51 protein-coding genes (2 of these 51 running past the window's edge) are annotated in these 57,671 nt (G+C 28.5%); 16 read left to right on the forward strand and 35 right to left on the reverse strand.

The features are described 5' to 3' along the window. Positions 1-1,222, reverse strand: the 5' portion of a protein-coding gene (locus SALLE_RS05195) for a hypothetical protein (protein WP_115558564.1). The gene continues 662 nt to the left of window position 1, outside the view; 1,222 of the gene's 1,884 nt are visible here — the first part of the coding sequence; it begins with the start codon at positions 1,220-1,222; the stop codon falls past the left edge of the window. A 59-nt stretch (positions 1,223-1,281) separates the two neighbouring features. Here SALLE_RS05195 and SALLE_RS05200 point away from each other — a divergent pair, with 59 nt between their 5' ends. Then, a complete protein-coding gene (locus SALLE_RS05200) occupies positions 1,282-1,497 on the forward strand; it encodes a hypothetical protein (RefSeq protein WP_115558565.1) in 216 nt (71 codons plus the stop codon). Here the strand turns inward: SALLE_RS05200 and SALLE_RS05205 are convergent, their stop codons facing one another. After that, positions 1,498-2,793: a transposase gene (locus tag SALLE_RS05205; protein ID WP_115558566.1), complete on the reverse strand. Its 1,296-nt coding sequence runs from the start codon at positions 2,791-2,793 to the stop codon at positions 1,498-1,500. A gap of 380 nt (positions 2,794-3,173) precedes the next feature. Here SALLE_RS05205 and SALLE_RS05210 point away from each other — a divergent pair, with 380 nt between their 5' ends. After that, entirely contained in the window at positions 3,174-3,563 is a 390-nt protein-coding gene (locus SALLE_RS05210; protein WP_115558567.1) for a hypothetical protein, read from the forward strand. A 172-nt stretch (positions 3,564-3,735) separates the two neighbouring features. Here the strand turns inward: SALLE_RS05210 and SALLE_RS05215 are convergent, their stop codons facing one another. The 4 genes from SALLE_RS05215 to SALLE_RS05230 form a co-directional block, all read right to left on the reverse strand. Next, positions 3,736-4,038 carry a SemiSWEET family sugar transporter gene (locus tag SALLE_RS05215; protein WP_115558568.1) on the reverse strand — a complete coding sequence of 101 codons (303 nt, stop codon included), beginning with the start codon at positions 4,036-4,038 and terminating at the stop codon, positions 3,736-3,738. 3 nt (positions 4,039-4,041) lie between these two features. Further along, complete coding sequence (locus tag SALLE_RS05220) at positions 4,042-5,517, reverse strand: glycoside hydrolase family 1 protein (RefSeq protein WP_115558569.1); 1,476 nt, start codon at positions 5,515-5,517, stop codon at positions 4,042-4,044. After that, positions 5,495-8,041: a PTS sugar transporter subunit IIABC gene (locus tag SALLE_RS05225; protein WP_162807966.1), complete on the reverse strand. Its 2,547-nt coding sequence runs from the start codon at positions 8,039-8,041 to the stop codon at positions 5,495-5,497. The genes SALLE_RS05220 and SALLE_RS05225 overlap by 23 nt, the downstream gene beginning before the upstream one ends. Positions 8,042-8,108: 67 nt before the next feature. Next, positions 8,109-8,834, reverse strand: a complete 726-nt coding sequence (locus tag SALLE_RS05230) for a MerR family transcriptional regulator (protein ID WP_115558571.1) — start codon at positions 8,832-8,834, stop codon at positions 8,109-8,111. Positions 8,835-8,989: 155 nt separating this feature from the next. On the opposite strand from SALLE_RS05230, the gene SALLE_RS05235 reads away from it, so the two are divergent. After that, complete coding sequence (locus tag SALLE_RS05235; protein WP_115558572.1) at positions 8,990-10,402, forward strand: glycoside hydrolase family 1 protein; 1,413 nt, start codon at positions 8,990-8,992, stop codon at positions 10,400-10,402. Between the two features lie 31 nt (positions 10,403-10,433). Here the strand turns inward: SALLE_RS05235 and SALLE_RS05240 are convergent, their stop codons facing one another. The 6 genes from SALLE_RS05240 to SALLE_RS05265 all read right to left on the reverse strand — a co-directional run bounded on the left by SALLE_RS05240 (position 10,434) and on the right by SALLE_RS05265 (position 18,358). Beyond that, complete coding sequence (locus SALLE_RS05240) at positions 10,434-11,195, reverse strand: MurR/RpiR family transcriptional regulator (RefSeq protein ID WP_115558573.1); 762 nt, start codon at positions 11,193-11,195, stop codon at positions 10,434-10,436. Between the two features lie 103 nt (positions 11,196-11,298). Then, positions 11,299-11,490 carry a hypothetical protein gene (locus SALLE_RS05245; protein WP_115558574.1) on the reverse strand — a complete coding sequence of 64 codons (192 nt, stop codon included), beginning with the start codon at positions 11,488-11,490 and terminating at the stop codon, positions 11,299-11,301. 39 nt (positions 11,491-11,529) lie between these two features. Beyond that, a complete protein-coding gene (locus tag SALLE_RS05250) occupies positions 11,530-11,877 on the reverse strand; it encodes a hypothetical protein (protein ID WP_115558575.1) in 348 nt (115 codons plus the stop codon). Positions 11,878-12,155: 278 nt separating this feature from the next. Beyond that, a complete protein-coding gene (locus tag SALLE_RS05255) occupies positions 12,156-13,532 on the reverse strand; it encodes a hypothetical protein (protein ID WP_115558576.1) in 1,377 nt (458 codons plus the stop codon). Then, the gene (locus SALLE_RS05260) at positions 13,522-15,609 is read right to left on the reverse strand and encodes a hypothetical protein (protein ID WP_115558577.1); all 2,088 of its coding nucleotides are present in this window, start codon (positions 15,607-15,609) and stop codon (positions 13,522-13,524) included. The genes SALLE_RS05255 and SALLE_RS05260 overlap by 11 nt, the downstream gene beginning before the upstream one ends. Further along, positions 15,599-18,358: a hypothetical protein gene (locus SALLE_RS05265; protein WP_115558578.1), complete on the reverse strand. Its 2,760-nt coding sequence runs from the start codon at positions 18,356-18,358 to the stop codon at positions 15,599-15,601. Before SALLE_RS05265 ends, SALLE_RS05260 begins: the two co-directional genes overlap by 11 nt. A gap of 176 nt (positions 18,359-18,534) precedes the next feature. On the opposite strand from SALLE_RS05265, the gene SALLE_RS05270 reads away from it, so the two are divergent. Then, positions 18,535-19,368, forward strand: a complete 834-nt coding sequence (locus SALLE_RS05270) for a lipoprotein (RefSeq protein ID WP_115558579.1) — start codon at positions 18,535-18,537, stop codon at positions 19,366-19,368. Between the two features lie 166 nt (positions 19,369-19,534). After that, the gene (locus SALLE_RS05275) at positions 19,535-20,335 is read left to right on the forward strand and encodes a hypothetical protein (protein WP_115558580.1); all 801 of its coding nucleotides are present in this window, start codon (positions 19,535-19,537) and stop codon (positions 20,333-20,335) included. A gap of 832 nt (positions 20,336-21,167) precedes the next feature. Here SALLE_RS05275 and SALLE_RS05280 read toward each other — a convergent pair. The 6 genes from SALLE_RS05280 to SALLE_RS05305 all read right to left on the reverse strand — a co-directional run bounded on the left by SALLE_RS05280 (position 21,168) and on the right by SALLE_RS05305 (position 26,557). After that, positions 21,168-21,710: a lipoprotein gene (locus tag SALLE_RS05280; protein ID WP_115558581.1), complete on the reverse strand. Its 543-nt coding sequence runs from the start codon at positions 21,708-21,710 to the stop codon at positions 21,168-21,170. 145 nt (positions 21,711-21,855) lie between these two features. Beyond that, positions 21,856-22,317, reverse strand: coding sequence for a hypothetical protein (locus tag SALLE_RS05285; RefSeq protein WP_115558582.1), 462 nt, complete (start codon positions 22,315-22,317; stop codon positions 21,856-21,858). 3 nt (positions 22,318-22,320) lie between these two features. Further along, a complete protein-coding gene (locus SALLE_RS05970) occupies positions 22,321-22,431 on the reverse strand; it encodes a lipoprotein (RefSeq protein ID WP_162807967.1) in 111 nt (36 codons plus the stop codon). Positions 22,432-22,840: 409 nt separating this feature from the next. Continuing rightward, positions 22,841-24,472, reverse strand: a complete 1,632-nt coding sequence (locus tag SALLE_RS05295; RefSeq protein ID WP_115558584.1) for an alpha,alpha-phosphotrehalase — start codon at positions 24,470-24,472, stop codon at positions 22,841-22,843. After that, positions 24,465-26,141, reverse strand: a complete 1,677-nt coding sequence (locus SALLE_RS05300; protein ID WP_115558585.1) for a PTS transporter subunit EIIC — start codon at positions 26,139-26,141, stop codon at positions 24,465-24,467. Before SALLE_RS05300 ends, SALLE_RS05295 begins: the two co-directional genes overlap by 8 nt. Positions 26,142-26,158: 17 nt before the next feature. Continuing rightward, positions 26,159-26,557, reverse strand: coding sequence for a hypothetical protein (locus SALLE_RS05305; RefSeq protein WP_115558586.1), 399 nt, complete (start codon positions 26,555-26,557; stop codon positions 26,159-26,161). Positions 26,558-26,720: 163 nt separating this feature from the next. Between SALLE_RS05305 and SALLE_RS05310 the strand changes: the two genes are divergently transcribed. Next, positions 26,721-27,713, forward strand: a complete 993-nt coding sequence (locus SALLE_RS05310; protein ID WP_162807968.1) for a LacI family DNA-binding transcriptional regulator — start codon at positions 26,721-26,723, stop codon at positions 27,711-27,713. Between the two features lie 20 nt (positions 27,714-27,733). On the opposite strand, the gene SALLE_RS05975 is transcribed toward SALLE_RS05310, so the two are convergent. Next, a complete protein-coding gene (locus SALLE_RS05975; protein WP_162807969.1) occupies positions 27,734-27,901 on the reverse strand; it encodes a hypothetical protein in 168 nt (55 codons plus the stop codon). A gap of 159 nt (positions 27,902-28,060) precedes the next feature. Between SALLE_RS05975 and SALLE_RS05315 the strand changes: the two genes are divergently transcribed. Continuing rightward, on the forward strand, positions 28,061-28,957 hold the full coding sequence (locus tag SALLE_RS05315; RefSeq protein ID WP_115558588.1) for a hypothetical protein: 897 nt from the start codon (positions 28,061-28,063) through the stop codon (positions 28,955-28,957). A gap of 174 nt (positions 28,958-29,131) precedes the next feature. Continuing rightward, on the forward strand, positions 29,132-30,085 hold the full coding sequence (locus SALLE_RS05320) for an LD-carboxypeptidase (protein ID WP_115558589.1): 954 nt from the start codon (positions 29,132-29,134) through the stop codon (positions 30,083-30,085). Between the two features lie 91 nt (positions 30,086-30,176). On the opposite strand, the gene SALLE_RS05325 is transcribed toward SALLE_RS05320, so the two are convergent. Next, positions 30,177-30,770 carry a lipoprotein gene (locus SALLE_RS05325; RefSeq protein WP_115558590.1) on the reverse strand — a complete coding sequence of 198 codons (594 nt, stop codon included), beginning with the start codon at positions 30,768-30,770 and terminating at the stop codon, positions 30,177-30,179. Between the two features lie 75 nt (positions 30,771-30,845). Here SALLE_RS05325 and SALLE_RS05330 point away from each other — a divergent pair, with 75 nt between their 5' ends. Both SALLE_RS05330 and SALLE_RS06070 read left to right on the forward strand, forming a co-directional pair. Further along, positions 30,846-31,211: a helix-turn-helix domain-containing protein gene (locus SALLE_RS05330; protein ID WP_115557889.1), complete on the forward strand. Its 366-nt coding sequence runs from the start codon at positions 30,846-30,848 to the stop codon at positions 31,209-31,211. 29 nt (positions 31,212-31,240) lie between these two features. Further along, on the forward strand, positions 31,241-32,068 hold the full coding sequence (locus tag SALLE_RS06070; protein ID WP_245886026.1) for an IS3 family transposase: 828 nt from the start codon (positions 31,241-31,243) through the stop codon (positions 32,066-32,068). 741 nt (positions 32,069-32,809) lie between these two features. Here the strand turns inward: SALLE_RS06070 and SALLE_RS05340 are convergent. Both SALLE_RS05340 and SALLE_RS05345 read right to left on the reverse strand, forming a co-directional pair. Then, complete coding sequence (locus SALLE_RS05340) at positions 32,810-33,373, reverse strand: hypothetical protein (RefSeq protein WP_115558591.1); 564 nt, start codon at positions 33,371-33,373, stop codon at positions 32,810-32,812. A gap of 366 nt (positions 33,374-33,739) precedes the next feature. Beyond that, on the reverse strand, positions 33,740-35,539 hold the full coding sequence (locus tag SALLE_RS05345) for a hypothetical protein (protein WP_115558592.1): 1,800 nt from the start codon (positions 35,537-35,539) through the stop codon (positions 33,740-33,742). 175 nt (positions 35,540-35,714) lie between these two features. Here SALLE_RS05345 and SALLE_RS05350 point away from each other — a divergent pair, with 175 nt between their 5' ends. Next, positions 35,715-36,524 (forward strand): MurR/RpiR family transcriptional regulator, encoded by an 810-nt coding sequence (locus tag SALLE_RS05350; protein WP_115558593.1) that lies wholly within the window; start codon positions 35,715-35,717, stop codon positions 36,522-36,524. 89 nt (positions 36,525-36,613) lie between these two features. On the opposite strand, the gene SALLE_RS05355 is transcribed toward SALLE_RS05350, so the two are convergent. The 4 genes from SALLE_RS05355 to SALLE_RS05370 form a co-directional block, all read right to left on the reverse strand. Next, the gene (locus SALLE_RS05355; RefSeq protein ID WP_115558594.1) at positions 36,614-37,909 is read right to left on the reverse strand and encodes a transposase; all 1,296 of its coding nucleotides are present in this window, start codon (positions 37,907-37,909) and stop codon (positions 36,614-36,616) included. Between the two features lie 81 nt (positions 37,910-37,990). Then, complete coding sequence (locus SALLE_RS05360) at positions 37,991-39,568, reverse strand: hypothetical protein (protein ID WP_115558595.1); 1,578 nt, start codon at positions 39,566-39,568, stop codon at positions 37,991-37,993. Further along, positions 39,558-40,295, reverse strand: coding sequence for an ABC transporter ATP-binding protein (locus tag SALLE_RS05365; RefSeq protein WP_115558596.1), 738 nt, complete (start codon positions 40,293-40,295; stop codon positions 39,558-39,560). The genes SALLE_RS05360 and SALLE_RS05365 overlap by 11 nt, the downstream gene beginning before the upstream one ends. 8 nt (positions 40,296-40,303) lie before the next feature. Next, positions 40,304-41,212 (reverse strand): hypothetical protein, encoded by a 909-nt coding sequence (locus SALLE_RS05370; RefSeq protein ID WP_115558597.1) that lies wholly within the window; start codon positions 41,210-41,212, stop codon positions 40,304-40,306. A gap of 215 nt (positions 41,213-41,427) precedes the next feature. Between SALLE_RS05370 and SALLE_RS05375 the strand changes: the two genes are divergently transcribed. From SALLE_RS05375 to SALLE_RS05390, 4 genes are read left to right on the forward strand one after another with little or no spacing between them, the layout of a single operon-like run. Next, entirely contained in the window at positions 41,428-42,597 is a 1,170-nt protein-coding gene (locus SALLE_RS05375; RefSeq protein WP_162807970.1) for an SIS domain-containing protein, read from the forward strand. 3 nt (positions 42,598-42,600) lie between these two features. Further along, on the forward strand, positions 42,601-42,831 hold the full coding sequence (locus SALLE_RS05380; RefSeq protein ID WP_115558599.1) for a hypothetical protein: 231 nt from the start codon (positions 42,601-42,603) through the stop codon (positions 42,829-42,831). Between the two features lie 14 nt (positions 42,832-42,845). Then, positions 42,846-44,903 carry a PTS transporter subunit EIIC gene (locus SALLE_RS05385; RefSeq protein WP_115558600.1) on the forward strand — a complete coding sequence of 686 codons (2,058 nt, stop codon included), beginning with the start codon at positions 42,846-42,848 and terminating at the stop codon, positions 44,901-44,903. Between the two features lie 4 nt (positions 44,904-44,907). Beyond that, positions 44,908-45,480 carry a lipoprotein gene (locus SALLE_RS05390; protein ID WP_115558601.1) on the forward strand — a complete coding sequence of 191 codons (573 nt, stop codon included), beginning with the start codon at positions 44,908-44,910 and terminating at the stop codon, positions 45,478-45,480. A 60-nt stretch (positions 45,481-45,540) separates the two neighbouring features. Here the strand turns inward: SALLE_RS05390 and SALLE_RS05395 are convergent, their stop codons facing one another. The 3 genes from SALLE_RS05395 to SALLE_RS05405 form a co-directional block, all read right to left on the reverse strand. Then, complete coding sequence (locus tag SALLE_RS05395; RefSeq protein WP_115558602.1) at positions 45,541-46,479, reverse strand: 1-phosphofructokinase family hexose kinase; 939 nt, start codon at positions 46,477-46,479, stop codon at positions 45,541-45,543. 54 nt (positions 46,480-46,533) lie between these two features. Next, positions 46,534-48,726 carry a PTS transporter subunit EIIC gene (locus tag SALLE_RS05400; RefSeq protein ID WP_115558603.1) on the reverse strand — a complete coding sequence of 731 codons (2,193 nt, stop codon included), beginning with the start codon at positions 48,724-48,726 and terminating at the stop codon, positions 46,534-46,536. Positions 48,727-48,798: 72 nt separating this feature from the next. Continuing rightward, positions 48,799-49,500, reverse strand: a complete 702-nt coding sequence (locus SALLE_RS05405) for a DeoR/GlpR family DNA-binding transcription regulator (protein WP_342768171.1) — start codon at positions 49,498-49,500, stop codon at positions 48,799-48,801. 197 nt (positions 49,501-49,697) lie between these two features. Here SALLE_RS05405 and SALLE_RS05410 point away from each other — a divergent pair, with 197 nt between their 5' ends. After that, a complete protein-coding gene (locus SALLE_RS05410) occupies positions 49,698-50,543 on the forward strand; it encodes a class II fructose-bisphosphate aldolase (RefSeq protein ID WP_115558604.1) in 846 nt (281 codons plus the stop codon). Positions 50,544-50,756: 213 nt separating this feature from the next. On the opposite strand, the gene SALLE_RS05415 is transcribed toward SALLE_RS05410, so the two are convergent. From SALLE_RS05415 to SALLE_RS05440, 6 genes are all read right to left on the reverse strand, one after another. Next, positions 50,757-52,541: a lipoprotein gene (locus SALLE_RS05415; RefSeq protein WP_115558605.1), complete on the reverse strand. Its 1,785-nt coding sequence runs from the start codon at positions 52,539-52,541 to the stop codon at positions 50,757-50,759. 193 nt (positions 52,542-52,734) lie between these two features. Then, on the reverse strand, positions 52,735-53,493 hold the full coding sequence (locus tag SALLE_RS05420; protein WP_115558606.1) for an ABC transporter ATP-binding protein: 759 nt from the start codon (positions 53,491-53,493) through the stop codon (positions 52,735-52,737). A gap of 1 nt (position 53,494) precedes the next feature. Beyond that, positions 53,495-55,186 carry an ABC transporter permease gene (locus SALLE_RS05425; protein ID WP_115558607.1) on the reverse strand — a complete coding sequence of 564 codons (1,692 nt, stop codon included), beginning with the start codon at positions 55,184-55,186 and terminating at the stop codon, positions 53,495-53,497. A gap of 289 nt (positions 55,187-55,475) precedes the next feature. Further along, positions 55,476-55,847, reverse strand: coding sequence for a hypothetical protein (locus SALLE_RS05430; RefSeq protein WP_115558608.1), 372 nt, complete (start codon positions 55,845-55,847; stop codon positions 55,476-55,478). 26 nt (positions 55,848-55,873) lie between these two features. Next, entirely contained in the window at positions 55,874-56,608 is a 735-nt protein-coding gene (locus SALLE_RS05435) for an ABC transporter ATP-binding protein (RefSeq protein ID WP_115558609.1), read from the reverse strand. Between the two features lies 1 nt (position 56,609). Beyond that, positions 56,610-57,671: the 3' portion of an ABC transporter permease gene (locus tag SALLE_RS05440; protein WP_115558610.1), read on the reverse strand. It continues 606 nt past the right edge of the window; the window shows 1,062 of its 1,668 coding nt (coding positions 607-1,668); its start codon lies off the right edge, out of view — the gene reads right to left on this strand; it ends in the stop codon at positions 56,610-56,612.

Below are 57,671 nucleotides of genomic sequence, written 5' to 3' on the forward strand. Positions count from 1 at the left end.
AGGGCGAGAATGAATTTAAAACAAAATCAACTTCACTTTTAAATTCGTCATATTTAGTAAGTCCTGGTATAATTTCAATTTCTCTAAGCGAATCTTCTAAAATACTTAAGTCTATCTGGGGTATTTGAAATCTTAGTGGTTCTCCTACTAGATAGTGACTATTTTCGAAAATAGATATTTCAATTTCATCTCCAGGTATAAAGAATTCGTATTGGTTATTGCATTCAATTTTATAATCAATACCTCTTCTGGCTTTTGGCACTTTGGTTAAAATTTCCAAATCTACTGATTGCAAGAATAAATCAATATTAGTTTTAAACGAAAAATCGATTTTGCCTATTTCGGATTTTAAATCAATCAAATTGAATGTTTCAATTTTAAATTTAATTGGTACTCCGATTAGCAATCTAGAACTTGGCAATACTTTTATTTCTATCACATCTCCATCACGAATTTTTTTATTTTCTGAAAAATGACTTATTTTAAAATCAACTCCTATCTCTGATTCAAAGACATAATCGCTAATTTTTTGCTCTATCCTGATTATGACATCATCTATTTCTTCATTTATTAAAGGTTTAACATTATCATAGTCTATATCGTTAATATCAAAGATATTTATTTTAAGTAATGCAGATCCTGTTAAAAAATCCGAACTAGGTATAGACAAAATTGTAATTACATCACCTTTTGAAAAAATTAATTCTTTTTGCATCTTAAATTCAAAATAAAAATCCTTGCAGAATTTAGAACCCAAAATTCAGTCTTCAACTCTGTCAATTAAAATTTTTTCAAATTTTGATTTTTCTTCTCCGGGTACTGGTATCACTGATTCTAAATCAAGTTGAAATTGAGCGATACTCAAAAAATTTACACTCTTATTTATTATTTTGCCGAAAATTTCCCCATTCTCCTCAACGGGCTTAATATAAACTTGATCTCCTACACGGAAATCATCAAAATCTCCAGTTACTATAATTTTATAATTTTTTTCTATCTCAAGTTTTGAGTTAAAGTTAGAAAATATTTTTTTTACTTCATTTATATAGACCAATTTCAATTCATTGGGAACTGGATCTTTGATTTTATTTTCAATATCTGCCATATTTAACATGTCTGTTTCTTCTTCAAAAATTATTTTATTTTCAGAACAAGAAACTACATTTAAAACTGATATTTCCATTATAGAGGCTAAACATAAAAGTTTACAAAATTTCTTCATTTCATTAATTTCCTCTATAATTATAATTATAAACTATTTAAAATTGAAAAGGAAAATATATGAAATTAGAAAAGAAAAATATTTTTACTTTATTAGAAATTACTAACTTTATTTTAGTTTTAGTACTTTTAATATTTTATTTATTTTTAGGCTTGAGGGGTTTTGAGTATTATTCTGCTAAAATGGAAACAATAAATAAAAACAACTACCGAAAATTAATAAGAAACATCAACCTTAAGGAGACATCATCAAAAACGATGAATCTCCTTTTTTAATTAATACCTTAAATTTTGTAGATTATTTTTGGCAAAAACAAATTTACTAAATTCATTTTCAAAATTTTCTATGCTATCAAATTCTATTCCACAAGTTTTAAAAAAAATTGTCTTTATTCAACCATTCATAGATTCTGTTGGTGCGTTATGTTTAAAACCCGCTTTAGACATCGACATGATAAAGTTATTTTGTTTTTCTTCGAAATTTTTAACTATAATTGAGGCATTTGCTCTGCCGCGATCAGATTGAATAATTGCATCATTGAAACTATTTTTCAAACAATATTTGTGTACTTGTTTTATAACATCCAAAACAATTTGTGCATTTTCGCTGGTACCAAATTTTCATCCAATTACTTTGCGACTGTAGAAATCATAGGCAATTTCACAAAGTAATTCAACTTTCTTACCATCAATTAATAGCTTAAATATGGTTCCATCAATTCCGATTTTTTCGCCGCAATTGTTAGCACTAAAATTGTTTTCGATCAAATCAGCTCTAATGGTTTTTTCCATTAAATCGCGACCTAGAATTTTGCTTCGCTTGAATCGGTAAGGGCTTTGAAATTTAAATTCGTTATCTTTCATTATTTTTAGAATTGTTTTAACACTAACTTTAATGTTAAAAACAGATTTAATTCATAATTTAATGTTTTTAGCACCCGATGATATCTTGTTTTCTTCGAAAAAATCATTTATCAATTGAATAACATCGTGCTTAATTTTACTTTGAAAAATCGGTAAAGTGCTTGAATTAAATTTATAATCATTTTTAGAAATATTGTTTAATAATAAATTATCTTTTTTAAACTTTTGATATTTGCCTCGAGAAACCTTGGCAATTTTGCACATTTTGGCAATTGATAAAACTTTGCGAAATTCAATTTCATAAATTAAACAAAAAGCTTTGTACTTATACTCCCTCGTTGCTTGAATCATCATCACTTGTTGGCGGCTGTAATTCATGCAAGAGGGCATGCACTTTTCCATGAACTCTTTTTCAATCTGTAGTTTTAAAAATTCCTCATCTTTCTTTTTTAGTTGTTTTTGTAGCTCTTCTATTTTGTCTATTAATACTTTATTACTAACATCTTTTTTCAAAATATAATCCCCTTTGCAAGATAATTTATTTCCTGCATTCTTTATGGATTGATTATACATTGAAACTCATAATTTTATAAGTTGTGGACCAGATTTTATATCATAATCTTTTGCAAGTTCACTAGCACTAAATCCTTTATTATAAAGTTCAATAATTAATAATTTTAATTCCTGAGAATATGGTTTTTGGGGCAAAAAAATCAACCTTTCTTTAGGAAACCATTTTAGGTCTCCTTAAGGTTGATGTTTCTATAGAAGAGGAAGAGTATTTTATTTTTGAAAATCCAAAAAATAAGGATAGAATTTATTCAATACTTAATGGAATTTATGAAGACGCTTTTAATTATATTTCAGAGGGTTTAGATATAAAAGAAAAAGATGATTTTTTAAACAGTTTCACTGATTATGATAATTATTTTTCTGAGATTAATTACTTCGATTTTTCGCTAAAAATAATTAATTTACCGATTACTTTTTTAAAATTTCAATCCAAAAATTTTCAAACAAATGGATTAAAGTCAGTTTTTTTAAATAACGCCGTTAAAGAATTTAAGTACCAGAAAAAACATAATTGTGTGATTAGCAGCAGTTTTTGAACATACACGAATTCAAATATTAATTTAAGTTATTTTAATTATCAAAAATATTTTATTGATCAATTAGTTAAAAACCTAATCGGTTTGATCAATCACGATTTAGAAAACCCGGGAGATAGAATTCTTTCAAAATATTATAATCAATCAAAAAATTACTATTTAGAAAAGCGTTTGACCAATTTTGAGATTATTTTAAAAAATTTAGATTTATCCAAACACATTAATAATTCCTTAATATCGTGTTACTTTGCATACTCTCTAATTCTATTTCTATTTTTTTCAATTACGTTTGAAATTATTAGAATAGTTTATTATAGATTTTCAGAAAACTACAAATTTCATAAATATATTGATGTGATTGAGAGATAATTTTTTATAGACGAAATTATTTTTTATATAAAAAATAATACAGAAGTTCGAAAGTTTATTGATTTTTCATTCAAAAAATCTTGATTAATTTTATAAATCACCCAATTAACATAAAAAAGAATGTCTCTTAATTAGTAGAATCAAAGTTCTGACTAAATATAGATATCCATTTTTAAATATTGTTGTTAATTTCATTGTTTTTTGCTTTTTTGGCCTTATAATGGTTTTTAATGATATAACCTAGAATGATAATGTTGCAAGTCACCGCAATAATATTTGCAATATAAATTTGAGGTGACGCTATTAAGAAACCATATATAGTTCAGGTTGTAAAGTTGATTAGTCCGACAATAAACATTGAAGTTGAAATTGTTGAAGTATCATTGGTTTTAATTGTTTTGATAACTTGAGGAATTAACAATAATGAAGCAGTTGTAAAGCCAATTCATCCAATTACTTCAATTGCTATATTCATATTTTATTCCAACTTTCAAAGCAAACTACCATTTGATTCGCTCACTTCTTTAAATCATTTTCCAGATTTTTTTATAAATCTTTTATTAGAACCACTTCCATCATCATTTCGATCAACATAAATAAGGCCATAACGTTTTGACATTTCTCTAGTGGAAGCTGATACTAAATCAATTGCAGTTCACATTGTGTAACCGATACATTCAACCCCATCCTCGATTGCTAATAATAAGTTTTTTAAATGTTCTTTTAAATAGTCAATGCGATAATTATCATTAACTGTTAAAGTTTTTGGATCTAATTTTTCATCTACTCCAATTCCATTTTCACTAATAAATAAAGGCAATCTATAACGATCATATAAATCATTCATTAGTATTCTTAAACCCTGTGGATCTATTTGTCATCCCCATTCAGTTGCAGATAGGTAAGGATTTTTTTCACCAATAATAATGTTTCCTGATTGATTATTTTCAGGATTGGCTGAAGTAACCGAGCTCATGTAATAACTAAATGATAGAAAATCCATTGTATATTTTTTGAGATAATCAGATTCTTGAGAAGTTATTTCTAAATTAATATTCTCGTCCTTAAAGTACTTTAGAATAAATGGAGAATAAATTCCTTTAGCAGCCATATCAAAGTACATGTACATTTGCAGTTGAGATTTTAATTGGTTCGCACGAACATCCTCGGGTTTACAAGTTGCAGGATATGAACTGAAAGCGGCTATCATACATCCAACTTGCGCAGATGGGTCGATTTCTTTGATAATTTTTTTAGCCATTGCTTGAGCCACAAATTGATTATGTAAGGCTTGGTATTTTTTTTCTTCAGCTTTTAAGTCATTTTTTTCAAGCAAGAATCCCCCACCTGTGAAAGCCGACAGAACTGTACAATTGATTTCGTTAAATGGCATTCAGTATTTTACTAAATCTTTATATTCTTTTGCCAATATTTCAACAAATCTTAAATAATCGTGTATAGTTTGTTTTGACAGTCAAGTATTTTGTTTTTCCAATAATCCTATCGGAGATTCATAATGCGAAATTGTGACAACTACTTCGATATTCAATTTTTTGGCTTCTGTTAGTAAATTCTTATAATGTTTTATTGCTAACTGATTAGGATTTTTTTCATCTCCGTTAGGAAAAAATCTAGTTCATGCAAAACTTGTACGAAAACAATTTAAGCCAACTTCTTTGAATAAAATTAAGTCATCTTTATATTTATTGTAGAAATCTATTCCAAAACGGTTAGGATAAATATTTTTGGGATTTCCATTTTTTGATTCTTCATATTTTTCTCTATCCAAATCCAAACTAGAAGAATCTAATTTTTTACGATCTAATTTTTCATCCCAGGTTTTCAAATCAGCAATCGATAAACCTTTTTTGTCTTGATCAAATGCACCTTCAAATTGGTTAGCAGCGCCAGCTCCTCCCAAAAGAAAGCCTTTAGGAAATTTTAAGTTTTTCATTTTTAAGTTTTTCTCCTTGCAATTTTTTAATCATTTTTATATTGAACTCATCATCTTTTTTATCACTTACTTGATATGCAATATCCAAAGAGTGAATTGTATTGTAATAATTGTTTTGTAGTAATAATATTTTGTCTTTAAATTCATGTTCACTAAAACTATTTAGTAAATTATCAACTATCAAAAGATATTCATTTTGAAATTTATTTAAGTTGCTTATAATATCATTTACTTCAACTTGTTTTTGGAAATAAATTTTATCTAACTCAAAAGCTTTTGAATTTTTATCAACCTCATTAAATAGTTCATTATATTTTCTGACCATTTCATAATTTTTTTTGCTATAAGCATGGTTTGCTTTTTTAGATAATTTATCTTTTTGTTTTTCATCTTTTGCATTAGCTTTTTGAGCAACAACCGAAGCTTTAACCAAATCTTTCATAATTTTTTCTCACTCACTGATTGATTTAAATTTATCTTTATCCAGGTATGAAACTAATTTATCAAACTCGTCTTTAAATTGACTGTCAACTTCACTTAAAGGTTTGTTATAAGCGATTGCATAAGTTTTAGCAAACAGCTTATTCATTTTTTTGGTATTTTTTAATTCATTGGGGCGATCATTGTATATCATTATTGTAAATAAACAACCCACCCCAATACTTGTTAATATCGCTAATGTTCATCCAATATATTGTAATGCTCCTCCTTGAACTGATAGGAAAGAGAATATTCCCTGGGCATTTGGTAAAAACCAATTTCCTTGAAAGACTCCAGTATAAATAATTCCTCCAAAAAATGCTCCAACACATCCAGCAAAGAAAGGTTTTACTTTTGGTAAATTAACCGCGTAAATAATTGGTTCAGTAATTCCAAATATTGCTCCCGGAATTGCACCAATGGCTACAGAACGTAGGTTGGCATTATTAGTACGAGACGCAACTCCAATAGTTGCTCCCATTTGACCAAAGACACCAAATACTGTTCCAAATAATACCGGAATTCCTACGGCACTATTATTAAGCGCTGGTAGTGCAACAGCAGTTCATACAGCTGAGTGAGCTCCGGTTAATACTAATGGTTGTCAAATAAATGCAAACATTGCAGTTCCCAATCCAAATGGAATATAGGCAAATAAACTTATTAAGTATCCAATTGTTAATTCAATAACGCTTAATGCATTTCCTAATACCATAAAAGTCATTGAACAAGTAAACAATACTGCTAATGAGTGTCTAAAAATAATATCAACACTTGTTGGCATTCAAGTTTTTATAAATTTATCAGTATAGTAATACAAGAATCCCGCAGCCACTAAAGGTATTACAGAAGTTGGATATCCTTTAATTCCAAAATTAGCTTGGATTTGACCCACCTTCAATGTGAATCAAACAATTTCAATGCCTGAAAATAAGTAAGGACTTATTAGGGTTACCCCGATTAAAACCGCAACTACCGTATTGCCTCCTAAATATTTAATAGTATTGTATAAAAAGAATATTCCCACAAATGCGGTACCCGGATAGGCAATTATGTAGAACATTACATTCGCCCAATGATAATCTAGCAATGCAGTTCCAAATGTTCCACCAGGAATAGCTTGGTAAAGTCCGATTAATTGATCTCCAAAAATTGTATAGAATGCTTGGAGCATACTTCCCCCAATCAAGGCGGGAATCATCGGTATAACAACCGCTTGAATAAAAGACATTAATTTAGTTTTAAATGTGACAGGAATTACTTCAGTCGAAGAAGTCTTGTCTTTATTTAGAAGGTATTGTCCAAAAGCATCTTTAACTTTATAAACTTCTCCACCAACAATAATTTGTAATTCATTACCTGCTCAGTTAACTCCCTTAACGATTGGAATTTTTTTGATAACATCTTCGTTAACTTGTGATTTATCAATTACATCCAATCGCAAACGAGTCATACAATTCGAAAAGTCTTTGAAGTTTTTCTCTCCACCAACATTATCGTAAACAGTTTTTGCAATGACATCATATTTACCAGCAAAAGAAACCGGTGAAACAGGATTATTATCTTTTTGCTTTTTAACTTCTAGTTGATTAACCTCCATGATCAAATCACCTTGTTTTACTTTTCCAGTTTTGATAATTTTCAAATCGAATTCTTGGTTAGTTTCTAAAACTATTGCGGTCTCTATTTTACATTTATTTTTTAAAATGTACTTTAAATCAGCTTTAACTATTTTACTTTTCAAATCAACTTTAGTATCATTTTCAATAAAAGTATTAAACGGAACACCATTTAAAGTAACTGTTTCCAAACCAATATGCATTAAAATTGGAGGAAAATTTTTTTCAACTTCAAAAAAATAAGCATGTTTAGTATCAAATACTTGCAGCATTTTACCTTCGTCAATAATTGAGCTGAATACTTCGCTACTTGGTTTAATATAAATTCCATCACCAAGCATTTTATTTGAAAAAACACCATCATTTAGTTTTGAAATTTCAAATACTTCCCCATCACAGGGAGCATATATTTTTTTAACATTCATTTTATCTTTTTCCTTTCACATTAAAATTTTATTATGGGATATCAAATAAAAAAGTACTAACCTAAGGTTAGTACTTTTTGCAAAATCATTTTATAGTTGCATTAGTTATTTCATTTGAATAGTTATATTTACAAATTCTTTTCATTTCTTTAATGTATCTGGGTTCACAAGTCAATCAATTTATGAAAGAAAAAAAATATATTTTTGAATTAAAATTTGAATTTTCGCTGAAAAAATTATCTAAGCTGTCGAGTTTTTCAAAAATTACTTTATCCTTTTCTATTTCTAAATTACTTTCATAGTTAAGAAATAAACTATAAAAAGTTTTTCGTCATTTGCGTAGAAAATTTTTTTTCTCATCATCTTCGAACCATTTTTTCTTAATTTCAAAAACATCAATCGCAATGTAAGGAGCTATAATGATTTTATTGCTGAAATAAAACGCTTCCTTTTTGGCTAGATTTTCATTGTCTTGTTCAATTTCATTCAAAGTTAACACCAGTTTATCCAAACCCTTCTTTTCAGATTCTAAGAAATCATGAAATATTAAGAATAAATTTCTTTCGCTGGTAAGGTTGTCAAGAAAAACTTTGATGTTGTCTAATGAGAACCCAATCTTTTGAAGCATTTTGATTTTAAATAAATTATTTAACTCTTCTAAGTTTAGTTCTATTTTATTTTCTTCTTTAATAATCGTTTTGGGTAACAATCCCTTACCAACATACAAGGTGATTTGCTTATGACTGGTTGCAGCATTTCTGCGGATAAATTTTGAATCGAAAATATTAATCACTCCTTTATATACATTTCTATTTTATATTATATAGGTGAGATAAATTTATAAAGTACTTGAAATATTTAAAAGCACTTTCTAATATTCGGTTTTTAATTGTTTTTAATTTTCGCATTTATATAATTAAGTTATCTAGATAAAAGGAGTTTAAAAAGATGAAAAAAGATAACAACAAAAAATTATTTCCCAAAGATTTTCTTTGAAGCGCTTCAACAAGCGCTTACCAATTTGAGGGAGCTTGAAATGTTGATGGCAAAGGTCCTAGCGTTCAAGATATTAATGAAAATATCCCTGAGGGTACCACTGATTTTAAAGTTACCTCAGATCACTATAACCATTTAGAAGAAGATGTTAAATTATTAGCCGAATTAGGTTTAAAAGCTTACCGCTTTTCAATCGCCTGAACAAGAATTATTCCTGATGGAGATGGAGAAATCAATCAAAAAGGAATTGATTTCTATAACCGTTTGATAAATTTATTAATTAAGCATAAAATTGAACCAATTGTTACTATGTATCACTTTGATATCCCTGCCAAATTAGAGGATAAGGATGGTTGAAGCAACCCTAAAACTATTGATGCTTTTGTTAGATTTGCTAAAATACTATTTGAAAATTATGGGGATCGAGTTAAATACTGATTAACTATTAACGAGCAAAACATGATTATTTTAGTAGGACAAATCATTGGAATGAAAATGCCAAAAAGTGATAACTATTTAAAATCACTTTACCAAATGAATCACTACATGATGTTAGCCCAATCTAAAACTATGAAGCTTTGCCATGATTTGCTTCCTAATGCAAAAATAGGACCAGCACCAAATATTTCAGCCATCTATCCAGCGTCAAGTAAACCTGAAGATCAAATTGCTGCTATGAATATGAGTTGCTTAAGAAATTGATTATATTTAGACGCAGCAGTTCGAGGAATTTACAACCCAACCGTAATTGCTTGATTGAAAAAAAATAATGCAATGTTTGATATTAAACCTGGTGATATGGATATTTTAAAATCAGGTAAACCAGACTTTATTGCCTTTAATTACTACAATACCTCAACTGCAAAAATGCCAGAATCTGGAATCATCAAAGATCAACTAACTAGTCAACAGAAATTAAAAATTGAACCAGACTTTTACGAACAAGTTGATAATCCAAATCTAGGAAAAACTCAATTTGGTTGAGAAATTGATCCAACTGGATTTAGAACAACATTTAGAGAAACCTACGATCGCTATGGATTGCCATTACTAGTAACGGAAAACGGACTTGGTGCTTATGATGAAATAACCAAAGACTTTAAAATTCATGATGACTATCGTATTGAATATTACACAAAACATATTCAAGCTATGAAAGATGCCATTGATGAAGGAGTTGAAGTAATAGGTTACAGTCCTTGAAGTGCTATTGATTTAGTTTCAACTCACGAAGGAATTAAAAAACGTTACGGGTTTGTTTATGTAAATCGTGATGAATTTGATTTAAAAGATTTAAAACGCTACAAAAAAGACAGTTTCTTTTGATATCAAAACTTGATTAGAACTAATGGAGAGTCTCTATAAATTAAAACCACCAAAAAATCATTGGTGGTTTTTAAATGTTTAAAATAATTTTTGAGAAAATATATTCAATTGCGATGTTGCGAATGTTTGACATAACATATTCTTGACCACGAGTTCCCAACTCTATGAGAGCTAAAGGCTTTATCAGTTTAGCTGCTTGAGAAGTTGAAGCTACTACTAAGGTTCTAACTCCTTGTGCCAATAAGTTGTGATAAATTTGAATTATAGTTTCATTATCAATACCACTGATAATAAAGATTACTAAATCTGGTTTATTTATTGATTGTAAAACTTTGGAATGATTATGGCGGATTTGTTCTAAACTGACATGGTTACAAACTCGCTTTAAGTTGTCACAAATGTTTTGTGCGTTTATCACTTGTTCATAGCTGGAAAATAAATGAATGCTCTGACTGTTTTTGATCTCTTTGATAAATATTTTTAAATCTTCATTTTGATTATCTATAAAATCAAAAATCTGATTCATTTCATTTCTGATGCTTTTTAAATTACCCTGAAATGATTGAGAATTTTTTTCATCATTTTTGATATTATAGTATTCACTTTCAATTTTTAAGCGCAAGTATAATTCACGATAACCATCATAGCCTAAACTTTTAGAGAATAATGTTACAGTAGATTCTGAAACAAAACAGCTGTCTGCCAATTCCTTTTGCTTTAAAAATATATTTTGATCAAAATTTTGTAGTATTTTAATCGCTATTTGTTTATGAACTTCTTGATTCTTTGAATTCTCTACTTGTTTTAAAACTTCTCTAACTGACTTAAACATAATACCTCTTAAATATATAAATATAATATCATAGTGATACTATGAATAATAAGTCTATAAAGAAAATCTTAGCAAAAAATAGAACCTGGGGTTCTATTTTTTGCTATATCTCATCGATGTCAGAGATTAAATTGTTTTTGATAAATATTTGTATGATTTTATCTAACTGAAATCGAAGTAATATTATTTCTTTTTCATTTTTTTCATCCATTTCCGCTTGATGTCTAAGTTTTTCTTCTCAGATTTTATTGCTTTTCAATAATTCTTGTCTAATTTCAAGTGAACATTTTGACACTTTGATTTTGCCTCCTTTTAAATTCCTTATAAATTTTTATTATATTTCACTAATATCAGAGATTAAATTGTTTTTAATAAGTATCTTGGTCATTTTATCAATTAGCAATTGGTAGTCTTTGGACAATTGTTTAAGTTTTTCTTCTCAGATTTTATTTGATTTCAGTAATTCTTGTTCGATTTCTTGTGAACATTTTGACATTTTGATTTCATACTCCTTTAAACTTTTTCTAAAATTTTTATTAAAACATTTTTTATCAAATATAGAAATATTCATGTCATCGATGAATTCTTTTATTTCAGCAGGTCAATCGCTGCTAGGATCGATGACTACAATGGGTTTGTTGTTCTCTTTTTGAATTAGAACAATTATTTTTTTATTATTCAATGGATTTCCCCTCCTATATAGAAATCGTGTTTTTTTAGTTAATTAACGCATTAAATTTTAATATTCTTCAAAATCTAATTGTCTAATGCCTATTAATTATAAGTTGATATCTGAAATTTAACAGCATTATTTGAAAGTTTTAAAACAATCACTCTATTTTTTCCAAAAACAATCAAGTCTTAATTTAATAATTAAATTAACGATAAATCCAAAATAATTTTTAAGATTGCATCTAAGTTAATTGATTTAATTGCGATATAAAATTATTTATCTTTAAATTAGACTACCTCAATCTTAGCCTTTTTACTATACTTAGGTAATTTAGAATTTCAAAACAAGAAGTCTGCTTTCTTTCCGATAATTATTAGTAATATTAAAATTATAGAATACAAATGTACCAGTCAGTTAAATTTAAGAAGGTTCATAATCTCTATTATAGGGTTAGAGTCATTTAACTTGGATATCAAAGCTGTAATAGATAAGTTAAAAAAACTAAATGGATTATTTGTCAGTAACAAAGGTTGGGTAAAATTCAATAACATTTCACTTCTCATAATTTTAGGATCTTCATCTTTAATTGGAACGTCTTTTAAACTATTACCCATTAAAGATAAATTGTTAACCACATGACAAATTGTTGCATTGATAAATCGTTTTTCATTTAAATAGCTGATATTTTTTGTGAATGAATTTTTGTCTGAAAAGAAACTAAAAATCTCACTGATAAAATTAAGTAGACCAAAAAATAATAAGGCAAATATAAAGTCTATTAATATTTTCAGTAAATTAGTTAATCAAATTTCAGCTCCAATATTTTCGATAAAATTGCTATTAAATAAAATAAAGTCTATTTCGGTATGCTTATTTCCTTGAATATTGAAACCCAAAACAAAGAACAATATCATTTGAATAACGAAGAAACCTATTATCAATCATTTGAAATCAATACTAAATAGCAAACATGTCAAAAACAATATTATCGGAATCATATTTAGCATTAAATTTAAATTACTAATCCCTAAGGGATTTTGAACTATTGAGTCTGTAGCGAAAGGGAAAAATAAAAATAATATAATCGTTACAGCTAAGGACAATAGTAATATCCGACTTGTATAATTTGAAATAGCTTGACTTTCAAAGGCTGATTCTTTTGTATAGTAAACCAATCAAAATGTTCCAACAAAACCGCTCAATAACTGAGGGGAATTTATTTGGGTATTTAAAATAACAGGTTGAATTACTACAAAGACAATTAGAAAGCAAATAATTTTACGTTCAATTAGTAGCCCTGATATTAATGTCAATAAAATAACTATTATTGGTATGTGTTTTGTAGAAACCAGATTATTGATTAAAGTTCAAAATGAGTAGACCACATAGGTATTTACCAATAATACAATTATCATAACTGTTGCAACTATTTCAATTAATTTAATGTAAAATTTATTTAAGAGTCCCTCTTCTTTAATTTCAAAATCAGATTTTCTTTTTACTAAAAAATTAAGATATCATAGCGCTAGAATAAAGGTTAAAGTAAAAGTAATTGTGAAAAAAATAGTTGGACTATCAATTAAAACTAAAGTAACTATTGATAAAGAATATGAGAAAATCAATAAAAACGAAAATAGTATTTTCGTTTTTTTATTAATGAGCATATCCTAGAACCTTCAATGCTATTTGTTCTAATTCTTGTGGAGTTGAATATGTATGTTCAATATATTCTCCATCTTTATTTTGAATATATAAGTAAACATTAGATACTTCGCTAGTTACAACACTACCTCCATATGAACCAGATACTAAAGCATCGTAGGCATCCATTTGGTTAATAAAATACATCGGTTTATCATTAATCATTACTTTATAGGTTGTGTAAATCCCATCGGTTATAATGTTGTCAAAGCTGACAGTTTTATTTTTTCAACTTTTAATTTCATCATTGTGAACGTATTTTGAACTTAAGTCTATCTTAGTTTGTAATTTTCTAACAGCATCTTCTTTATCATTTCCTGAAACTTCATAGTTCCCGTAAACATCAAAGGCAAAGTATTTTTTAGCTAAAACATTACTTTCAATTTGGAATAGTTTTTCTTGAGCTTCTGCTGAGGTTGGTGATAATAGTAGACCGTCCAGAGAGGATTGATGTTTTTCTCCAGTAAATGTATACAAGGTACGAACATCCATTTCCCCCATCAAATAAAGGTAGTTATCTAAGTCAGCTTTTGTTACTGATAATTGTGAGTTTACTTTATATAGTTGGTTTCCCTCTTGGTCAAACCCATCATAGCGAGTCATAATTTCTGGTTTTAAAACATTGTCATAGTATTCTTGACTATCTGAAACTGAAAGTTCTTCTCCTTTAACTCCGTTTGGACCATATAAGTAATCTCTTTTAACCCCATACTTATTGTATTTTTCGCGAGGAAGACCATAAGTATTTAGAATTTCATTTTTCACAAATACTGGTAATCAGTAATCAAATAACTCTAAAACTATTTCAGTTGGAATGTCTTTAGTACTTGCAATTTCATATCCTAAATTACTTTTAGTACGAATTAAATAAGCATCTTTTTCAGAGTCTTTCATCTCATCAATTTTTTTACCATAAAGTTTAATTGCAGAATTATGGGTAAGATCAATTATTAGTTTACTTAAATCTACATCGGTTGGATTTTTACCTCATGATCCGTCTTTGGTAGTATTAAAAGTAATTTCTTCTTTTTGACCATCACTATTTATAAATCCGTATTTGTATAATCATTTTTTTCCATTTCAAGATCCATGTGTAAGACCTCTGTCGTAGTTATTTTTATTCCTAAAAAAATCTGTTCCACCATCTAAACGATCTTTCGGTTTTATGGTCACTTGTCCGTTATGTTTTTGCTCTCTTCCTTCAATGTAGTGATGCATTTCAATTTTTTCAGATTTATAAAATTTAAAGGTTTGTTGAGTGCTGGTTTCAACAAAGTCAACGTAATTTAAATCATCGCAAATATCTTCGGTTTTGGTAACTCTGGTTGGTGACCCCCATTTGCTAGCAAAATTATTTTTTATTGTTTTTTCAATATTATCGGCATTTCCGATTGCTCTTTTGGTTCCTACAAAATTACTTGGTTTCAAGTAGTATCCATCAACAAAACCATTAAGCATTTTCTCTTGGTCGTCTTTATTAAAAGCGTTGTAAAAGCGACCGTTTACTTGATAATAATTAGATTTTTCTAAACCTTGTTTAAATACAAAATTATCTTTGGCTTCGGTTGGTGAATCATATCAACCAATGTGATCATAACTATAACGTTGTTGAACTAAACCTAGGTTTGTATATGAATCCAAGGCTTTCTGTCTTTGGGTTTGAGCATTACCAAAGGCATCACGATAAACCATTGAAAAATTATCAAGGTTTGTATCATATAATTTTGTTTCATCTAAAATTCCATTTTGATGATCTTTTATAATTTCATTTAAATTGGATGAAGTTTGATAACTTTGAATTAAGCTTTCACTATAAATAAAATTATCTAATTCTTGCTTGCTATTAAAAGTTTCTCCATTAAAATTATAAATTTCTTTAGTTCCAATTACTTTTGATTTTGAGGCAATTAATTGCGTCATTTCTGAAACTTGACTGTTAAGACTTGATCTATTGAATTCATTTACAGCAACTCCGGTTGTGGCAACTCCAGATAAAAGCATTTGCGAACTTAATAATATTTTAAATAAACTAATTCCCATAAACTAATTCCCTTCCTTTCGAGTCAACCATTGTTGTGCTTTCTCTTACATAATTCATGAAGTCCTCTTCTGATTTAAAGGTTCTTCCACTAAATGTGACATAGTAATCTTTTACTATTTCTTCTTGTAAATAGTAGCCACTATTTGCTACCAAGAATATATCAACAGCTTCTTGTGATTTAAAGTACATGATTTTACCATTGAAATAAACTTCGTAGTACTCATACATTTTTCCTGATTGGGATTCAATCTCTTCAAAATCTATTGTTTTAATCAAGTCTGAGGAAATTACTGTTTTTGATTTTACATAAGTTTGTTCTATATAGGTATCTTGTTCCTCTATCATTTTGTCAAAATTTTCATAATTTCTTTTGATACCAGCTCTATCGCTTCATTGATATTTTTCTTTAAAATTAGCTTTTGTTATATTTTCTCTCAAACTTCTGGTTGCATCAATTTGATTTACAAAAGTATTTCCAAATCCATCAGTAAAGTATGGTTCCATATAAACTTCAAAATATTGTTTGAAGATTGAATCAGTAAACTCTTCCATTTGCTCGGCTGTAGTTTTTTCTGAATTTGGGTCAATTGGTTGATAAGCTTCTTTATCCATTACATTGATTCCAAATTGTTGTAAGTCTGAAAATTTTTCTGGCATTCTAATCATTTGCTCTTTTAAGTAATCGATTGCAGTGTCCTCTTTTTCAAAAAAGCTACCACTAACCCTGTACCCTGATTGGGCTCTGTCATCACTTGCAGAATACAAATTAAAAGGTGTAATGTATTTATTTGGTTTTTCTCTTGCTACTTCAAATCCAAATGCCTCAATAGCTAAATAAGTAAATATTAATTCTTGACCATTTCCAAAATCTAGCGTCTTGGTTTTATATTTAAAAGGTGAAAATTTATTTCCTAATTCTCAAACCTGTTGTACTGTGTTCATTTTACTTGACACCATACTTAAAGCACTAGTTTTTGATCTTGTAATATTTTCTGGTAATTCTAGTTTTCTATCAGGGGTTATTGTTAATTCATATTTTTGATTTTGTAGTTCTTCTTTTAAATCATCAGGTGTTTGAGGATTTCCATAGCCCAAGTCAATAACAACATCATCTCTAAAGTTATTATCAATTAACCCTTCATAACTTAATAGAATTTGTTCGCGATCTGATTCAGATAAATTAGCTCCCGTTTCATTTCCTTCTTCATCGTATAATTTTTTAACAATTCCATCTAATGATTTAATTGGATCCATTAGTGCATTTCCAAAATCATTTGCAGATTGAATAAATTTTTGAAACTTTATTCTGTTTGCGTCAGCATTATATTGAAATGAACTGGGATTTAAGAATACTGAAACAATGTCATTTATGGAAATGGCTTTATTAGAAGTGTCAAACAAAACTTCCATGACTTCTGTCATGTTTCCAGCCTTATTAACAACATTAAACATAATTTCTTTACATTTAGTTTCCCATTCTTCCATTTGTTTTTCTTTTCCTAAATGATTGGTTACTAATGCTTTATTAGCAATATTTTGGAAAAATACCAAACTTTTTGATTGACTATCAATTGATGCCCCGCTAAGATTACGCTCTATTTGGGAAATGGTAACATCTCCTTTTTTTGCTAATAAATCAATTTCTGCATTTTCGTTAGTCATTTTTATAAATTCATCCATCTCTTCTTTATCGTTATTGAAAATATCTGTCTCCACAGATCATTTATAGTTCTTTTTGTTAAATTCCCTTAACATTGATGTTTGCATATTGTACATTTCAGAAACCATCATGAATGGAGACAAAAACAAGTTTACTGTTGCAGATGAACTTTCTTTTCAATCGTCTTGAATTTTTGAGCTGAATGCTCCTGCTTCTAAATCAGTTTCAATTAACTGAGAACCCGAGAAGGCACCCCTTCCAGTATTGTTAATATTTAATCAGTAAGAATTTTTAGGTTGTTCATATTTAAAAATATTGTCTTTATAGATTTGGTCATCTTGTGTAATTAAAATCTTATCTTTTTCAGCTGGTCTAAAGCTACTTCACTCGTAATTTTTGTATCTATACTTGTACTCAGAGTTACTTCTAATTCAAGTCTTGATCATTGATTCATCTTGACAAGCACCAGCAATAATATAACAATTTGTTTTTACTCCATTTTCCAAGGACTCTCTCTTGTTATTTTCTAAGTATTGAATTAGTTCACTTTTATTGTAAAATTCAACTGGTGCAGTGCTATTGGGGTTTATATTTTCTGTCTCAAAGACTTTTAAATATTCTTCATAAGTTTTTATAGCACTTTGTTTGTTAGTATAGGAATTTCCATCACGACCATTATAAACCTGAATTAACTTATCACTTGGAGACAACGCGACATTAGCTGATAGCTCACCCGAATTAGAGACAATATAGTCATTTGGGTTTCGATAGGTCTCTTTCCTAATTGATTTATTTTTGCCCTTTATTTCTGACATCATGGCGTCTTTTTCATCAAGTGAATAAGTTTTGTTATCATAAACATAATATAAATGATTGTTTTCTGACTCTAAGTAAGTAGAAGAACTTCTCGCATAATCATAAACCTGGTTTTGATTTTCAAATAATTTTCCATCAAATTGCAACATCACAGATTGCGATGAGTTTAAACTAGATGCCAACAAAATTGAAGATGATGCAAGCAAAGAAGCTAACACAACTGCTTTTATATTTATTTTTTTCTTATTAGTATTTTTTTCTCTATTTTTCATATAATATTTTTTATTCCTTTCAAAAAAATTATATATTTAATATGTAAAATAGGTGTTTATTTTTATATAACGGAATATTATTCTAAATTAAATTAGAAAAAAATAAACCTTGTTTTAAGTGTTGTAAATAAGGACTTTATAATATAGAATCAAGGTGTTATCAAAGGAGAAAGTATATGAAAAAGATATTAAGTATTTTGGCAGCAATTTCGTTGTCAGCAACCCCAACATTAAGTGTTGTTGCTTGTGGAAACGGAGATAATGGATATTCAAAATTAAGAGATTTAACAGATGAGAATATTGTATTGTTTTTTGACGAGGTAGGAAAAGACTTTAGTTATGAAGGTGATTTTGTTTTCTTAAAAGACGCCGAGAAAATTGGAACGGCTAATTCATATAATTTAATTAGTAATTTATTTATAAAAAAAATTAATGAACTAATGAGCAAAAAATTTAAGACTAAAGAAAAAAATTATATGGGAGGAGTTTTCTTTGATGAAAAAATAGAAGACCTAAAACCGCTTGAAGAATATCATTTCACTGGTTACGCAAAATTTGTAAATTTAGAGACTAGAAAAGTAATAACTATTAAAGGATTAAATTTTACTTTTAAGCAAACTAATGATATTTCAGTAAAAGATATTAATGAGAAAATATTAAAGGACTATTTGGGTTATTCAAATAACTACACAAGCAATAACGACGAATCTTTAACTTGATCACTTCTTGATGAGTTTCGATTGGAAGAACCAATTAAAAACGGAGAAAAAGATAAAGTGAGAGATGAATTAGATATTGCTTTAAATGATGATTATTATAAAACAAATATTTATAAAGAATACGAATATAAAGTTGTTGTTAGTGATGTAGAAAGATACGAAACAGGACTTAAATATGAAAATCAAAAATTTGCCAGAGTAAATGCTTCGTTTACATTTTCAAATTTGAGGGAAGCCAAAACAATTGAAACTTCATTTGTAATGAGCACGAGAATGGTATATAGTAACTAGAACAAAAAACATTTCAGTAATTTTACTGAAATGTTTTTTGTTATTTTTTATAAAAAATAAACCTTGTTTTAAGTGTTGTAAATAGCGACTTTATAATATAGAATGAAGGTGTTATTAAAGGAAAAAATATATGAAAAAAATATTAAGTATTTTAGCAGCAATTTAGTTGTCAGCAACCCCAACATTAAGTGTTGTTGCTTGTGGAAATGGAGATGATGGATATTCAAAATTAAGAGATTTAACAGATGAGAATATTGTATTATTTTTTGACGAGGTAGGAAAAGACTTTAGTTATAAAGGTGATTTCATCTTTTTAAATGATGGAAATATTATTAATGACAATAATTATGATTTTGGTCAGCCATTATCAAATCTTTTTCTTGAAATAATAAATGAGAAAATGAGCCAAAAGTTTAAAATGAAAGAGAAGAACTACATTGCAAGAGTTTTTTTAAAAGAGAAGATAAGGGTTACACCTCAAGAAGAAATTAAATACACCGGTTCAATTAGTTTTTTAAATCTAAAAACTGGGAAAAAAACCGATGTTGAAGGTTTGAATTGTACTTTTGAACAAACCAATAATATTGGAAAAAAAGATATAAACGAAAAAGTCTTGAGCGACTATTTAAATTATAATTATAATTATGCAAGCGACAACGAAGAATCATTAACTTGGGCTCGTTTTGACAAAAATCATATCAAACCTTCTATTATTAAAGAAGGAACACGAGAAGAAAAAATAGCTCAAGTTCAAAAGGAGATTGGAGAAAATCTTTATTATAATCCAATTTACTCTGAATATGAATTTGATGTAAAAGTAGATGATGTGCAAAGATATGAGACTAGATTTAATAGCGAAGAATATGAATTTGCTAAGGTAAAGGCTTCTTTTGATTTTAAATCATCCGGAGTATCAAAAAATATTGATTCGTCGTTCGTACTTGCAACCGCAGAACTGTATTTATAAAAAAATCTTAAATAAATTTAAAAATCTATAAAAAATTGCCTTGGGCAATTTTTTAATTTGTAACCATTTTTACAATCCATTTAACTATTAAATTTAAGCATCGATCAAAACATACAAACACAAGCAGGTAAATCTAGGAAAATATTGGGTATAAGTATTGAAATATTTTTTAGCATTTATTTGCGTGTTGAGAATATTATATTCACGAACACCTCGTGGTGCATAATTAATATTTAAAATCCAAAAATACGGCATACCCTCCATAATATTCCTCTTCTGTGTCAAAGAAATAAAATTGTCACATATTTACTTCGCTTATAGTCATATGTAAAAAGCCAGACCACAGATAAACATATAAAATACACCAATTTCTAGACAAACTTCTTCAAAAACATCTTTTGTCTCAAAATAAGCATAACCCGATTCGTGTTTTAGTAAATTAGCAACAATGTCTACCGGATTTATATTTTCATTAGTACATTGATTTAAATTTTATTGTTTTTTGCGATTTAATAGTATTTATTTTATAATTTTCATTGCAGATATAGCTATTATTCTCAGACTTTTACGTTGAAATATTTAACTTGATTAATTCTGATTGAATTTTTAATTTTCGAGTTAAAGTAAATTGTTTTTTCATTTAAAAATGTAACCCTTATACAAATTTTTTAATAGATTAATTAAAAAATATATAAAATGCTTTAGTTCGGCGCGAAACCTTGGACTAGCGAAATCTTTATGATGCATTTATTTATAAATATGTATATTCGGAGATTAAGATATAAAAAATTGCCCTTTTATAGATAAATCTATTTCAGGCAATTTTTTATATTTAAGAGGTTTTGATTTTTTCTATCTCACTTTTCAATTCTTTCCAATATTTGACTACTTGTTCTCTATTTTGTTTAATAATTTTATAAGAAACTTCTAAAGTATCTCCTCCAGTACTAATGATATAGCTATAGACATCCACGTCTCATAGAATTAATTCATCAGCAATATCTTGAGCAGTTTCTTTATCTTCTTCCAAAATAAAATATTTCACTATAGAATAATTGGCAGCCAATTGATTTGCAAAACATATCTGAAAATCTGGGGTGTTCATAACTTGTTGTACCTGTTCAGCACTCATTTCCTCGGCCTCTTCTACTTCAAATCCTAAATTTTTTCCAAGCTCTAAAGCTTTTGCAAAAAACGAATCTTGAAATTTATTGGCCAATTCTTGTCAACCTTCTTTGGTTTCGGGGTTTTTAAAATTATAAATTTCCTTAATAGATTTTGATATTTCCGAGTTATCATTGCTACATGCAATTACTGCGCTTGAAGTAGATACTGTAAGTCCTACTGCTGCTAATATAGATAATATCTTTTTCATATTTAATCTCCTTGGTGTAATAACCACTATTAATTATATACCACTTAGAAATAAAATTGTAAATTTTAAAATATTTTGGAAATTATTTTTAATGTTTAAAAATAATAAAAATAAAAAGTTGTCTTTTAAACAACTTTTTATTTTTTTAATCTGTTATTAACGATAATTCTTTTGTTAATACTTCATGGTACTCCGCAGCTTTTACTCTGTTTTTTTCGATAACTTTAAAAGTAACTCATTCTTCTTTATCGTCATCTTCACTATAATCTTCTTTGTAAGTCTCGCTTTTAAAGTCATTCAACATGTCAACTGCTATTTCTAATTGTTCATCGTCATTCTCAAATTCCTTAGTCTTTGTCATTCCAAATGCATATGATTCAACAATATAATATGCAAGGCTAATTTGATATTCTGGCTGATCTACAATTTTTTGCATTTCAACCGCATTGGGTTCGTAATCCTCATCAGTTGTATCGAAGCCTAGCTCTTTGGCAATTTTAACCTCGTTGTCAAATCCTTTTGAAATATTTTCGCTACCTAAATCCATTCACCCTTCTCTAGTTTCGGGTTTTTTGAAATTATAAATTTCGTCAATAGTTTTTAACATTTCCTAAGTCATTTCTTTGTCTACACCTTTTGGATCAGTACCACAAGCAACAACAGCACTTGAAGTAGAAACTGTTAATCCAACAGCAGCTAATATTGATAATAGTTTTTTCATTTTGTTTCTCCTTTGATTTATAAAATCTAAATTAATTATATATACTTATATAATTAATATCAAGATTTAAACAAATTCCCTTTTACCAATTTGTTTATAATAATAGGTTGAAATTCAACCATATATTCATAAAACTGGATTGATGGCTAAAAAACTTATTCAAGTAATAATTTTAATTTGCCTTGTTAAATTAGTATCAATCTTGCCGCTAACATTAATTTTCAAAGTAACCATTATAAATCAAATTATCAAAGCTAGGTGCATTACTAATCCAACGATTAATAATCACCACAAATTAAAGCGTTGGTTGGTGGCGACTAATACAACCCCAAGCAAACAAGCAATTCAAAAAACAACACTTACTACAATGCTAGATTTTCGAAAATACTCAATTGTATATCTTGAAGAATTAATAAGACTCCTTAAACACAACGACTTGGTATGGTTTTAACTTCTGATTAAAGTCAGTGTAATTATTTAAAATGATTTTTTCTGATTTAAGGTCAGTTTTGAAATTAACCTCTTTGACAGAGATGTTGGCAACAACTGTTATTTTTGAAGATTCTAAAATCCTTTCATATGCAATTATTTCATCACTGGTTTGTAAAAATCTAATTACTCCATCAATAATTTCTAAATTATTTTTACGTAGTTTAATCAAATCTTGATAAAACTTTAAGATAGAATCTGAATCATTTTTTTGACTAACCACATTGATTGTTTTATAGTTAGGATTTAATAAAATCTTATCAAGTTTTTGTCCTTGGTTAAATCCCGCATTAGTTTTACCACTTCATTGCATTGCTGTTCGAGAATGGTCGCGAGATTTTTGCTTCATAATTTTTAAAGTTAAATCTTCACTATTGCCAGCTTTTATTAAAGCCTTAATTTGACCAACTGACTCAGAGTCAATAAAATCATCTAAACTTTCAAATGGATAATTTGTCATCCCTATTTCTTCACCTTGATAAATGAAAACAGTACCCTTCATTAATTGAACCAGGGCTGCTAGCATTTTAGCAGATTCTTTTCAATATTTATTATCATTACCAAATCGAGAAATTGCTCGAGGTTGATCATGATTGTTTAAAAATAAGGTGTGACCACTTTTACGTTCTTGAAAATAAAGTTGTCATTCAATTAATAAGTCCTTAAACTTTTTAAAATCAACATCACAAAGATTTCACTTTTGATTATTTTTAAAGTCAACTTTTAAATGATGAAAATTAAAAATCATTGAAAGTTGTGAATAATCTTCTTGAGCATAATTGGCGGCTTTTTCTTTACTAGTTGAAGATAATTCCCCGACAGTCAATAGTGGTTCGCTAGCTTTTTTTAATGCCAGCTTATTTATGATTTCAAAGTATTTTTCATTAATCTCTGAGTCAGTATAAAACTCACGACCATCACTATTAATAGAATCTTCAAATACTTCTGGTTTTCCATAAAGATTGCAAACATCAAAACGAAATCCCCCAGCTCCCTTGGCGATTCAATAATTTAAAACTTTTAAAATTTCTTTTTGTACTTCAGGATTCGCTCAGTTTAAATCAGCTTGTTCTTTAGAAAAGACATGCAAATAATACATATCCAATTTTTCAACATATTCTCAAGCACTACCCCCAAACTTACTTAATCAGTTTGTTGGTGGTTGATTATTTACCGGTTTTTTAAAGAAGTAAAAATCTTGATAATACTTATCCCCTTTTAAAGCCGCTTGAAATCAAGCACTTTTAGTACTAGTATGATTTAAAACCATATCCATAATAATTTTCATACCTTTATTATCGGCTTCTTTAATTAAATTAGCTAGTTCTTTTTCATCTCCCATACTTGGATCGATTTGATAGTAATCAATTACATCATAACCTCCATCAACAAAATCAGATTTAAAAAATGGCGAGATTCAAATGTAGTCAATTCCTAGTTCTTTTAAATAATCAAGCTTAGCAGTAACTCCCGCTAATTGTCCTGCCCCAGTATTTTTAGCGTCATAAAAGGTTTTAGGAAAAACCTGATAGACTATTTTATCATTAAACATTTTTTAACTCCTGTGATTTTACATTTTCTATATTTTTATTATCTTTTTTCTTTGTTTTAGTACTAGTTTCAATTAAAGCATCTGCTGCTGCAAATTCTAAATCAAACTTTTGGAAGTACTTAATTTTACTAAAGGCAATTGTTAACACAATTGTTAATGCCGTATTTGTTAATCCAGCAATCATGAATCAAGTAAACGCAGTTCCTGGTCAAGTGGTTACTCCATTAATTCCTGACTGAATTTGCACACTCAAGATTCCCAATCAAGCCCCATTACCAATACTGTTAGCACTTACCCCAGCGACAACACAAATTTCTAAACCAACAGCTGCACCAATTGAGGCCGCTACAAAAGGATACATATATTTTAAGTTAACCGCATACATTGCCGGTTCAGTAACAGCAAGCCAAGCACTTGTTAATGCTGAAGCCCCAACCTCTTTAACGTTTTCATTTTTCTTTCAATTAACAATCATTCAACCCAGAACCGCGGCTCCTTGGGCGATACTTTGAGAAACAATACTTAAGAAAATAAAGTCTCCTCCAGAACTTGCTACATTTTGAATCATAACCGCATTTAATAAGTGGTGCACTCCGGTTAATACCAAAGTGGCATGCATACCCCCAATTATGATAGCGAAGAAATATTTAGCAATTCCGTCAGTTAGTGCTCATTGAAATCCAGCCCCAATTAAACTACCAACAATATAACCTGCAGGTCCAATGATAAACATTGCAATTGTGAAACTTGCTAAAATTGTTACTAACGGAACTACAATTTGTTTTACAGCTCCTGGTGTTACTTTTTTCATATATAAATTGATATAAGCTCCCAATACCCCAATAGCAATTGCCGGAATCACTTGAGCGGTATAAGCTATTTTTCAAGGATATTGCATGAACCCGAAATTAAAAGTAACGTCTTGACCGTTCTCTTTTAAGGTTGCAACAATATCTCAGATTCAAATAGAATCAAAACCTTGTGAGAATACTTCATAAACATTTAATAATGGTGGTACTAATAATGTTAGTCCGATTACAATTCCTAAAATTTCATCAGCTTTCATTTTTTTGAAAATCGATCAACAAACGTGAACCGGAATTCATCAAAAACAAACTTGCGCCGGAATTCATAAGAAGGCATTTAATCCATTAATGAATTGACTTACATTAACCATACTTCATCCTAAAATAGGATTTCCTAAAGCGTCATATTGACCACCAAAATAATTAGGGTCAAAAACAGCTTCGAAAATATTTCTTATCCCCAATATTAATCCCCCAGCTACTAAAACCGGAATGATTGGAATAAAGATTTCTGACATATGATTTAAAGCTTTTTGAAATCAACTAGCCTTGTTAACTACTGCATCTTTAATTTCTTCTTTGCTCATTTCTTTTAAGCCAGTATATTTAATAAAGGCTTTGTAAACTCGCTCAACTTCGGTACCAAAAACAATTTGGAACTGACCGTTCGCATTAAAAACCCCTTTTACCCCAGAGAGTTTTTCAATCTCTTTGATGTCAGCTTTTTTAGGATTTGCTAAAACTAAGCGCAAACGAGATAAACAATGAGTTGCTGAAACAATATTTTCTTTGCCACCAATCAACTCTAAGAGTTTAGCAAAAAATTCATCGCTTAGGTCAAGATTTGGTATTTTCTTCGACATTTAATTTTTCTCCAATTCTATTCTTTATTAACAATACTAAATGAGGCAACCTCATTAACTTTGTCGTTTTCTACTGTTTCTAATAAATTGTATGTTACTATGACAAATCGATGTTTACCGATATCATCAAAATTTTGAGCCTCAACAACTTTGTTTTGATTATTTAAGACTTTTATCTCATAACCCTCTTTACCATTTTCTGGTTTAGGCGCTAAAGAATTATTATCTAATTGTTCGATTAAAGCTTTAATTAATAAACTAGTGGTTTTATATTCACTTGGTTCAATATTTTCAAAGGCTTTAGTTAAATTATCCCCAGTTATTTTCTTGGAATAATCAACAGTATTACAAGCAACAACTAAACTAGTAGTTGACATAATTGCCAAGGACCCTAATAGTGCTAAGATTTTCTTCATTTATCCTCCTATGCAATCGTTTGCATAAATATCTATAAAAATACGGCTATCACTAACCAAAACTATTATAACAAATTTTTCTTATTTTAACTTGAAATTAGCAAAAAAATGGAAATTATCAGTTTATTAAAAATGGAGTATAATAATTTCAAGAGGTATGGGTATGAAAAAACTAACAATTGTTGATATTGCTAAAATGGCTGGTGTTAATCCTTCAACGGTTTCGCGAGTTTTAAATAATGATGATAGAATTTCACAAGAAACTAAATTTAAAGTAAATCAAATCATTGAACAAACCGGATTTGAGAAAAATAAAATTGCTTCAGCACTAAGATCCAGTAACTCAAAAAATATTGGTATTATCATTCCAAACCTAAAGAACCCCTTTTATAATCAACTTTTGTCTTCAATGCATCAAACCGTAGCGAAACTAGGCTATCAAGATTTAATTTTAGATTTTATGCACGATAAAAATTATTTGACCAATATGGTCAGTTGATTAAAAAATAATAAAATTGATGGGTTAGTTTTTACTTCAGAACAAATTAATAGCGAACTTGAAGCAATGCTTGTAAAACTAAATATCCCGATTATGCTAGTGGCCACATCCCATAATCAAATATTTAGTCACGCCATAATTGATAACTTTAGTGCCATGAAAGAAATTACCCAAGCAATGCTTGATTCTGGTAAGAATAATTTAGCAATGGTAAGTTTTAAAAGAACCGACATAATCGCAGGACTAAATCGCCAAGATGGATACATCAAAGCTAATGAGAACAATAATTTTACTGATAACATCAAAAGAATTGTTGAGATTAGTCATAGTAGTTTTGACAACGGTTATCAAGCTGCAAAACAAATTATAGAAAGCGATAAAAATATAAATGGGATAGTTTGTGGTTCAGACTTATTAGCAGTTGGGGTTATTAATTATATCTTGGACCAAAATCTAAGAATTCCTGAAGATATTGCTGTTAGTGGTTTTGATAACTTAGATTTTAGTCGTTACTGTCGTCCAAAAATCTCCACAATTGATCAAAACCTGGAATATCTTGGCAGAATTGCCATTCAAAACTTAATTAATGAAATAAAAACTGGCGAAAAAACCTTCACCAGTGTTGAATATAAATTAATATCAAGGGAGTCTATTTAAATATTAAATAGACTCTTTTATTATTTTTTAGTAACTACTTTTTCTTCGATAGTATTTTCTATTTTGTCTAAATTTTTTTGTATTTCATCTAGGTGCTTTTTACGTTCTAAATCAAATTGTTTGAATTTCTCTTCTCAAATTTTATTAAGTTTTGCCATTTCTATTTTTAACTCTTCTGAACATTTCATTGCCAATCACCTCCGTTTATTAAAAATGGTACTTTTATTTTAAAGCATTATTAATCTTTTAAATAACTTAAATCCAAATTAGCACTTTATAAAAAGATTTGTTATAAAAAACTATATTTTTTCAAAATACTATATAATATAAATAAAAGAGGTATCAAAATGGAAAAACATACAACTATTTCAAGGGCTGTATTTCGGGGAGTAACACATAACTCTTGAAAGTTATTTATTATCATAAATTTTTTCATTTTTTTTATGTTGTTTACTCCTAGTTTAGACTTGAATGGGACTTATAAAGAGGCTTTAAAAATAGGAATTACTCTAATTTCGGTTTACGCTTTTTTTGAAATAATATCTTTATTAATTATTATTGTTATTTCAGTTTATGTTAAGTGATGAATTTGAGAAGAACGTTATTTAGAAATTCAAAGACCGTTGGAAAAAGTTTTTGGTTCATGGTTAATTGCCGCTGGGTGAATTAGTATTTCGATCATGAACAAAAGTAACTTAATTCAGCTTGGTAAGTTAATTAAAAAAACATATGATGAAGAAGAAACATCAGAATCTCGTGAAGAATTAATTGAAAAAGGTTACTTAAATGCCATTGTTGATAAAGAAAGAATCTGAAGAGTAAAAAAAGCATCTATTAGAATGGCTTTTGCCTCAATTTTAAGCACATTTATTTATATCTCATACGCTTTTACAGTAATTATGCTATATATATACGCGAAAGAATTTAGCTGAGTCTTATTTGGATTGCTAATGTCTACAATGCTATTGATGGTGCCATTTGGAGTTGCTATAACTTCTAATGGTATATTTCTAGAATCAGCTAGATATTTATGTTTCTTAAATGAATTTGAAGCAGCCCCACAAGGTGAGAGAACATTTAAATTTTATCATAATGTAGCAATGCGATATGGGATTGTTGCTAAAGTATTTGGAGTTTTATTCTTTTTTACTATTTGAGGAGTCTTTGCTTTTCAATTTGGATCAACAATTAGACCTTTAGAAAAAGAACGTTTAGAAGAAGTTTTTGAAAATACTCGTTATTAATCAATACTCAAAAACTGCCCCAATTATTGGGGCAGTTTTTTTAATGAAAATTAAAAGATTTTTTAGCAAATATAATTATTTTAAATTGTTATTGATATCTTCATTAATTTATTGTTTGAAGTTTTCTTTACTTAGTTGTTGTGATAGATATAATATTAAAAAGGAGTTGATAGTATGGTTTTTGGGATTTTTAGTTGTAGCTCATTTTCTTGTCAACAATGCCCAAATCGCTGCAAAAAATCAATTGCTTTTTTGCAAAGCAAAGGTCATAAAGTAATATTGGGTAGCTTATTTAATAATGTAAACGATAAATATAGATCAGGTTCAATCATCCAAAGGGCTCAAGAATTTAATGAGTTGCTTGAAATGAAATGTGATATTTATTTGTCAGCAATTGGAGGATTTTGTGCTAATTCAATCACCCCTTTAATTAACTACGATTTAATTACAAAGGACATGATTTTTGTGGGTTGTTCGGATGCAACCACAGTTTTAGTTAATATAGTTGAAAAAACCAAGGCCAAAGTAATTTATGGTCCCGCATTAATTACTCATTTCGGGGAATGAGAGGAATATTATGCACAACAAAGTTATGATGCTTTAATTAAAGCTATCCAAAATCCAGTTAATGAAGTGAAAGAGTTTGAGTACTGAACTCAGGACTATAAAAACTGAGACACATTCACTTCAGAAAAGCAAAAGCATAAAAATTCAATTATCTTTCAAGGAGAAAAAACTATTTCAGGTAATTTGTATCCTATTAATTTAAGTTCTTTTTCAACAGCTTTTAATAAGTCAATTAAGAAGATAAGAAAAAATAATACAATTCTTTTTATAGAGGATAGCAACAAAGATATCGAAATGGTGGAAAAATTATTTAGCTTTTTGGTTTCAAACAAGCTTCTAAAAAACGTATCTGGTGTAATTTTTGGTAAGTACGAAAATTTTGATGATAAAGGTTCAAAAAAACTGCCCCACCAAGTATTTATTGAAATTACTGAAGCAAATAAAATTAATATAAAAAATCTGGTTTACTACATTGATTGTGGCCACACCCATCCAACTAATGCTTTAATTTTTAATAAAAAAATATTTATTGATTTTGAAAATAAAAAGATTTGACAGTAGATCAAGGCTTAAAACAGAAAAAGCACCTGATGGTGCTTTTTAATATTGTTATGAATTTAATTACCAATGATTTGGAAAATTTAAATTAATACTATTCTTCTGGTTGATCTGGTTGTTCAGGTGTTGTAGGTTCTTCTGGTGTAACTACTTCATCTGTCATTGCGTCAATATCTTTTTGAGCATCTTTTATAAGTCTTTCAGTATTGCTTTTATTTGCTGCTGAAGGTGTAACTTTAATTTGGTCTTTTTCATCATCTTCATCGTTAGCGATAAATTCTTTAGATAAATTTTCAACATAAACTAAGTATTCTTGAGCAGTTTCTTTATTGTCATCGAATACTTCGCTAATTACATCTAAGTAATTTTCTAAAACTATGTAAGCCAAATATGATTGAGCTTTCTCGTGATTTATCATTTCTTTTTTTTGTTCAGTGGTTGCTTCAATTTCTTCGTAATCGCTACCTAAAACATCTTTTTTTATTTCATCTTCAAGAGCTTCTTGTTCGTCGTAAATTTTATCCAAAGTGTCTTCTAATTCTTTTTTATTAGTTGGTTTTACGAAATTAGCATAAACTTGTTTTACTAGTTTTTCTGATTCTGAATCCTTGTCCCCACAAGCAACAACCGAAGTTGATGCTGAAGCAGTTAGCCCAAAAGCAGCTAAAATTGTTAATAATTTTTTCATGAATATAATCTCTTATGTATAGAGGTAGAATAAAAAAATTATTCTAGTAAACTCTTTGCATAGGAGGTTTTTTTAATGGCCAATTTAAAAGGAAATAAAAGTCACATGACTTCTTTTGATAAAAAGTTAGAAATCGCGCAGGATTGATTGCAAAATCAACAAAGTTGAAAAAAATTAGCAGCTAAATACAATGTCTCATACTCGGCAGCTCGAAAATGAGCTTTAGGATACGAGCAGTTTGGGGAAGAGTATTTAAAGAGAATATCATCTAGAAAAGGACAAACTGCAGGTATTAGTAGAATTGGAGCGCCGTCTAAACGAGATAAATTAAGTTATGAATTGCATCGTTTGAAAAAGAAAAATAAGGAACTTGAAATGGAAAACGAATTTCTAAAGAAGTTCAATCAATACCTGGAGGATTTAGAAAAAAACAACAAATAAAATATCAGTCAATTGACACTCAAAGAAAATTATGACCGGTATCTTTTATCTGCAAAATTTTAAAAACAACTCAATCAAGCTATTATCGCTGAGTTAAAAATAATCGACCAAACTTTAATTACAAAATTGATCAAGAACTTTTAGATTTAATAGAAAGTATTTTTCAACAATACAAGGAAATTTATGGATATCCAAGGATTAGAATTGTTTTAAAAAACCAATATAATATTTATGTTTCAGGAAAAAAAGTATATCGCTATATGCAAGAATTAGGTATAAAATCCAAGACAAGAATCAAAAAGAAACACAAACCAAAAGAAATAAAAATTTTAAAAAACAGAAAACACGAAAATATTGTAAATCGAAAATGAAATAAATATAGTAAGGGCGAACTTTTTGTAACAGATGTTTCGTTCTTGCCATTTTCAAATAATAGATTTGCCTATCTTAGTATTTTGAAAGACGTTAGTACTGGGTTTATTGTTGGATATGATGTTTCTTTAAGGAATGACAACAAAATCTATCTAAAAACATTGAAAATGGCTGAGAGTTATTTTGATTTTGATAAAAATATAATAATCCATTCTGATAACGGATTTCAATATACCAGTGATGCAGTTGAAATATACTGTAGTAAAAACAATATAAAAATTTCGCTAAGCAGGCCTGGAAACTCCGTTGATAATGCTGTTGCTGAATCCTTTTTTGCTTGCTATAAAACAGAGTGGTTTAAGAAAACTTTTAAAACCTACTCAGAGGTGTATAATAATTTTATAGACTACATTAATTTTTATAACTTTAATAGAGTCATGATTAAGCACGAAAAAACTCCATGACAAGCATGGAGCACCTTATAGAATAAAAAAACTTATTCTATACTTGACAGAATAAGTTCATAATAATTTTTTCATATTTTTTTGTTTCTCCTCTTATTATTACTTTGTAAGTATATAACTTATTTCTAATTTTTTCAATATAATTTATATCTTTTTACTAAAATACATATTTATTTATTAGAAATATATATTAAATATGCTAAAATCAAGTAAAAGATAGGAAGTATTATGAATCAAATAATCTTTAAAAGAAGTCTGAGTTTAAAATCAGAACTTTTAAAAAACCGTTTTATTACAATCCTCTAAATTGACAAAATTTTTTATATTTTTAAGAGAAAACACAAGACTATTCTTCTATAAATATTGATAGATTAGCCAAAAAATTTCCTACTCCATTTGGTTGCATTTTATTTAAGGATGCAAAGACAGCTTGTCACATTCCACCGCCTCCAGTAATTGCTAATAAAAATTTATCACCCTCCTCGGTTGGAATGAAGGTAATTATCGATTTTTGGTAATCCCATGGTGTAAAGAATATTTCAATTGGGTCTCAACCATCTGTCCATTCATCATTTTGAAATCGATCAATTGGGGGAGCAAATTTTCAACTAATTACTTTTATTTGCTCTCTTTGAATCTTGTTAACTCTAACATAATTATGAATTTCATTAATATAGTCTACAAATCCAGCAAATTCTTTATCTTGCCCATTTTGAATAACTTGTCCTTTTTGGAAGTTAAAATATTTACCCTGAGGTTGAACTATTTCAACTTGAAAGAAGTTTTTAAATCCCCCAGATAATTGGTAAGCATTGAATTCTTGCTTTTTGAATAGCCGTTTAAATCAATAAGGGTCAAATCTCCATCAATCACAACGTTAGCAAAAAAATCAAAAAAGTTTGAATTGTCATCTTTTTTAGTTACAATTGCTTTTGCATTAATTATTTTATAATCTTCAGATTTCAGCAATAATTCCAGAGTTGATAAATCCCTTATTTGTTCTTCAAAATCAAAATCGTAAAATTTACTACTTCCACTTCTTATTTTGAAATCCTTTGGGTTTTGTTGGTTAATTTTATTTCTAGAATCATTAATAAAATTTTCAAAGTTTTGAGTTTCATCATAAATTCCAGGAATCGCTTGATCGCGTTTTTCATTCGCAAAATGACTGGTATTAAAACTTTGGGTTAAATCCAAATACTGAACAGATCTTGAATCATATTCAAAACTCATTGCAGTAACAGGAACAACAGCTGCACTAAAAATGGTTGATGCCCCGATTAAACTTAGTAATTTTTTAATAGTTTCTCCTTTATGCCCACCCATCCCAATCCTTTAATGTGATATTTTTTCAACTTAATTGGCTCATATTTAGAACTAAGTTATACTTCGGATCAAATATTATTGTTTCCCAAATGAAATGATTCTTTTGTTCACTACTTGAACCTGATAATTTTATTTCTTCTATAATCTTAAAATTTGACATGATCAACTACTTTTTTATTATTCTATAACTATATTATTAAATTTCAAAATATTTTTTAAAACGAATATAATTATAAATAAAAAAATCGACTCAAAAGTCGATTTTTAAAACACAATAAAAATTTAAAATAATTTTTTGATTATAATTAATTAAAAAAATGGGCGAACATTAAATATCATTTCAAAAATAATGGCGATATTTTCCATTTAATCGTTAAATTTTAATTTAAAAATAGATGTCCTATTTTCAAATTCTTTCTCCGGATTAGCATTATTGGGTATTCAGTCACTGTTAGATTTATTATATACATTAAAATTTAAGAAAGGTTGGTTTTTGGGATTTTTAGCTTCAGGAAATAAACTTAAATTTAGCACCATTTTATTTATATTGCGAGTTTCTTTTTTAGAGACATTAAAATAATAATCAAACAATTCTAAATTACTACTTATGTAAATATTAGATTGATATTCGAAAGGGGCCGCAAGTGATCCAATTACATATAGATTTGGTGTGAAATTAAATACTTTGTTATGGGAATTGGCTTTCTCATTTGCTTGAGCTAATTCTTCTCAGAAAAAATTGTCTTTTGTAAACGTTTTTTTTGCAAAATCTTCTTTTTTTCAATTTTTGGGAGACTGAATGGTAAAAATATTTTTTCCTTCTTCATTTTGACTTAAAGTGAAAAATTCCTTATGAAAATTTCAGGCCTCTAAAAGAAAATCATTATAATATTCTAGGGTATTATCATAACTCTCGGTGATATTCTGTTTAATAAAGATATTTTTATTCGCAAAACTATATTCATCGTCAAAGTCAAAAATAGAAAATTTCAAGTTACTTAATTCAGCTGAAAATGTCGCAATGATTTTAGCATCATTTTTATCATCAATTTTAAAAGCGGATTTAGATTTTGAAACTAAGTTTTTAAAAATAGTTTCAGTTTTGGTTTTTTCTGACAAAGCGTATTGATTTAATCCTCTAGCAATTTTTTCACCAGAATTAATTGCCTCATCAATTTTAGCGTTAGCTCCCGTGCTAAATGTTTCGACGGCCAGTCATTGAGCATCATTTCCTGTTATATTTTCTAACAAAATTTTTTCAGATTCCAAATCTCCGCTAAGAGCTTTTATAAAGGTTTGATACGGGGTTTGATCTCTTTCAAATTCGTCAACAAAAAACATCCCATATCCTGCGTGCAGACTTGCTCCATCAATCGCTTTAATTTCTAAATTATTGGGATTTATTTTGACATTTTCAATCTTCAATGAAATTACTTTTTCTTTTAAATAATCTTTAATTTCATTATTTTGAGAAATTTCCACAGCCGTTTGATTTATATTTCCTGAGTCAGAATGAAATATAATATTATTGGCAATTTGGTTTTCAATCAAATCCGAAAATTGCGCATCTGCTTCCTTAAATTTATTTAAATATTGTTCTTCACTAAAAATATTAATACTAATAAAAGTATTAATTGGTTGGATAATTTTTTCATCATTTGTTGATTTGAAATAAATATTTGATGTAATTTTTGCTGTTAAGGTTGAAGAAGCTTTTTGGATTTTTAAATCAATTTCTTCAACCTCAAAACCATCTTTTAAAGGGGTGTTTTTATCCAATAAAATAGGATTATAGTTGACATTTGTTAATACATCGTTTTTTATTGCATTATTTATTTCGTTTGATGGAATCAAATCCTCAATTCAAGATTTTGTCTCATTATAAAATTCACCATGATTTTTGTCAAATTCATCTTTGTGATTATTCACATTTTCTAGACTTCAGTTATTTGGTAATTCCTTCTCCTCAATTGCGCGATATTCATCAAATTTATTTGCTATTTCAATTTTAAAAATTGTTGTTATCTCGTCAATAAATTCCTTGGTCAATCGGTCATAATCAAATTCATCACCAACGTTGGTCTTTTTTTTATTACAAGCAACCACACTTAATGGGGCTGATATTACCATGGTACTTGCTGCTAAAATATTAAGTAATTTTTTCATTTTTATTCTCCTTGCAATTTGGCATATATACCTAGTATATATATATATATATATAAAGTCAATTAGGGATGTTTTGTTATAATTAATTCTATTTATTGATAAAACAAGTTCCTTGAATATAAATTTTGAAAGCGCTTATTTCATTTGTGGTAATATAAAATCAAAGAGGTTTTATATGAAAAACGAGAATTTTTTACTAAAAATGAAGGAAATTTCAAATAACAACTTTAAGACAATCGACTATGTTATATATAAATTTATTTTAGATTATCCTGATAAAGTTAGTAATTTTACTTTAAACGAATTTTCTGCAGCTTGCTTTGTTTCTAAACCCACTGTTTTAAAGTTTTGTCAAAAAATTGGATTAACAGGATTTTCAGAACTAAAATTTCATATAAAAAACAATTTAAATTTGAAAGATGATTTAAGTTCAGAATTAACTGTGGCTAAAGAATTTCGTAATACAAATAAGTTTAAGGAAAAATACCTAAATTTAAGTAATGCATATGCACAAAATATTATTAATAATTTTGATGTTCTAGATGAGCAAATTTTGCAATTACTAAATCACATAAATCATAGTAATATTATTTATATTTTCTGCGCCAATTTAGCATATTATGCTTCAAAAAATTTTGTACAAAGGGTGAGATTTTTAAATAAAAATATTATTTTAGAAAGTGATATTAATCTCATTGAGAGCTATATTTCATCAATGCCAAAAGAAGCAATGGTAATCATTATCTCCTTGTCAGGTTTGAATCCTCATATTTTACAAATGGTGAATTGAATTGAAGCAAAAAACTACACCTTTGCTTTAACTGGTGTTGAAGGACAAATTTCTAGCAAATCTGATAATTTCTTTTTGATTCCCCAAGATGAAAATGATCTTTGAGATAATTATTCTCTTCGATCACAATTTGTTGTCGGTTTCTTTGATTTACTTTATATCGAATTATTTAACTCAAGCAATGAATATGAATAAATAAAATTTTAAAACCAACTTCAAAAAACTTTACGAGAAACATCAACCTTAAGGAGACATCATCAAAAACGATGAATCTCCTTTTTTAATTAATACCTTAAATTTTGTAGATTATTTTTGGCAAAAACAAATTTACTAAATTCATTTTCAAAATTTTCTATGCTATCAAATTCTATTCCACAAGTTTTAAAAAAAATTGTCTTTATTCAACCATTCATAGATTCTGTTGGTGCGTTATGTTTAAAACCCGCTTTAGACATCGACATGATAAAGTTATTTTGTTTTTCTTCGAAATTTTTAACTATAATTGAGGCATTTGCTCTGCCGCGATCAGATTGAATAATTGCATCATTGAAACTATTTTTCAAACAATATTTATGTACTTGTTTTATAACATCCAAAACAATTTGTGCATTTTCGCTGGTACCAAATTTTCATCCAATTACTTTGCGACTGTAGAAATCATAGGCAATTTCACAAAGTAATTCAACTTTCTTACCATCAATTAATAGCTTAAATACGGTTCCATCAATTCCAATTTTTTCCCCGCAATTGTTAGCACTAAAATTGTTTTCGATCAAATCAGCTCTAATGGTTTTTTCCATTAAATCGCGACCTAAAATTTTGCTTCGCTTGAATCGGTAAGGGCTTTGAAATTTAAATTCGTTATCTTTCATTATTTTTAGAATTGTTTTAACACTAACTTTAATGTCAAAAACAGATTTAATTAATAATTTAATGTTTTTAGCACCCGATGATATCTTGTTTTCTTCAAAAAACTCAGTTATCAATTGAATAACATCGTGCTTAATTTTACTTTGAAAAATCGGTAAAGTGCTTGAATTAAATTTATAATCATTTTTAGAAATATTGTTTAATAATAAATTATCTTTTTTAAACTTTTGATATTTGCCTCGAGAAACCTTGGCAATTTTGCACATTTTGGCAATTGATAAAACTTTGCGAAATTCAATTTCATAAATTAAACAAAAAGCTTTGTACTTATACTCCCTCGTTGCTTGAATCATCATCACTTGTTGGCGGCTGTAATTCATGCAAGAGGGCATGCACTTTTCCATGAACTCTTTTTCAATCTGTAGTTTTAAAAATTCCTCATCTTTCTTTTTTAGTTGTTTTTGTAGCTCTTCTATTTTGTCTGTTAATACTTTATTACTAACATCTTTTTTCAAAATATAATCTCCTTTGCAAGATAATTTATTTCCTGCATTCTTTATGGATTGATTATACATTGAAACTCATAATTTTATAAGTTGTGGACCAGATTTTATATCATAATCTTTTGCAAGTTCACTAGCACTAAATCCTTTATTATAAAGTTCAATAATTAATAATTTTAATTCCTGAGAATATGGTTTTTGGGGCAAAAAAATCAACCTTTCTTTAGGAAACCATTTTAGGTCTCCTTAAGGTTGATGTTTTTACGTTTTTTGAAGTTGGTTTTTGAATTATAAATCGCGTTTTTTATAATAAAAAATCATATATCCAAATGAAGTTAAACTTATTGGTAATAGCATTCAAATAAAATAGGCTAATTCATATTCTGGATTATTGTAGAATCCTTCAATTTGAATTACTTCTTCGTACTGATTCTGACTTGCTTTAATAGGCAAATGTTCATTTGAATTTCTTATTTTGTCAAAAGTGTTTATATCAATTATTTTTCACTTATATCAAGCAAAATTTGATGGCATCGGGTTTGTAACTATTCAATTTGAAAATTGACTATATTGTGGGTTATTATAATCCTTTCCTTCAAGTAGTCATGAAAGATGATTCAATGGTTGAGCATATTTATTTTTATATGACATATTAACAATTTTAGAATATTCTTCAGAACTCATTAAATTCATAGGACTTAATTGCATACTATTTTTTAATAAATTTGAGGTTAATATCACGGTTTTTTGTAATCCATAAATATCTCCACCATCTCATCTAAAATCGTTTAAGATTCCAGAATCTGTATATTGACCAACTCAGTCAACCATATAGGCTTTTCTACCAATAACTTTAATAAATTTGATAAATTCTTTTAAATCTTTGTTTGATTCTGATTGAATTAAAAAATCACAAATGTCCTCAAAAAGTATTTTATCAGAATTCCTAGATGATAAATTATGGGCTCATTCTTTCCCAATCTCATATGACTTTGTTTTTGAATATTCATCTTCTTTAACTCAACTAAAATCTCCTCTTTGAAAAAGACTAGGATAATTTTCAATAGAGATAGTTGCTAGATCATTTCTTAAGTAATTTATATCGGGGTGTTTTTTAAAAAAATCATTTACTTTCTGGTTCAAATAAATTTGAAATGTAAATCGTTGAGCGATTTCTGGTTCTTCATTTTCCCCGTCTTGAAATTTAGTGGATTCGTAAACCATTTCAATAAAAGGGGCCATTCCAAAAATTAGTGAAGTAATTATTAGTATTGTCATATTTGTAATTGGTCCAGCGATATTTTGTAAAAATAAACCAATTGCCAATAAAATTAATGCTGTTAAAACAAAATAACCGTAGTTTTGTATCATTATTGTTAAATATCAATTTGCATTCAAGTCATTAAATGGTGCCGCAACACAAAGTTCCAAAATAAAAAGAAGCAAAATGTTTGTAAGCAAGATAAGAACAGCGACTAAAACTCTACTGAAATATGAGCTTGATAATTTTACACCAGCTCTTTTTTCAAGATCAAAGATTTGAAATCTTGACTGTTTATAAAACAATTCAAATATTATTGTTGCGACCAATGTTGCAATAAAAATCAGCATGATCCCTATTCTTAAGTAAGCGATAAACATAGTTGCACTGAAAAGAGAAGCACCAAAGAAATCATCTCCGTATCCTGGCATTTGTATTAATGCAGATATTACAATTCTATTAATTGAAATTAATAAAATGAAAATTAAACTAAAAACTCAAATAGAAGGTTTTTTAAATAGGCGAATTAAGTTAAATCAAAAAACCGGGAAGAATTTACTCATAAAAGAAATTTTTTCTTCTCTTAAAATTTTTTTATTTTTCATAATTTCTTAATTCCTCCAATCTATTTTTTGTAGACTTGGTTTTATGCTTTTCATAAATATCAGCAATTTTTTCTTTTGAGTTATCAAAACTACTGGAATATTTAATTTCTCCATTATCAATAAAAACTAAATAGTCAATAATAGTCTGTAATTCTTCAACAATATGGCTTGTAATAATAATTGTTTTGCCTTTTTCTTTCAAAAATCTCAAAATTTCAATAAATTCTTTTCTGCTTTCAACATCCAAATTTGCCGTTGGTTCATCTAAAATAACTACTTCAGGGTCTATAATCATAATAGTAACCAACATTGCTCGTTTTAACATTCCTGCCGATAGAGCAGAGAGTGATTTTTTTTCATAACCTTCCAAGCTAAAAATTTCATTTAATTCTTTCAATTTCTTTAGTGCTGTTTTTTTCGGAACTCGGTATAAAAGTGCTAAGAACTTTACATAATCCTCATATTTATATTCAATTGGAATTGCTCCTGAATCAGGAAAAAGACCAAATTTTAATAAAGTATCGCGGTTTTTAAGACTTTCACCTTTATATGTTATCAAACCATCAGAAGTTAAATATTGCTGAAAGATAGATTTTATTGTTGTTGTTTTACCCATTCCGTTATCACCCAGAAATCCACAAACAGAATTTTGAGGAACTTCAAAGGAAACATCTTTTATCCCCTTGCCATTTTTAAAAATTTTTGTAACATTTTCTAATTTTAACATTACTTCTCCTATACCAACTTTACATAATTTGTGTAAATGGCTACATCTATTCTTTTCTTTGGAGCTCCAAAACCGATTACATATCCTCCAGCCCTATTTCAAACTGCGATACTATTATTTTCAATTTCGGCTTTTATTTCCATATGGATTTCGTAACTATTGCTACCTTTCGTTTTTTTGTTCGCAATTTCAAAATATTTTTTCCCTCTATTTGGATTTTTTAAATCATTGAATGAATAAACCCTTTTAGTTTCGTATGGATTGTGCAATACACTATTTCCATAAATGTTTTTTGCGGTCGCACGGTAACTTATTTCTATACCCTTATATTTTTTGTAAAAATCATCTTTATCAAGGGAAAAATCATTAAAGTAAATTCTAAATTTTTCATCACTTTCAAAATCGTATTTTTGCACTGTTGATCAGTTAGATCAAGCATAACCAGAGATGTCCAAACTGCTGCTAGTATAAAAAGGCTTTGTACGTTTAAAACTGTTTATAAATCAAAAATCCAATTCTGTTCCAGCAAAAAAACTTGCATTTTCTTCTTTTGCTATCAAGGTAATTATCATTTTCTTAGAGTATTCATTTAAGTAATTTTCTTCGTATCTTATAACATAATCAAAGTCATTAAAATTTTTAACAAATAATCCGCTGATTTGCCAGTGACCTTGTTTTAATAATATGTCCTCGATTTCATAACAAATCAATTTTTTGAAGTTTTCTGAAAATACCCCTGACTTATATTCCTCATTTAGAGAAATAATATTATTTCTTTCCCTAGATAAACTTTCTTGATAATTATTTAAGTCATACTTTTGATTAATTATATAAGATTTATTATTAATCGTTTTTGATAAATTGATGGGCGAACTTATCCCAATTGTGATTCCGCCTATTATTGAAAATAATTTCATTTTAGTCTCCTTTTTAATTTTTAAGCCAATAATACTCACACTTCTTTTTTGTGCTTATTTACATTATATCAATAAAATAATAAAAATGATTGTTTATATCTAATCTATTATGCTTACCAAAGTAAAAAAAATTTACTTTGGTAAGCATCGTTGACCACTTCCACTATTTATATTTTTTTAGAAATAAAATTGAGATGTGGAAGGAGGTGAAAAATATGAAAAAAGAAATGTTATTAAATTTAGAAAAGGAATGACTTATTAAAAATAATTCATTTAATACCTTAAACGAAATTTGTCAACAACCAGTAGTCTGAATTAAAATTGCAAATGAAATAAAAAAATATGATAACAAAATTAATGAATTTATTTCAAAAAACATTAATAGCAAAACTAAAATAATTTTAACTGGGGCTGGAACTAGCGAGTTCATCGGAAACTCTATTTATCAAAGTTTCTTTGAAAGAAAAATAAATATCAGTTCAGTTGCTACAACAGATTTAATTACTGGAACTACCAAATATTTTAATCCCGATGATGAAATAATTTTAGTTTCATTTGCTAGATCTGGTAATTCACCAGAATCACTTGGAGCTTTTGATATTGTTAATAGTATTGGTAAGAATGTTAAAAATATTGTGATTACTTGCAATTCAAAAGGTAAACTTATCAAAGATTATCAAGAAGATTCAAACAATCTTTTATACCTGCTTCCCCCAGAAGCTGACGATAAATCTTTTGCAATGACTTCAAGTTTCACTGGAATGATGTTAGCTTTTAGTTTAATCATGGATATAAAAAAGATTGATAAAAATATTTTACAAATAAATGAAGTGGCAAAACAAACCGAAAAAAATATAAATGATTTTTATCAACATATTCAAAAACTTGCTGAACTTGATAATAATCGCATCGTTTTCTTAGGAGCAGATGAATTCAAAGGAATTAGTCAAGAATCTCATTTAAAAGTTTTAGAACTAAGTGCTGGAGAAGTAAATACATTCTTCAACTCTCCCTTGGGATTCCGTCATGGTCCAAAATCAATTCTAAATAAAAATACAATTGTATTTTTATTAATGAACTTTAAAGATTATCAAAGAAAATATGATATTGATTTAATTAATGAGCTTTTTGAACAAAAGCAAATCAGCAGATTAGTAGTTTTAGACTTTCAAGAAGATAAACAGATAAAAAATAAATGTCACGACTACTTTAATTTCAATGTTGCCAATAATGAACTATTTGTTGGGTTAAACTATATTATTTTTGCTCAGCTCTACGCATTTTACAAATCACTATTTTTAAATAAAACCCCGGACAACCCTTGACCATCAGGTCTAGTTAATCGTGTTGTAAAGGGTGTAGTTATTTATGATTGAGAGGATTAAAAAATGGATTTATTTTTATACATTGCTGGAATTATTTTAGCAATCATAATTACAATTTTTGGGATTATTTATTGAAGGAAACGTAAGTTTCACAAAACAATTCAAAATTTCAGTATTAGAGAAACTCATATTAGCAAGATTTTTGTAAGTAGTTTTACTATTTGGTTTATTGTCTTTGCACAGTTTACCGCAGTGGTTCTATTTATTTTTTGTCTGACAATGCTAGTAGTTTAAGAGAAAGGAGTTTTATGAAAATACAATTAGAGAAACAAGAAAAAGTAAAAAAAGAAAAAGTAAAAAACACTTCTATTCCGATTGATTCTAAAACAAAATTCAAAAATTTTTGAAAAAATGCTATGGTTGGTTTGCAAAATTTAGGTAAATCACTTTTATTTCCAATCGCCGTGCTGCCTTTTGCTGCCCTGCTAAATCGCTTTGGGACTTTAGCTATGGATTTAAATCCAATTCAAGATGGTATTAAAAATGCTGGATGATGAATTGGTTATATTTTACAAACCCCCGGAAAATTAGTATTTGATAACATTGCTTTACTATTTGCAATCGGAACCGCCTTTGGATTATCCAAAGATCAACGCGGAGAAGTCGCGTTGGTTGGAGCGGTTTTATATATTGCTTTAACAGTTTTCTTAATGGAGGGTGGATTAACTGAGTTGTTTTACAAAAATGTTAATCAACTAGAAGTTTGGAAACTTGATAGTGCTGGCAACTGGGTTAAATCATTAAATTCAGGGCTATCGCAATTATTTTATGTTCCTAACTTCTCCCAAATAGATATCTTGGGTGATGGAAATAGAACCTTGGAAGTAACTGGGGGAACTTATATATTAAACATTGGAGTACTTGGGGGGATTATTGCCGGGGTTACTTCTGCAAAATTGTATAATCGATTTTCAGAAATAAAACTTCCTGCTTCATTATCATTTTTTGGGGGACGTCGTTTTGTCCCAATGATTATAATGGCAATCTCATTGCCTATTGCATTTGCTTTTGCAATCATTTGACCTTGAATTCAATTTGCTCTAGTAAAATTTGGGCAATTACTTTCATCAAGTGATGCTTGAGCAGTACCAGGTTCATTTCTATATGCGCTAATAAATCGTTTTGCTCAACCATTTGGAGTTCACCATATTTTAAACACCTTCCTTTGATTCCAATTACCAATTGAGGGAAATGTGGTAACTAGTTTAGATGGAAGAGTAGTATTAGGAGAAGATGTTTTTGCATCATATGATTTAATTTTTAAAGACGGAATCATGAGCGCAGATGCTATTGCTATTTTAAATAGCATCACTCGCGGATGAGCAACTGAGGTAATCTTTGGTGATGATCATGTTCAGAATTTAAAATTATTTGAACAATTCTTTTCATATAATCCAAATTTAATTTCTGGATCTAATGGAACAATTTTATCAATGGGTAATGGAAGTTATGCTGTTATGGGTGACATTAACGCCTTTCAAAAAGGATTAATTTCAGGTAACTTCCAAACCGGTTTCTTCCCCCTTTACTGAGGAGGATTAACTGGGGCCAGTGTTGCTATGGTAATGGCGGCTGAAAAATCACGTAGAAAAGAATTGGTAACTTTCTTTTTAGGAATTGGTGTGGTCGCTGCATTAACTGGAATTGACGAACCAATCTTCTTTACCTTTACTTTTGTTGCTCCAATTTTGTGAGTATACAATGCAGTATTTACAGCAACCTTTGCTGCCATTGCAATTGCTATGCACATTCACGTTGGATTTGGATTTAGTGGTGGATTAATTGATTACTTTATTTCATTTGCAAACGGTTGAGGAATGAGTAAATGAGAAGGAGTTGTTAACGGACCAGTGTATGGGGTGACTTCAAATCCATTATGGTTATTAGTTTTAGCTGCTGTGATGTTTCCAACTTACTACTTCTCATTCTACTTCACTATCAAAAAAATGGACTTACAAACTCCAGGTCGTGAACGCGAGGAAATACCAAGTGGAGATTTAAATATTAAAGAAGTTAAAGGTGATGATAAATATGAAATTATTGCCGATAACTTAATTGAAATTATTGGTTCAGAAAATATTTTAACTATTGGTAACTGTTCAACTCGTTTACGCTTAAATGTTAAAAACAATAAAGTTGGAACAACTGCTGAATATAGAAAAGCTGGTGCTAGTGGAGTTGTACGAATGGGTGACAATGGTTTACAAGTAATTATTGGCACTGATGTCCAACATGTGGCTGATGCTGTAGAAAGAAAAGTTGATTTGAAGAAGAATAACTCAACTTTAAATACTAAGGAGGTTTAAGATAATGAAAAAAATATTAAGTATTTTAGCAGTTATGGGTTTAACCTCCACTGCTGTTATGGGGGTTGTGGCTTGTACAGAAACCCCAACTAAATCAGCTCAAAACGTTCATGTTTTAGCAAGAGTTTTTAACCAAGCTGTTAGCAAAGCTATTGAAGATAATCCCCTAACCCCTTTAGAATCTGGTGTTTTTGATACAGAAGCAATTAAAGCTGATGTAATTAAAAATATGAATGATAAAAAATCAGAATTAGAAGCTGTTGGAATTCATTTGATACCCGGGTATTACCAAGAAAATGAATTTTATCAAAAGGCTTTTAAATCTGTAGCTGAATTTAATAAATTAACCCAGAAAGAAAAAGATGATCACCAAAAGTATTTAACTGAAAACAATTTCAAGCATGAAGATATTATTATCTTTGTTGATTCAACTTTTATAACAGCTTCTTTGGATAACCCAGAAAGAATAACCATCAACATTCCAAGATTGAATATTGTAGATTCTGAAGGTTATGATGTCTTATTTAATAACGGTTTTAATTTAACTCAAATGGGTATTGTTAGTGTTAAAAAATAATTTCATAAAAAAAATGAACTTTAATTTTTAAAGTTCATTTTTAAAATAAATTAAATTCTATTAAATTTTTCATACTTTTAATTCATCAATCGATTTAAGCAATTCATCAATTAAATCGCTATCTGCGATTTTATTGCAGTATGCCGTTGCGCTTCCACAAACTATTCCCATTTTTAATGCTTGTGCGTAATCCTTAGTCTTGATGTATTCGCTTAAGAAACCAGCCAGCATGCTGTCACCAGCACCCGCTGCATTTACTAATTTTTTGTTTCAATTTCCAATATTGCATTTTAAGGCAATATCGTTATTAATAAATATCGCACCTTCTTCACCTTGAGAAATGAGAATATTTTTTACACCTTTTGATAACAAAATTTTAGCAGCCTTAATTAAATCGTCTTGCGAAGTAATTTTAATTCCTGTTGTTAAACTTAGTTCTTCGCTATTTGGTTTTATTAAAAACGGTTTTTCTTTAACAGCTAAATTTAATGAATCACCAAAAGCATCAACCAAACAATGAGCGCTCAAAGAATTTGTTATTTGAACTATTTCTGAATATATTTTAGCATCAACGCCCGCTGGAACACTTCCTGTTACTACCACAAAATCATTAGGCTTGATGTTATTTCGTAAGTAATCCTTAAATATTTCTAGTTCAGAATTTTTTATAGTTGGAGCTGTTGCGCTACATTCGGTTTGATCTTTATCAATAAGTTTAACATTTATTCTGATATCTCCTTCTGAATTAAATTTTTTATACTTAATTTTTATTGAATCCAAGCCGCTGTAGAAAAATGGTTCAAGTTTTCCGTTAGAAAAAATAAGAGATTCGTTTGGAACTCTTAAGCTATTCAATAACATTGAAACATGAATTCCCTTACCCGCTGGATACAACTCGGTTTCTCTGGGTCTATTAGTTTTACCGCGTACCAAATCATCAAATTTTAAAATATAATCAAACGCGGGGCTAAGTGAAACAACATAAATATTATTGTTCATATTTTATAAACCTTTCTTTCTAGTTTAGATATTTATAATTTTATCTAATTTAAATTAAACTACAAGCATTTTGGGTGCTAGAGTTTGTTCTTGGATTTGTAAGTGATGAATGTCATTTCAAAACTCATCTTTTATAGAATCTAATTTTGATTTTTTGATTTTTTCGATTTCTTTAACTATTTTCTCAATATTTTTGTAAGCTTCTGCAGTCTTCTCATTCAAATTAATCAAACTTTCATCAACACTTACAGATGTAGTTTTGATTTTATCATCTAATATAGCAATTTTTTTAGCTTGGAAATCATTTTCTAAAGATTTTTGAATAAGTTCATTTCCCTTAATATATTTTTGATGATTTTCAGAAGCTATTAATTTTTGTCCCTTATTGAATAGAGAAGCGGTTTTGACTTCTTTAATTTCCAAAGCTTTTTGTAAGGCGTTTTCCAAGTTTAATTTTTTTGTTGTCAATTTTAAATGAGCATTAGTAATTACATTTAATTTTTTCAATTCTAAAATTTCTTTATTTAAATTATCATATGACTGATTAAGATCTTTTTGACGATCAGTTTTGATTTGTAATAATTGATTTATAAGATTTTTATTTAGTTGATTATCTTTTTTATCATCTTCCAAATTATTTATAAATAAATTAACATTATCTCTTATTTCTGGGTTAAATTTTATTAACTCATCCTTAATTTCATTTGCAAGCGAAATTATAGAAGATTTATTTTTTGTGTTAACTTTTGTTTTAATTAATTTAATAAATTGTTGAGATTTAAAATCAACATCTTTTGTTAAAAATTCTTGTTTGTTAAATTTTGAAATTGTTTTTAAAGCTAAACTTTTTTCAGTTTTATCTTCTTTTCATAATAAACAAGTTATTAGAATTCCAAGTCCAAATGTTGCTAGATCAATAATTATTGCTCCAACTAAGTTTTTGTTATAAGCCAAGAACCCTACGATTCCCCCAAGACCAGCCAAACTTTCTAGTCCGACTGAGAAGATACCAATTAATCAACCACCGATTCCTCCAGCAATAACACCAGTTACAAATGGTGTTCCTTTTGGTAGGTTTACTCCATAAATACATGATTCAGTAGGTCCTGAAATAATACCTGGCAACGCAGCGGCGAATGCAGCTGATTTATCAATTGTTTTTCTGCTTTTAATACATACGGCAATAGTTGCTCCCATTTGACCTCAAGCAGCAGCAAAGGCTGCAGCTAAGAAAATTGATGGTTCTGCATTTGGTTGAACTAAAGCAGTTGTTGCTGCAAAGAATAAGATGTTGTGAACCCCAAGTACAACCAATGGTTGTCAAGTAAGCCCTACAATTAACGCTCCCATTCCAAATGGCATTATCATAAATCAATTAAATCCAATTAGCATCGCATTTTCGATAACACCCATAATTGGCCCCATTACAAAGAACGCAAGCAAGCCTCCGATTAGTAAAGTTAAAAATGGATTTAAGATAAAGTTTGCTACCGGATTAAAGTATCGATCCATTGTTTTCTGTGCATATGCCACAACTACTCCCATAGCAATAAACACCAAGATTGTTGAGTAAAATGGTTTTAGCATAATTTCTCAGCTACCAATACTAAATAATTTGATTCCTGCCTCTGGAAGAATTGGAGAAATCATAATTAATGCTAATGCAATTGCAATTGGGGTTTTACCTCCTAAATAACGAACTGTTGATCACATAGCGATAACACCCATCATTTTGAATCCCGATCCAGCAATTACATTTAAAATAATATCAAATGCATTACCTTTATTTGTGTCGCTTGGAATTACAACAGCTCCCATTCTCAAAAGTAATTGTTGTAGAGCCATAATTAGACCTACTCCAATTAGGAATGGAATTAATGGACCAAATATTGCCGATACTGATTTTAAAAATCTTTTTCAAAGCGAAACGTTTTGCTCTTTAATCAGTCCGTTTGTATTAAAAGAAACATCCTTTTCACCAGATTTCTCAGACTTTAGTTTAGTCTTAAATAAGTTAGTTACAGTTGAAACTTCTGGTCCAATAATTATCTGCAATTCTCCATTAGATCAAAGCGCCCCACTAATATTTGAAATTGTTTTTATTTCTTTTATATCAGCCGCTTGATCGCTAAATAGAGTAATGCGCATTCTAGTTGCACAGTGATAAACGTCCTTAACGTTTTTAACACCACCGATTTTATCAAGAATATTTTGAACTAAAATTTCTTGTTTTTGATTTTTGCTCATAATCTCACCTTCTATATAAATAGTTAAGGTTAAAATTATTATTCTAACATAAACTACCTATAATATATCGAACTAGACGTGTATGATTTTTTTTACTCCGTCTAAGGGGGTTCCATCAGTTATTAAGGTAGTTTTGTCAAGATTATCAATTAAAATTGGAGCTGATTTGTTTATTTTAGAACTATCAGCTAGCACAAATGTTTCATGACTACATTTGATTATTTTCTTTTTGAAAATAGCTTCTTCAACATGGGTAGTATAGATTTTTTCATCAACTACTCCATTTGCTCCAATAAAAGCTTTGTCAAATGAAAAGTTATCAATGAAATCAGTTGCTAAACTCCCAACAATTGCGCGGGTTTGCGGACGAATCTCTCCTCCGACAATGTAAAACTTGATTCCTAATTCGATCAAATCCTTAGCATTAGAATACCCGTTTGTCACAATTGTTATTTGTTTATTTACCAAGTGTTTTAACATTTTATTAGTTGTTGTACCCGTATCAATGAAAATTAATTCACCATTTTGTACTAATTCTGCAGCAGTTTTGGCAATTAGTTCTTTTTGAGAACTATTCAAATGAACTTTTTCTTCATCTGAATACTCATTGAAACCAGTGCTATTAATAGACTTAGCTCCTCCATAAACTTTAATAACAAGTTTTTCAGATTCTAAGTGATTAATGTCGCCAATTATTGTTGGAATTGTTGCATCAACCAATATAGCCATCTCATTGTTTTTTACATAACCACGCTCGTTTATGTAATTTAATAATCTTTATCTTCTTTCCTCTTTTAACATCGGAAAATCCTCCTATAAGTATCATACCGCAAAAACCTTTTAAAGTTTAAAAAAGTTTAAAAAAGTTTAAAAAAGTTTAAAATTAATTAAAATAGTTTAAAAATGTTTAAATTAGTTTAATATTAGCATATAATTATTTTATAGAAATAACTTGATAAGGGGAATTAAAAATGAAAACAAGTTTAAAAAAAGAACTACTAAAAGCCAAAAAAGAAGGTTATGCTGTTCCAGCATTTAACTTCGATAACTTAGAAATGGCCAAAGGAATATTACAGGCAGCAGAAGAAACTAAATCACCAGTTATTTTAATGGTAACTGAATCAGCTGCTAAATATATGGGAGTTGAATATGTTTTTGCTCTAGGTAAGGCCTTTGTTGAAAATACCAAAGTTCCAGTTGTCTTACATTGAGATCACGGTTTTGATATTCAACTAATAAAAAGAGCTTGTGAAAACGGTTTCACAAGTGTTATGTTAGATGCATCAAAAGAAACGTTTGAGGATAATGTCAAAATGACACAAGAAATTGTTGCTCATGCTAAAAAGTTTGGCGTTGAGGTTGAATCAGAAATTGGTCATGTTGGAGGGAAAGAAGATGATAGGGTTTCAGCAAATGGAGGTTACACTGATATTCAAGAAGCCATTGATTTTAATAAACAAACCAATATTGATGCTTTAGCTATTGCAGTTGGAACAGCTCACGGAGTTTACAAAGGTAAAATAGAATTACAGTTTGATATTATTGATAAAATCAATAAAAATGTCGATACCCCTCTTGTATTGCACGGGTCTAGTGGAGTTCCATTAACTGACTTACAAAAAGCTATTAAATTAGGAATTACCAAAATTAACATAGGAACTGATTTGAAACAAGCTAATGCTAATGCTTTAAAGAACTGATTAAACACAAATGAAAATGGTTATGATGCTCGTATGTTTGGAAAAGCTTCAATTGAAGCTGTCAAAAATGAGGCAATAATTAAAATAAAAGCCTTTGGTTCAAATAACAAAGTTTAATATTCAAATAAAAACCCACACTTTTAGTGTGGGTTTTTATTCTATTAGGCACTCCATGCTTGTCATGGGGGTTTTCATGTTTAATTATGGTTCATTCAAATATAGGTAAAACTTTTCAGGTATCCCTTAGGTTAATTTTTATTATTATCTTTGATTGGTATATTTTTATAGCCTTTTATAATTCTGATTTATTATTAAAATATTATCATTATTTTATCCAAATCTTCATGATGAATTGGCTAAATCAAGATTAGAATTATCTTTAACCTTTACGTCATTTCTATTACCTAATGTAAAAAAATCTTTATAATTATAACTTGGTCCAAGTTGGTCGGCAGGGAAGAAATAATTTTTTAAATTAAATCAATAATCTGTCGGGTTAGCTGATCTTCAAAAGAAAATATCACCGTTTTTATTAAAAGTCATTTTACTTGTTGGAGCATTACCTATATTATGATCTTCGCAAATCTCTAAATTCAAATCTAGTGGCTCTAAGAAAGCGGCCGCCTTAGGATTAGCTTCGACCAATAAGTCTAAAACTTCAATAGCATTTAATACTTTTCCAGGACTAGTTGACATCAGCGACGTTGGTTTATTGAGAACAAATTGATTACTTTGGTCAACAAGACCATCATTATATCCAAAAAATTGCTGTTGAAAATGGAATGAGTCAGTAATAAATTGTTTATAAAGAACCTTTGTATTTTCACTTTTAGGACGTTGTTTAACAACAATTTGCTCGTCAGGCAAATCGTATGTCTTTCCTTTATAAGTGAACTTAACCGAGCTAATTGTTGATCTAAAAAGAGCAATGTAGTTTCTTTCCTCATTCGGATTTAGTTTAAAATTAGAATTGTTTAAACTGTTTTTAAATGTTTTACTTTTGTTCATTAAATTGAACTCTAAATTAAATGAGTTTCAGATTTCTGAAAAATCCTTATATTGAGCAGATAATTCTTTGATATTTCCAATAGTTTGATAAACATAATTTGGTTTTCATTTTGAATCATTTGAGCTTAGTTCTTCAATTAGTTTTAGTTCATCACTTTTATTACCTCTTAATGCTGATTGAATCGTTTTCATACATTCACTATTTGAATTAAGCCACGTATCAGTTACCCTAGAAAAATATACAACTGCATCAACTGTATCTTTTTTATTAGTTTCAATTATAAAGTTATCATCAAAACTAACAAGTTCATCCTTGAATTTAATCTCTCCAATAATATTTTTAAATTGATTAAATACCTCATTACTACTATGTTTTTCATTTATAGATTCTGCTGTTTTTCGCAAGTTACCTTTGTCACTTTTAATTTCAAAACTATTCGCATTTTCAACGGAATTCAAGGTATCAACGTAATTATTTTTTATTTCATTTAATGAAATAGCATCCAGTTTATTTTCTGTGATTGTAATTGAAGTCTTAAAGTCAATTAATCTTTCAACTTGTTGCTCTTGTTTTTCATTTAGAAAATAGAAGTTAGCTCCGATTGTAACATAAATGGCTACAGAATCTTTTCCATCGTTTGAAACAACTCTAATGTCTTCGATTGTATAACCATCTTTTAAAGGAGTTTTTCCATCAACTAAAATTGGTTTGTAATTAACATTTGATAAAATTTCAGAGTTAATTTCTTCTTCCAATTTATCTCAATTAATAATTTCGCTAATGTCTTTTTGAACTTCTAGAGATTCATTTGAATCAAGATTTGTAATTTTTTCTTCATTAGTTATAAATCAATCAATGCCTTTATCTCCAAAAGGGTAGTCTACTCCGTTATCTCCTCCGTCTTGGGAAACAAAGAAGTAATTATCAAAATCATTTTTTAAAGTAGAGTTAAAGATTTGTTGAGTAGCTTCAAACAAATTATTTTTTAGTGCCTCATAGTCAAATTCATTTTCGTTAGTAACTTTTTGTTTTTTACATGAAACCACACTTAACGGTGCTGATACAACTAGGGTTGCAACCCCTAATATACTTAATAGTTTCTTCATAATTGTTTCTCCTTACAGTTTTATATATCTATACCTAGTATATATATATATATATAAAGTCAAATAGGTGGGTAACGCTCGAGAAATATACAAAGAGCTTTATTGAAAAATTAAAAAAACCAACCTTAAGGAAACCTCTTTAGGTGTCCTTAAGGTTGGTGTTTCTATGGGTTTTTATTTGAATATATTTAGTTTATTTTTGCTTTGGATCGTTTTTAATTTTTGAAGAGTAAATTTCTGAATAATCTTTTTCAACTTTTTTGGTAGTTGATTTCTTATAGATATCTTCAATCGATTCTTTTTTATTATTAAAAACTTTGTTATATTTTGTTTGCCCTTTTTCAATAATTACTAAGTGGTCTATCATTTCTTCTAACTCATTAATCATATGACTGGTTATCAAAATTCCAACACCCTCTTTTGAAAGCATTTTTAAAATTTTATGAAATTCAATTCTAGTTCCAACATCCAGATTGGCAGTTGGTTCATCTAGAATTAAATACTCTGGTTGGGTAACCAAACAAATTACTAACATTGCTCGCTTTTGCATTCCCGCACTTAACTCATAAAAAGTTTTCTCGCGATATTCTTTTAACTCAAATTTTTCTAAAAGCATGTCCAATCTTGTTATAGCTTCTTTTTTATTCATACCACAAAGCAAAGCGTCATGAATTGCAAATTGAAATATAGATATATCTTTTGGATAAACACTTTGATCTGGGAAAAAACAAATTTTACTTAAATTGTTATTTTCGTAAATTGATTCATCATTGAGAAAAACTTGTCCCTTATCTTTCTTGTACTCGTTAAAAACACTTTTTAATAAAGTGGATTTCCCTGAACCATTATCACCAACCAATCCAATTATTTGTCCTGGTTTTAATTCTAAGCTAAAATCAAATACTCCAGTTCCATTTTTAAAATCCTTTGTTACTTCAACTACTTTTAACATTTTAATCTAACCTCTTTCTTTCATCTTTGGTTTTACAAAACGACAGATAACCAAAGGTTGCTAAAGTAGTTCCAAAAGCTATAAATCCTAAATAGTTTGCTCAAACAGCAAATGGTCTTTTTGTATATATTAAATTACCCTCTTTGTCTAAATTATAGAATGTAAGCGGAGCAATCGGTAAAGGAGAGTTTTCTGCAATAAAGTGATTTGTCTCTGGATTATTTACTCCCGAAAAATATACCATTTCATAAAATCACATAAATGGATTAATTTGGTAATTTAAAGCTGCCGCGATTTTTCATCTAAATTTTTCCTCTTCAATTTTTAAGGGATATTTAAAATTCTTAATCAATCGAGAGCTAATCTTATTGAATAAGTACGAACCTGGAGAATATGGACTTGAATCAATTCAAAAATTGTAATTATAAAAAAAGTTTTTGCTATCTATTTTACCAGTCCAGTTTTTACCAATTACATCATCATTTGATCTTAGACTATATTCAAATCTATAAGAATTGACCACTGTTGATTTAAGAACCTCGGTTTCATTCTCTGAAATTTTAACAGTTCCATTATCAAAGTTTTTAAAATTATCTAAAACTTCTTTTAACTGCTGGGGTTTATTATAATTATTTCCACTACTTTTATAGAAGTAAGAATTTTTAAAATGTTTTTCTTTATTCCATTCAGCTTTAATATTTATTGATTTAACAAACTCATAGTAGAGATTGTCTTCAAGAGCTTTTTTTAATTCAGCTTCATTAATTAAAATTCTAGTTTTTTCAAGACTTGTGTTAAACTTTTTAAAATATTTTTCGACGCTTTTCTCAAAGCTACCTTGTTCTATTAATTCACCAAAATAGGTAATCATTCCATCATTAAAGATAAGTTTAGTAATATCATGATCTCTAAAAATAGTTTCAAAATCACCATCTATAGGGCCTGCAATATTTTCTTTAAAACTATTTTCTAAATCATTCAAGCTCTCTGATAATTGAGTTAAAAAATTTGTCTCACTAGTTTGTGTTTGACGTAAATCAAAATTATTTTTAATCGATGGTTCGTAAATATTGCTTGACCAATCACCTAGGTCTGGATTGAAAGCGAAAAATATTGGACCAAAAATTGAGAAGAACATGAATAAGGTCATTAATATTCAACCAAATGGAAGCGCTTTTTTCATTGATCTAGTTGTGCTGCTTAATAATAAAACAACTCCAAAAATTAAAAAGTCATAGGCAATTAAACTAAAAATACCAACTGCTAAATTTCTAATTATAAAACCCTTTAAAGGTATGGGAAACATAAGTGATACCAAGATAAAAATCAAATATACTAATAAAATATATGATAAAGTTATTATCTTTAAAGGTGCAAACTTCGCAAAAAATATTGAGGAATTTTTTACTCCACGACGATTTTCTAAACTTTGAATACCGCTTTTTTCATCCGTTATTGCGATTGTCACTATATTATTAATATTCACAAATGAAATTCAAAATATAGATAAAACGATAATGAAAATCATTGCCATTTCAACATCATTTATAATATTTTCCCCTAAAGTCATTGCTAAAATCGGGATAAGAACAATTAGTGATAATATAATTGCTGTTAAAATAATAAATAACTTGTTTTTAATTATTCTTAAAAGTGAAAATTTAAATATTACTCTTGAATTTTGACTCATCATTACTCTATTCTCCGCCAGATTTTAAATTAACAACACGTGTCATTTCAATTTCTTCTTTTTCTCGCTTATACGCAACTTTTATTATGTTTGATAAATATTTGATTGTCATGATATTCTCCTTTTGTACTCCACCGATTTAGTTCAAGTCATAAATATAATAACATAAATAAATGTTATTTATAGTTTGAATTACAAATTATTAAAAAGCAAAAATCAACCTTTCTAGAAATCGCGATTTCTTTGGGGCTGATTTTATGATTATCATTTAAGTCTTTTTTATTAACTATTATTAATGACTGTTATTTAATATTTTTCTAGCTAATTCATCAAGTTGTGAATCATTAGAATATGAGTGTTGAATATAAGAACCATTTTTATTTTCTAAATAAACATAAACATTTATAACTTCTTTTGTAAAAGTAGTTTCACTTGTAGCAGCTCCTGTTAAAGCATTATAAGCATCATGTTGATTTAAGAAAAACATGTATTGGTTATTAATTTTTTTTCTATGAGTTGTGTAGATACCATCACTGATAACATTTTCAAAACTAATTGTTTTGTTGTTTCAGTTAGCTATTTCATCTTGGTGAACATAACGAGCTTGTAAGTCTATTCTTTCTTGTAATTTACGAATCGCTTCGTCTTCATTATTTCCTGACACTCTATAGTTAAACTAAAATTTATTTTTTATTTTTTAGCATAAATCTCTGAATAATCTTTTTCAAATTTTGAAGTAGTTGATTTCTTATAAATAGCTTCGATAGATTCTTTTTTATTATTAAAGGACTTGTTGTATTTTGTTTGCCCTTTTTCAATTACAACCAAGTGATCAATCATTTCTTCTAATTCATTAATCATGTGACTAGTTATTATAATCCCAACTCCCTCTTTGGAAAGCATTTTTAAAATTTTGTGAAATTCAATTCTAGTCCCAACATCTAAGTTAGCAGTTGGTTCATCTAAAATTAAATATTCTGGTCGGGTTACTAAACAAATTACTAACATTGCTCGTTTTTGCATTCCTGCACTTAATTCATAAAAAGTTTTCTCGCGATACTCTTTTAAGTCAAACTTATCTAAAAGCATGTCCAACCTTTGGATTGCTTCTTGTTTGTTCATACCGCAAAGCAGAGCATCATGAATTGCAAATTGAGCAATTGAAATATCTTTGGGATACACACTTTGATCTGGGAAAAAGCAAATTTTGCGTAAGTTATTATTTTCATAGATTGATTCATCGTTTAATAAAACTTCACCGGTGTCTTTTCTGTATTCATTAAAGACACTTTTTAATAAAGTAGATTTTCCTGAACCATTATCACCAACCAACCCAATTATTTGTCCCGGCTTTAATTCTAGATTAAAATTAAAAATTCCAGCACCTTTTTTAAAGTCTTTAGTGACATTAATTATTTTTAACATTTTAATCTACCAACTTTCTTTTATCTTTGGTTTGACAAAATGCCAAATATCCCAATCAAGTCATCCCTATTCCTAAGGAAATAAAAATTAAATAATTCAATCAAACAATAAAAGGTCTGTTTGTATAAATTAACTCTCCGTTAGCATCTAAATCATAGAAGTTAAAATTGGATATTGGTAGGGGCGAGTTTACATATACAGCATAATTGCTTAAGATGTCATTTTTCCCAGAAAAGTAAACCATTTCATAAAATAACATGAATGGATTAATTTGGTAGTTTAATATCGCATCTGCTTTTCACTTAAAGGTCTCTCTATCAATTTCAAAGGGATAATTAAAAGAGGATAGTAAGTTATAGGAAACCAAATTAAATAAATACGAACCTGGTGAATAAGAACTAGATTCAATTCACATTGCATAGTTGTTAAAGAAGTCTTCTTTAGAATTCTTTATGCTTTTATCCAAAATTCTATCATTTGAAAACATGCTCAATTCAAAATGATAATTATTAAGTACTGAATTTTTAAATGCCTGTTTCTCTGAATCTGATATTGAAAAAATATTTTGAATATTTTCAAATTTTTTCATAACTTCACCCAGCTGCTGATAACTATTGAAGTTTCTTGAACTCACTTTATAGAAAAAGGAATTTCTAAAATGCATACCCTTATCACCGATGGCTGTAATATTAAATGATTTGATAAATTTATAATAAATATTGTTTTCTAATTCAGTTTTAATAGCTTGTTCATTAATTAATATTCCCTCTTGATCAAGTGAAGTATCAAAATTAATCAAGTATTGGTCTATATATTGTTCGAAATGATCTCGTGCTATCATTTCTGCAAAATTGGTTAACATTCCCCCTCTGAATGCTAATTTGACTATAAGGTATTTGAACGAAAGGCCATGTGAATTTTCTTCTTCAATAATATTGTCATAAAAAGTGTTCTCTAATTTTTCTAAACTAACAGATAGTTCGCTCAAAAATTTAGTTTCTTCAGTTTGAGTATTTACCAACGAAAATTTATTTTTTATTCGTGGATGGAATTCATTTCCAGC

The organism is Spiroplasma alleghenense (assembly GCF_003363775.1).
Lineage (GTDB): Bacteria > Bacillota_I > Bacilli_A > Mycoplasmatales > Mycoplasmataceae > Spiroplasma_B > Spiroplasma_B alleghenense.